Source organism: Stenotrophomonas sp. Ste96 (genome assembly GCF_024519495.1).
Taxonomy (GTDB): domain Bacteria; phylum Pseudomonadota; class Gammaproteobacteria; order Xanthomonadales; family Xanthomonadaceae; genus Stenotrophomonas; species Stenotrophomonas bentonitica_A.
Map to the genome: position 1 here is coordinate 180,268 of NZ_JALJRX010000001.1, position 56,345 is coordinate 236,612.

The window sequence follows — 56,345 nt, forward strand, 5'->3', positions numbered from 1 at the left end:
GCGGCTGCCAGCTGGCGCCGATGACCGGCTGCAGCCGGCGCAGCTGGGCCAGGACATCCGCGCGCAGGCAATCCACGTGGATGTGCAGTTGGTGCTGGGAGCGGCCATGGGGCGAATTCAGGGCCAGGCTGGCCACATCGCGCGGCAGTGCCATCCCGAGTGCCTGCTCGGTGTGGCTGCGCGCCTTCCACGCGGCGGCGAAGTAGTTGGGGGCACCGGCACGCAGCAGCGCCGGGCTTTCAATGCCCGAGATGCGGTCCAACGGCAGCACCAGGAACTGGTAGTGGCCGTGCGAATCCTTGAGCAGCACATCGCGCCGCTGCGCCTGGGCAGACACGGCCAGGCAGCTGCCGCGAGGGGCGGCCTCGCCGGCGCAGTCGCGCTGGATGATGCCCCACAGGGCGTCTGGATTGGCAGGCGGCCTGGCCGGCGGCCGGGGCGGCGTGGCGCAGGCTGCCAACAGCAGCACCGCACAGGGCAAGGACAATCGGGCGATCACGGACAAGCTCGGACAGGAATGCGGGCCCAGCCGGCCGTGCCGATGGGCGGGCGCGATTGTACCGCGCCGCTTCTGTCGCTTCCGTGTCAGTAGGTGCTGTACGGCACCTCGACCACCACCGGTGCGGCCGGTGCCGGCGGCTGCAGGGTGTAGCGGTCCAGCGCGCCATTGTCATCGGCGAAGCGCTGTGACTGCACCTGCAGGCGGTACGTGGTGGTACCGAACTTGACGCCGCTGCCGCCGGCATCCAGCGCGGCACCGGCCGGCAGCAGCAGGCCGCCGAGGTCGCTGTAACCGCCGCCTTCCTGCGAGAAGACATGGTCGACCAGGTCGCCCTCGCGCTTCATCGCAAACACGTGCGGGTCGCCGTGGCGGCGGTTGTAGTCCTCGTTGCCGAGCAGATCGGCGATCCACACCCCGGGCAGCCGGTAGCTGGTTTCCAGGGCAATCGCATCGAGACGGTCACTGTCTACCACCAGGCAGCACACCGCCTGCTTGTTTTCGCGGTCCAGGATCGCGAAGCGCTCGCCCCTGGCAACCTCGCGCGGCAGGATCGCAAACGGCTGGTTCCTCAGGACCGGCTCGGCGCCACTGGCCGAATGCAGGTTGCGCCAGCCACCGAACACCGGTGCGTCCGGCTCGGCCGCCACGGCGTTGCCGGCCATCGTCATTCCCAGTGTCACGATCAATGCGGCCGTGATCTTCCTGCTGTGCATGCGCTACTTCCGTTGGTTGACCTGTCGCGGCGACATCGCCGGACCTCACAAGACCGCGACACTATGCGCCAGCAGCGGGCCGGCGGGCAATCGGCGCCGCTCAGCCGATCACGATGTAGTCACTGACCAGGGTGATCCCGCGGTGCTCACCGCGCTCAAGCTGCACGTGGCGGCCACCGACCTGGTCGATGGCGATGCAGTTATCCACCTCCAGCAGGGCATCGGTATGCGGCTTGAACCAGCTGGCATCGCGCAGGGCCTTGGCCTTGCGCTTGGCCGCCTCGGCATCCGTGGCGACCAGCAGCCGGTAATCGTGCGCCTCGCCCAGCGCGCCGGCGGCATACCCGCCGAGATTGAGGAAGTACAGGCGCGGCGCGCCCACGGCCGGGGCCGCGTCGCCGAAGCGCACCCGGTACGCCTCCACCCCATCCACCGCCAGCCAGCCATCGAGATGCAGCCCTTTCCGCTCACCGAACCAGTCCTGGCGCAGCTGCGGGTAGGCCTCTTCAATGGCATCGACGTTGGCGAAGGCCACGTCGTGGACCTCGATCCGGGCGCGGGCATGTCGCCCACCCAGCATGAACACGTGCAGCACCTGCGACTCCCGGCATGGCCGATCTGAGAGGCCGCCAGTGTAGCGCCGGTGGCCGTTGCGCCCCGCCCCAGCAGCCGCGTGGGCTGCGTCCAACGGTCGCGGGGCGCCCACCACGCGCCGGTGCACACCGCAGTGGTATGGTCGGCGCCTGACCCCGCAGGAGCGACCCGATGGCATCCCTTTTCCGTTACCCCCTCGCCGCGATCACGCTCGCCGGCACCCTCTCGCTGGCCGCGTGCGTGAGCACGCCGGGCCCGGAGATCAAGGGTCCAGGCCTGTGCAAGGCCGATGCCCTGGGCTGGGCCATCGGCCAGCCGGCCGACGAGGCGAACATGCGCAAGCTGCTGGTGCAGAGCGGCGCCGGCCTGATCAACCCGATCGGCCCGGCCACGATCACCACCCGTGACCTGCGCCAGGATCGGCTGCGGGTGTTCATCGACAAGGACAACGTGATTACCGCCGTCCGCTGCGAATGAAGCCCCGCGGGTAGAGCCACCCCATGGGTGGCTGTGCCGGCGTATCGCAGGTTTCAGGGCAGCCACCCATGGGGTGGCTCTACCGTGGCCTCACGCCGGTAACGCCGCTCAACGCTGAGCGGCTGCCTATTGGAAGATTGCCGGTAGTGCATATCCGCCATCGGCGCGGTTTGTGAGGCATTCCCCATCCCAGTCCGCTTGCTTCAGCCACTCAATGGCGTGGAGGAAAAAGGGGGAGATGTCGGGCGCGAGCAGGATCTTGGTGTCTTCATCCCTGCCAAAAACGATCATCTGCCCAACGCTACCGCTATGGTCTGGATCAAAATCCAGACCCATGTGATTCCCGCCGGCGTCACGGCTCAACGCAATCCAGTGCGGGTTGGTATACATGGGCTTGACGGCCCCCGGCGGTCGGGACGCCATGTTCCACGCAAATTCCTTGTTGAGCTCGTCCTCCTCAATACTCCGCCATCCATCCCAGGTAGATCGAATGCCTTGAGTGGACAACATCTGCATGCCGAACAGGACGCCAAACGCTGTTTGTCCATCATGGATTCTCAGCATGGCCTTGAGCAGCTCCGGAAGAGCCACTCCCAAATGGTGTTCGAGATCGATAAGCGCCTTCTCGCTGGCACCCGGTTGGAGTCCCATCTCGGTAAGGCAATCCTTCCGCGCGAGGATCGCCTTGATTTCGTTCCATGTTTCAGCCGCCTGATGCATGCGCACTGCCTTTCTCACGTTGGATCATTCCGCAGCCAACGCTAGATCCTTGGGGCTCCGCAGGAAATGCAACAAATACGAATATGGCGCGACATTTTCGCGTCAGTGCATTCCACAGTCGCTCCAATGCCGGGTTCTGGGCGTCTGGCCGATGCCCGGGTTGAACGTATTGCTCGGATCCAGTTGCTGGTAGAACGCCGCCAGGGCCGGCTTGGCCGGGTACAGATGGCCCACGTTGTGTTCGGCCGGATACTCCGCGCCACGCGCGTCCAACAGCGCCCACATCGCGTGCTCGATGGCCAGCGGATCCTCGCCCTTGCGCACGATGTAATCCTGATGGAACACATGGCACAGGAAATGCCCGTAATACAGTTTGCCGGCCAAGCGTGCGTCGAGTTCGGCCGGCAGGTGTTCCACCCACGCGCGGTCATCGCGCCGTAGTGCCACGTCCAGGGCCACGATGTCCTCGACCTCGCGCCGGTGCACCTCGCGATAACGCACGGCCGCGCCGGCCACCGCAAAGCGGTGCAGGAACGCCTTTCGCCCCTCCTCGGCCGTGCACTGGAAGAAGTCGCCCTCGCTGCCAGCGAAGTGAGTGCGCAGGAAGGTTTCGGTGGCGGCGGCATCCACCGCCGACACCTTGAGCAGCAGGTGGTGCTCGTAGCGGTCACGGAACTGGCCCATGCGCGCGGGCAGATGGCGTGGCAGGCAACGCATCGCCCACTGGATCACGCGGTCGGTGACCCCGCGCAGGCCAAGGCTTTCGAACCATCCATCGACGCGGCTTTTCAGCGCGAACGCCGCCGGCACCCTGGCCGTGCCGAAGCGATCGATGAGCAGGAAGGTGTCCTTGCCGTACCGTTCGCCGATGTCGTACGCCTCGCGGTGAAGGTACTCGCCCGAGATCGGCAGGCGCTCGAACGCGGTCAGCAGATGGCGGCGGATCGCGGTCAGATCCTCCATCGCATTGCTGCCGATGTAGAACACCTCGCCGGGCTCGCGCGCAAACGTATCCAGCCGCACCGCGAACACCGCCAGCTTGCCGGCCGAGCCGGAGGCTTCGTAGTGGCGCGAAGGATCGGCGTTGTAGCGGGCGGGCGTGGCTGCATCGACCTGGCGCACCTGCTCGGCATAGCGCGGGTCGGAGGCGGCGCGGTCGTTGCCGTTGTCCACGTCAGCGGGCGCGTAGTCGCCGCGCTGCAGCCGCTCCAGGATCTGCTCGGCGGTATCGCCCAGCGCGATGCCGAGATGATTGACCAGCTGCAGCTTGCCGTTGGCATCGACCTGGGCGAACAACGCCATTTCGGTATAGGCCGGGCCGCGTCGCACCAGCGAGCCGCCGGAGTTGTTGCAGACCCCGCCCAGCACCGAGGCACCGATGCACGACGAGCCGATCACCGAGTGTGGTTCGCGGCCCAGTGGCGCCAGCTCCTTCTCCAGCCGGTCCAGCGTCGCCCCGGGCAGGCAGACCACCTGGCGGCCCTCGTTGATCAGCTGCACACCGGTCAGGCGCAGGGTGTTGAGGATGACCACCGGGCGGTCATAGTCGGCACCATCGGGTGTGGAACCGCCGGTGAGGCCGGTGTTGGCCGCCTGCATGATCACGATCGCGTTGGCCGCCACGATGGCCTGCAGGGCGCGCCACTGTTCCAGCAGCGTGCCCGGGCGGACCACGGCCAGCACCGGGCCATCGCCGAAACGGTAGCCCTTGCGGAAGCGCCGGGTCGGCTTGTCGCCGCACAGCACGTGTGCGTCGCCGACGATCGCGCGCAGCTGCGCCAGCAGCGCTGCCGTGCCCCGGGATGCCGCGTTCATGGTGCGGCCGCGAGGCGACGCGTGGCGTCCACCAGCGAATCGCGGCTGATGTCGGCGATGGTCCTGGCGCCGGTGAGCGTCATCGCCACGCGCATTTCCTTGGCCATCAGGTCCAGCAGATTGGCCACGCCGGCCTCGCCCTGCGCGGCGAGCGCATAGACGAAGGCACGGCCTAGCAGCACGCTGTCGGCGCCGAGCGCGATCATGCGCACCACGTCCAGGCCGTTGCGGATGCCCGAATCGGCCAGGATCTTCAGCTCACCCTTGACCGCATCGGCGATGGCCGGCAACGCCCGCGCGGTGGACAGCACCCCGTCCAGCTGACGACCGCCGTGGTTGGAGACGACGATGCCGTCAGCCCCGAAGCGAACGGCGTCACGCGCATCGTCCGGATCAAGAATGCCCTTGATCACCATTGGTCCGCTCCAGAACTCGCGGATCCACTCCAGGTCTTTCCACGAAATGGACGGATCGAAGTTGTTGCCCAGCCAGCCGATGTAATCGGCCAGGCCGGTCGGGCTGCCCCGATAGGTGGAGATGTTGCCCAGATCGTGCGGGCGGCCGAACAGGCCCACGTCCCATGCCCAGCGCGGGTGCGTCACCGCCTGCAGCATGCGCCGCGCCGGCGCGTTCGGGCCACTCATGCCCGAGTGCGCATCGCGGTAGCGCGCGCCCGGCGTGGGCATGTCCACCGTGAACACCAGCGTGGTCACGCCAGCCGCCTTGGCCCGCTCCAGCGCATTGCGCATGAAGCCGCGATCCTTGAGGACATACAGCTGGAACCACATCGGCCGATCGATGGCCGGAGCTACTTCCTCGATCGGGCAGACCGACACGGTGGACAGCGTGAAGGGAATCCCCCGGCTCGCCGCCGCCCGCGCCGCCTGCACTTCACCGCGGCGCGCATACATGCCGGTCAGCCCGACCGGCGCCAGCGCCACCGGCATCGCCAGGCGCTCACCCAACAGCTCCGTTTCCAGGCTCAGATCGGACATGTTGCGCAGGATGCGCTGGCGCAGCGCGATCTCGGACAGGTCCGCGACGTTCCGCTTCAGGGTGTGCTCGGCATACGCGCCGCCATCGATGTAGTGGAACAGGAACGGCGGCAGGCGGCGTTGTGCCGCTGCGCGGTAATCGGTGGAGGCGGAAATGATCATGGGTCAACCGTGGGAAGAAGGAAGCCGTGACGCACGTGCGCGCCGGGCCTCGTTGTCATCGAGCGTGCGCAGGGAGGTGTGCACGAATTCCAGGTGCGCGTGTGCGGCGGCACGCGCGCGTTCGGGGTCGCCGGAGAGCACGCCATCCATCATCTCGCGGTGCTGGACGGACAGCGGCTCGAAGGTGCGGGCGGAGGTATAGAGCTTCTCGCGGCTCTGCGAGATGTTGGTCTGCAGCAGCTCGAACAGGCCACGCATCACCTGCAGCAGCACCAGGTTGTGCGAGGCCTCGGCGATGGCCAGGTGGAAGGCCGCATCGGCCTGCGCTTCGCCGGCCGGATCGTCCTTGCCATGCGCAGCCATCATGGTGTCGAAGGCTTGGCGGATCTTCGCGCGGTCTTCGTCGGTGGCGCGCAGCGCCGCATGCCAGGCGGTCGCCCCTTCCAGCGCGTGGCGGATTTCCAGCACGTCGAAGCGGTATTCCGGGTCGCCCTGGAACAGCGGCAGGTACGGGATCAACGGCTCATCGATGGCCTGCCGGGCACGGGCCGCCGGCTCGCTCACGTAGGTGCCGCCGCCGACCCGCGCGCTCAGCAGGCCCTGGCTGGCCAGCTGCGCGATCGCCTCGCGCAGCGCCGTGCGCGAGACCCCCAGCTGCACCGCCAGCGGTCGTTCGGCCGGCAGGCGGTCACCCGGCTGCAGGTTCTGCTCACGGATCAGGCTGCGCAGCTGCGCGGCCACCTTGTCGGACAGGCGTTCGTTCTTCATGCCGCCATTGTCGCCCGCGGGGCGGGCGATGGGGTCGATGCCGGTGGCCGGACTGCCGCGCATGGGCTCAGGGAATCATCCAGGTCAGCCAGTACGCCTGCACCGTGGTGATGATGCCGACCATCACGGTGAAGATCAGGCTGTGCTTGACCGTGAAGCGGAACAGGTCCGATTCCTTGCCGGCCAGCCCGACCGCCGCGCAGGCAATCGCGATCGACTGCGGCGAGATCATCTTGCCGGTCACCCCGCCGGTGGTGTTGGCCGCGACCAGCAGCACCTCGGATACGCCGATCTGCTGGGCCGTGGTGGCCTGCAGGGCGGAGAACAGCGCATTGGAGGACGTATCCGAGCCGGTCAGGAACACGCCCAGCCAGCCGAGGAACGGCGAGAAGAAGGTGAAGGCCTTGCCGGTATGCGCCAGGGCCAGCGCCAGCGTGGCCGACAGGCCCGAGTAGTTGGCGATGAAGGCAAACGCCAGCACCATGCCGATGGAGTAGATCGGCACCTTGAGCTCCCGGGCGGTTTCGCCGAACGTGCGCAGCGCCGCGGCCGGGCGCATCTTCAGCAGCACGATCGCGATCACCGCGCCCAGCATGATCGCCGTGCCGGTGGCCGAGACCGCATCGAACGTGTAGACCGCCTCGTAGCCGGTCGGGACCGGCACGATCGGCGGCATTTTCAGCACCAGCTGATCCAGCGCCGGTACCGGAATCTTCAGCACCCAGTGCTCCAGCGCCCCCCCGGTGGCGAACAGCGCCTTGAACGGCTTGATGCTCCAGATCGTGACCATCGCGGTCAGGATCAGGAACGGCGACCATGCCTTGACGATCTGGCCGGTGGAATAGCGCGGTGCCTCCAGTGCCTGGGCGGCAGCTTGTGCGCTGGTCTCGGTATCGAAGCGGAAGATGCGCACCGGCGTCCACTTGCGCAGGAACAGGGTCAGGCAGACCAGCGACGTCAGCGAGGCGGTGATGTCCGGCAGCTCCGGGCCGATGAAGTTGGAGGTCAGGTACTGGGCGATCGCGAACGAACCACCGGCCACCAGCACCGCTGGCCAGGTTTCCTTGATGCCGCGCCAGCCGTCCATGATCGCCATGATCCAGAACAGCACGATGACGGTCAGGAACGGCAGCTGGCGCCCGGCCATCTGCCCGATCTCGAATGCATCCAGCCCGGTCACCTGCCCGGCCACGATGATCGGAATGCCCATCGCGCCGAAGGCCACCGGCGCGGTATTGACGATCAGGCACAGGCCGGCGGCATACAGCGGCTTGAAGCCCAGCCCGACCAGCAGCGCAGCGGTGATCGCCACCGGCGCTCCGAAGCCGGCCGCCCCTTCCAGGAACGCGCCAAACGCAAAGCCGACCATCAGCATCTGCAGGCGCTGGTCTTCGGTGACCGACAGGATCGACGCCCGGATGATGTCGAACTGTCCGGTCTTGACCGAGACCTTGTACAGGAACACCGCACCCAGAATGATCCAAGCGATCGGCCACAAACCGTAGACGAAGCCATAACCGGCTGCTGCCAGCGCCTGCGACAGGGGCATCCGATAGAACAGCAGGGCCACCGCCAACGCGATCACCACGGTGATCGTGCCGGCCAGCCATCCCTTCATGCGCAACACGGCCAGGGCGACAAAGAAGAAAGCGATCGGCAGCAGCGCGATCAGGCTGGACAGCCAGAGGTTGCCAGCGGGGTCATACAGTTGTTGCCAGGCCTGCATCGGCGGATCTCATCAAGACGGACAGGGGTCCGCGCGGTCAGCACCGCGCGAGCCGAGAACGTCCCAACAGTGGTTATTGGTAGTACCAATAACCAAATACCTGTTGGAACTGCCCGCATTGAAACGCCAAACGCGAGACGAGCCTATTAGACCATAGGTCTACGTCCGAATATTGGTCCTACCACTCAGCAGCCGCAGTCGTTGGAACGACCCTTGAGTTCCACCGAGTTGCCGTCCGGATCGCGCAGACGCAGCGAGAGGCCATCGCCCTCGGCACCGTAATTGCGCTCGGCCGGCCCACTGAGCTCTACCTGCAGTCCCTGCAGATGCACGCGCACCTGCTCGGCATCGAACGGTTCCACGCGCAGGCAGACATGCTCGACATTGCGCCCTTCCCGCCCGGGCGCCGCACCGCCCTTGATTCCCAGCGGACCGTCCACGCTGATCAGATCGATCAGCGACTCACCGGCATGCAGATGCACCATGCCCAGCGACGGCCGTTCGCGGGCGACCGTGCAGCCCAGAACGTCACAGTAGAAGCGCACCGCGCGGGGCAGATCCTGCACGCGCAGCACCACATGGTCGATGCGCTGGATCTCGAAGGGACGTTCGCTGCTCATGACGACTCCAGTTTTCTGGCGATACGGCTGAATACCACCAGCACGATCAGGCACAACACACTCACGCCGACAGCGATCACATACTCGCCGATGCCAACCGCGATACCGATCGCGGCGGACATGATCAGTGAACTGGCGGTGGTAAGGCCGCTGACCTGGTCATCGCGCGAGCCCCGCAGGATCGTGCCGGCGGCAACGAAGCCGACACAGGCCACCACCGCCTCGATCAGACGCACCGGATCGACCTGCAGCAGGTCACGGTAGCGTTCCTCCTGGAAGTGTTCGGCAATGCTGTCGCCCAAGCCGACAATCAGTGCGGCTGCACCGGCGATGAGCATGTGCGTGCGCAGCCCGGCGGCGTGCTTGCCCATCTCGCGTTCGATGCCGAGCGTGGCGCCCAGCAGCATGGCTACGGCAATCCGCAGCAGGATCGATAGATCTTGTTCCAGTCCCATTCAACGCGCCCTCAACTGTTCGCACCAGATTTGCGCTGTTGACGTAGCAATGTCGTGAAGAGCGATGTGACGCGCATGTGTACGCAGCGCGCTCCAGTTGAGCACGTGACAGGAAACCGCTATGAGGCAAGGAAAATCAAGATACTACCGACAAAGGTCCTTTTCTCTTGCGGACACCAGCCCTTGCGCTCGTGCAAGGTCTGGTTGAACCTTGCCGCATGCATCCCACTCGCCCCTCTCGCCTTATTACCAACCCGGGTCCTCCATCAGTGCGCTTCGAGGTTCTTCGGCTGGCCGAAGGCCCCCTGCACCCTTTCGAATTGGGTGATTTCCGGCTGACGGTCAACGGTCGTTCAATCGACTCATCTGCATCGCCCCGCTTGGCCCACATGATCCATCTCTCTCTTTGCGACTTGATCGAAGGGCTGTTGCGCATGGCTGACGGCATCGACGCGTTCGTCCTGAATGGTGTGGATTCCTCGTTCCGATTGGATGTTCGGCGCCGTCGATACGGGGTGTCGGTCTTCGACGAAAAGACCCGACTCGACGACACGCCCCTGGCCAGTTTGATTGTAGCCGTGCGTCGAGGATTGGAGGCGCATTTTCGCGATGCGCCGATCGAAGACCCCGAGGCGCCTGTAATCGATGAACTACTTCGCTTGCGGCAGGCACTGAACAGACTTGACTAGATATGGCCATGCCCGGGGATTCCTTCCCAGGCATGGGCCTACAGGTGGGCTTACTGGGCCAGGTAACCGCCATCGATGGCGTAGTAAGTGCCGGTTGCAAAACCCGCATCCGCGCTGGCCAGCCAGGCCACCAGTGCGGCGACTTCTTCCGGCTTGCCGAGGCGTCCCAGCGCATGCTTGCTTTCCAGCGCCTGCTTCACCTTCGGGTCCATCTTGTCCAGCAACGGGGTGGCGATGAAGCCCGGGCCCACCGCATTGATGCGGATCTTGTCCGCCGCGTGTTCCCACGCCGCCGTCTGGGTCAGGCCGACCACGCCATGCTTGGCCGCGACATAGGCCGCCGAATTGTTGAAACCGACCTGGCCCAGGATGGAGGCCATGTTGATGATGCTGCCACCCTTGCCCGCGCTGCGCATCGCCTGGATCTGCGCCCGCTGGCACACGAATACGCTGTTGAGATTGACGTCGATGACGTTCCTCCAGCCATCCACGGGGTAATCGCCACTGGCCGCCGACGGCCCGCCGATACCCGCGTTGTTCACTGCGATGTCCAGCCCACCGAGTTCCTGCACGGTCTGCTTCACGGCTGCTTCCACCGCGTGCTCGTCGGTGACGTTCAAGGCGATGCCGATCGATTTCACCCCTTTGCTGCGCAGCGCCTCGGCGGTCTTCTCGACGGCGTCGGCCTTGAGATCCCACACCGCCACCGCCGCGCCGGAATCGGCCAGCAGTTCGGCCACGGCCAGGCCGATACCGGAGACGCCGCCGGTGACGATGGCGACCTTTCCCTTGAGCTGATAATCAATCATCGCGTTGTTCCTCGGGTTGGAATAAGGCTGCGGGCACTGCCTGCCCATGCCTCGACCATACGCCGCGAAAACGTTACAGAACGTGCACAGCGTGCTCCGCAACAATCCTTCCCATCGCTGCAACGCACCTGCCCCTATGCTCGGGGTCGTACGCCCACATCCTTTCTTTCATCCGCCGCTGGCGGTCGCCCTCCCCCAAGGTAAGCCCATGACAGATTCCACTGACGGCCAATTGTTCTCCCCCACCCGTCTGGGGGCCATCGACGTCGCCAACCGCGTCGCGATGGCACCGCTGACCCGCAACCGCGCCATCAAGGACCGCATTCCCAATCCTCTGGCCATCCAGTACTACGAACAGCGCGCCAGCGCCGGGCTGATCATCGCCGAGGCCACCCAGATCAGTCCGTTGGGCCAGGGCTATCTGGATACGCCCGGCATCTACAGCCAGGACCAGATCGATGCCTGGAAAAAGGTCACCGACGCCGTGCACGCGCGCGGTGGCAAGATCGTGCTGCAGCTGTGGCACGTCGGCCGCATCTCGCACACCAGCCTGCTGCCCGAGGGCGAGGTACCGGTGGCGCCGAGTGCCCTGCGCGCCGATGCGAAGACCTTCACCGCCAAGGGCTTTGAAGATGTCTCCGAGCCGCGCGCCCTGCGCCTGGACGAGATTCCCGGCCTGATCCAGGACTATCGCCAGGCCGCACGCAACGCCATCACGGCCGGCTTCGACGGTGTGGAAGTGCATGCTGCCAACGGCTATCTGATCGACCAGTTCCTGCGTGATGGCAGCAACCAGCGCACCGACGAATACGGTGGCAGCATCGAAAACCGCACCCGCCTGCTGGATGAAGTGGTCAGCGCGATCGTTTCGGAAATCGGTGCAGAACGCACCGGCGTACGTCTCTCGCCGGTGACGCCAGCCAACGACGCTGCCGACTCCAACCCGCAGCCGTTGTTCGAACGCGCCGTGGAGCGCCTGGATGCCATCGGCCCGCTCGCTTTCATCCACGTGATCGAAGGCGCGACCGGCGGCCCGCGCGACAACATCGCCTTCGACTACGCCGCGCTGCGCGCCAAGTTCAAGGGCGCATGGATCGCCAACAACGGATACGACCAGGCGCGTGCCGAAGCGGCGGTGGCCTCCGGCTATGCCGACATGGTCGCCTTCGGTCGTCCCTTCATCGCCAATCCCGATCTGGTCGAGCGCTTCCGTCTGGGCGTGGCGCTGTCCGAGCTGGACAAGGACACGCTCTATGGCGGTGGCGCGCACGGCTACACCGATTATCCAAGCGTTTCAGGCTGATCGGCTCGCTGATTGGTGGAAAGATGTCCATGCGCCTCCGGCCATTATCGGCGGCGCATCGCATTTTCACCTGCGCGCCACCTTCCAACGACAACGGCTCAGCTACCACCAGCATCCTTTTCATCGAGTGCATCGGACAAGGCGAAACCGCACGCTGTCGCCTGTCGATGAACGATGCAATGCAGACAGCACGCTACGCCCGGCACGCGCTGCATCTGGAGCCAGGGCCAGACCGTGATCGGTGCGTACATACGCGTCACCGGAAGATCGTGCTTCACTGAACCTATGGCATGTCGGCTGCGCCCTACATACAAGCCGACTGCCCGATGGGAAAGCCTCGTTCGCGCCGAGTGCGAAGCGTACCAACGCGAAGGCCTTCACCGCCGAGGGTTCTTTGAATGTCTGCGAGCCGCGCTCAACGCGGTGCAGGTGTCGTGGTCGCCACTTACATCGGGTCGCACTCGACGTCAGACTTGTACTAAACCCGATTGAAATTCGATGGCTCCAAGCAGCATTCACCTTCCATTTCTCGATGGAAGGTTGCCCTGAATAGATCTTATAAATCTGATCAGGTACTCGACTCACGCTAGGCGCCCGGTATGTACTTGGAAACAGCTCGGATCGAGGCACGGCCAGTGTCTATCGAATCGCTCGCACTCATCAAAACCAAGAAATTGTTTTTGGCCCCATGGATCATGTGTCGCAACTTACCGTCATAGCTCAGCCCCCAAAAATATGCCACCAGTCCTCCGCCTGCCCAACGGCACCGCCGGATATGAAGCTCGCCTTTCAACATGTGCAGACTCACACCCATGCCGCAGTGTGTCGATGACCTAATCTACGTTATTCGGCCATATTGGCACCCCTCGCACAACCGCCCGTCCCAAGGGTTGGGGCCACTTGAAGAGGCATTGGGGCGGGCATTGCCGACTGACCTCAAGGCGTTCCTGCTGTGGTCTGGCGGCGGCCAAGGGTGCTTTCCTGAGGGGTACATGCAGTTGTGGGAGCCTGCCGCGATCGTCCCACTCAATCAGGGCTACCAGGTGCAAAGATACCTGGGGCCGGACGTGGTTGGATTTGGCACCGACGGGGGCCCGACCCTGCTGGCCCTCGACTACCGAACCGGGCTCAGCCCTACGGTCGCAGCCGTGGATCTCGGCGACTTGGATACTTCATGCATGAAGGAGGTCGCGCCGGATTTTTCAACATTACTGCGCAAATATCTTTCTGGCGACATCACGAACCGGAATCTATTCCCTTGATCCGGTCGCTGCCTGCCGTCTGGACCGACGCAATGATGACCATGGCATTGCGTGTTCTCCTACTCTCTTGATGTCTTTTTGAGTGATGCACTGGCTGCCCGCTAGTACGTCATGGTGCCTTTACCTCTTGTCAACTTTTGCTTGTTGCCTGCATTGCTGCTGCGGGTTGGAGACCCCACACTGTAGAGCCTCGCCGTTCTGGAGGTGGGTAATGCCGGTCAGGACTCAGTACACCGGCAACGAAATGAAGCTGGCCTGCTGCGGCGAATGCCAGACCTGCTGCGTTGCCTTCTGGTAATCGCCCGGCTTGGCGAGGTAGATGTTCGGCACGAACGTCTGCGGGTTGCGGTCGTACAGCGGGAACAGACTCGACTGCACCTGCACCATCACCCGGTGGCCCGGCTGGAACACATGGTTCGCGGTCGGCAGGCCGAATTTGTAATCCAGCACCTGGTTGCTCGCGATCGCCTTCGGGTCGCTGAAGCTTTCGCGATACCGGCCACGGAAGATCGCCATCGAGACCGACAGCTCGTAGCCGCCCATCTCCGGCGTCGACGGGGTCTGGTCCGGATACACATCGATCAGTTTCACCACCCAGTCGCTGTCGCTGCCACTCGTCGCTGCCTGCAGATTGACCTGCGGCGCGCCACCGATCCGCAGCGGCTCGGTCAACGGCTCGCTGACAAAGGTGAGCACGTCGGGGCGACCATCCACGAAGCGCTGGTCCTTCACCAGCCAACTCGTCCACATATCGCGGTCGGCAAACCGCACCGGGCGCGGTACGAACGGCACCGGCTTGGCCGGATCGGATACATACGCCTCGAACGTGGCCTCCCCCGCCTGTGGTGCTTCAAAGGACAGCCTGCCGCCCGCGCGCAGGTACAGCGGCCGGGACTGCGCCGCGCTGCGCGGCCACTGCTGCAGCTTGTCCCAGTGGTTCTCCCCGGTGTTGTAGATCAACACCGGCGGTGTCTGCGCCTTGGGCGCGCCATCGACCAGGTACTGATCGAAGAACGGCTTGAGTACATCGCGGCGGAACTGCAGCGCGGTGTCGCCCTCGAACTTCAATGCGCCCAGGCTGCTGCCGTCATAGTTGACCTGGCTGTGCCGCCACGGCCCCATCACCAGATAGTTCAGCGTGTTGCCGGTGTCACGCGGCTCCATCGCCGCATAGCTGTGCACCGCGCCCCACATGTCTTCCTGGTCCCACAGGCCCTGCAGCCACATCGTGGGGACCTTCAGTTCGGTCCTGGCCATGCGCGCGTCCAGCGCCTGTTCCTGCCAGAACGCATCGTAGCTGGGGTGTTCGATCAGCTTGTGCCACCACGGCAACTGGTCCAGCCCGTTGGCCCTGGCGTAGTCACCGGCCGAGCCGGCACGCAGGAAGGTGGTGTAATCGTCATAGCCCACGCTGGGAATCGCCGGGCCCTTGCCGCGCTTGGCCAACTGCCCGGTGAAGTAGCCGAAATTGACCTGCCGGAACGCGCCGTAGTTGAGCCAGTCGTCGCCCATCCAGCCATCGATCATCGGGCTCTGCGGCGCGGCCACCTTCAACGCCGGGTGCGGGTTGGTCAGTGCCATCACCACGGTGAAGCCCTCGTAGGACGAGCCCAGCATGCCGACCTTGCCGTTGCTTTCGGGCACGTGCTTGACCAGCCAATCGATGGTGTCCCAGGCATCGGTGGCGTGGTCGACCTTGGTGTTGTTGAGCGGGCCGCGCAGCGGGCGGGTCATCACGTAGTCGCCCTCGGAGCCGTACTTGCCGCGGATGTCCTGGAACACACGGATGTAGCCGCCATCCACGAACACTTCATCGCCCTGCGGCAGGATGTCACGCATGTTCGGCGAATCCATGCGCTTGGCACGATTGGCCGCATCGTAGGGCGTGCGGGTCAGCAGGATCGGCGCATTCCTGGCGCCCTTGGGTACCACGATCACCGTATAGAGCTTCGTGCCATCACGCATCGGCACCATCATTACGCGCTTGTCGTAGTTGTCCTGCGCCGTGGGGGTCACGAAGCCCTTGGCCGGAATGTCCGGGGTCATCGGCGAGGTCTGCGCCGACACACTGGCGGCGACCATCAGACTCAACAGCGCAACTGGCAATACACGCACACGCATGGGCTCTCTCCCGGCAGTGAAGGCAACGTCCGGAGCCTAGCGCTGCCCGGCCCGCACCGGTAGATGCCGATTGGCTTGGCGCAGGGCCTTCGTCCCCATTCAGCCGCCAACCACCGTTTCGTGCAAAGCCTGCCAGCGCAGCATGCCGTCGGTGCCGCCAACAAGAATGGCCAAGGACTCGCGCCGATTGCCGGTGCCCTGTGCGTCGCTCTGGCCTTCCCGATAGCGCACCGCGCATGCGCCCGTGCCCAGCGGCAGGTACGTCATTGCATCGATGGTGATGCGCAATCCCGGCCGGCTGCCATGCGCGGCAGCGAAGAAGCCGGCCAGCGTGGATTTGTCCAGGCGGACACCACGGATGCCGACCATGCTGAAGTCCTCGCTGAAACGGGCCAGCAGGGTATCGAGCGCCGCCACCGGCGAGCGGCCGGTGAACCAGTCTTCGATCAGCACATGCAGGTCGTGGATCTCATTGAAAGCAAAGGTGTCATTCATGGGGAGGTTCTCAAGGAAAGGGCGGACGCCGGCAGGCGCCACAAGGGAAGGAGCGGCAGCAGGCTCATGGCCGCCGCCAGCACCAGGGTGAGTGCAAAGGCGTGATCCCACGTCACCGAAGAGAGCACCGCCAGCACACAGGCCAGCACCGCGGCGGCCAGGCAGAAGCTGAGTTGGCGGTTGAGATTCCACAGCGCGCTGCCCGGCAGCAGCTCCGCATCGGCCAGCCTCTGGAAGGCGAGCGTCTGGGCGCTGCTGCTGCACAGGCTGCCACCCAGGCCCATCAGCGCGAAGGCCAGCACGGGAAGCCAGGGCTGCTGGGCCTGCACGGCGATCAGCAGCACGATACCGACGGCCTGGCATCCCATCCCGGCACTCAGCAGTGGGCGCGCCCCGATGCGCGGCAGCCAGTGCCGTGCCGTGGCGATCGCACAGGCCGAGGCGATCGCCCACGGCAGCATGAAGCCACCGATGGCGGCGGCGCCGTAGCCTTGCCCATGCAGCAGCAACGTCGCCACCAGCTGGGTGCCGATGAAGGTCCCGGGCACCAGCAGGTAGACCGTCATCGCCAGCCGCAGCGACGCATGCCGCAGCAACGACCACTGCAGGACCGGATGATCCGTCCGGCGCGCACTGCGGGCATACAGCGCCAGCACCAGGGTGGCGACCACCAACAGGCCCGCGCCCAGCATCCGTTGCCCCGGCGCTGCGAGCAGGCCTAGCGCGACCAGCAACGCGCTCAGGCCCACGGAGCCCAGCAGCAGCCCACGCCGGTCCAATGCCGGCACGGCCACCGGTGCACCCGGGCGCACCCACGCGGCCGCCAGCGCGAAGGCCAGCACGGCCAGCGGCACACTGACCAGCAGCACGCCGCGCCACGAGCCCCACTCCACCAGCAGGCCGCCTAGTGTGGGCGACAGCGCCGGCACCAGCAGCGCCACCGCCATGATGCGCGCGGTCAGGCGCGCGCGCTCGGCCGGCGGGCATTCGCGGTAGGCCATCGCCTGCCCCACCGGAATCAACAGCCCACCGCCCAGCCCCTGCAGCAGGCGCCACGCGATCAGCCACGCGATGCTCGGCGCGGTGCCTGCCAGCACGGCGCCCACGGTAAACAGGGCCAGCGAGAGGCACAGCACCCGGCGCTCGCCCAGGCGCGCGGCCAGCCAACTGCCCAGTGGAATCACCAGCGTCAGGCCCAGCATGTAGCCATTGCCGATCCACGCCAGCTGCGGTACGGAGGCCTGCAGCTCCGCGGCGATGGCCGGATAGGCCACGGTGCCGATGAACATGTTCACCAGATCCAGCGAGAATCCCAGCAGGTACAGCGTTTCCACTCTGGCCCGGTATGTCATGGCGCGCTCCGATGTCGAGGCGGCAGCATGCGCGTTGGCGGCGGCTGGATAAACGGGCAACCGGATGCAAGACTGTCAAACCATTTTTGACAGTCAGAGCGCCCCCATGGTCAGCCTGGACCGCTTCGAGACCTTCAAGGCGATTGTCGATGCCGGCAGTCTGACCGCTGCCGCACAGCGCCTCGGCCAGAGCCGCGCCGTGGTGAGCTTCAACCTCAAGCGGCTGGAACAGGAACTGGGCGTGACCCTGCTGGTACGCAATACCCGCAGCCTGGCCCTGACCGAGGCCGGTGAACGCTTCTACCAGCACTGCACGGCGCTGTTGGCCACTGCCGAGCTCGCCATCGAGGAAGCACGCAGCGAACAGATGCAACTGCGCGGCACGCTGCGCCTGACCACCACGCCGGAATATGCGATCGCCCGGGTCGTGCCGGTGCTGGAATCATTCCGCGCCCTGCATCCCGAGCTGCGCCTGCACCTGTCCACCTCACCGGCGCCGGCGGACCTGATTCCCGAGCGGTTCGATCTGGCCATCCGCTTGGGGCGCCTGCAGGATTCGCAGCTGCGCGCGACCCTGCTGGACGAACACGCACTGTGCGCGGTCGCCTCGCCGTCGTTGTTGGCCACGCTGCCCGATGAGGCCGCGCGAGATGATCCGGACTGGGTCCGCACGCTGCCAAGGCTGGGCTATCCGCGCCTGGCGGATCTCCCACTGGTGGCGCCCGATGGCAGCGACCAGCTGTTTGCCTGCAACCCCGCCCATGCGGTGGTCACGGTTGATAACGCCTCCACCCTGCGGGCGTTCGCGCTGGCCGGGGCCGGCGCGACCGTGTTGCCGCACTGGTTGATCGATGACGATCTGGCGCAGGGCCGGCTGCTGCCGATCCTGCGCCGTCATCGCTTCCCGCGCCAGGGGGTGTATGCGGTGTTTCCCAACACCGCCCAGCCCTCGCGCCGGGTCCGGCTGCTGCTGGCGCACCTGCGCGAGCACCTGCCGGGGTGACCGGAGGCACGACCCACGGTCGTGCCCTGCCCGTCAGCTCAGCGGACCACCTGCCCGGCCAGCTCCAGCGGCACGCGCTGCACCGGTGCATTGGCCGCGCGCGAGAGCTGCACTTCGTACTGCCCACCGGCGATCTTCCACTGCTTGTCGGCGGTGTCGAAGCTGGCCAGCGTCTTCGGCTCGGCCTCGATGCGGATCCGGCGGCTTTCGCCCGGCTGCAGCGTCACCTTCTGGAAGCCGATCAGGCGGATCGGGGTGGTGCTGCCCTGCGGCAGCTGCAGGTACAGCTGCGGCACATCCGCACCGGCGACCTTGCCGGTGTTGCGCACGTCCACGCTGGCGACCACGCGCTGGCCTTCCACCACCACCGTCAGGTTGTCGTAGCCGAAGCTGGTGTAAGACAGGCCATGGCCGAACGCGTACTGCGGGGTCAGGCCCTTGGCGGCAAACCACTTGTAACCGACGTTGGCGCCTTCGATGTCGTAGTCGATGGTGTCATCCGGCTTGTTCTTCGGGTTGAAGCCCAGGCCGTTGACGTGCGGGCGCGGCAGCTGGCTGACATCCACCGGCCAGGTCACCGGCAGGCGGCCGGACGGATTGACCTTGCCGGTCAGCAGCGCGGCGATGCCTTCGCCACCGCGGATACCCGGATACCAGGCCTGCAGGATGGCCGGCACCTGCTGCAGCCACGGCAACTCGACCGGGCCATTGGTCTCCAGCACCACCACCGTCTTCGGGTTGGCCTTGGCCACCCCGGCGATCAGCGCGTCCTGGTTGTCCGGCAACTGCATGTGCGGCAGATCGACCGACTCGGCCGACCACTGCGTGGCGAACACGATGGCCACATCCGCGGCCGCGGCAGCGCGCGCGGCGGCCGCCACATCGCGGCCATCCACGTAATCGATGCGGGCATCCGGACGCTCGGCGCGCAGCGCTTCCAGCGGCGAGGACGGGTGGAAGATCACCGGGCCCGGCCAGGTGGTCGGCATCACGCCCGGCACCGCATTGGTGCCGCGGGCGGTCCAGCCCACCATCGAGGAACCCCCACCGCCGATCACGCCCTTGTCGGCATGCCCACCGATGATGACGATGCGCTGCACATCCTTGCCCAGCGGCAGCAGGTCATCGGCATTGCGCAGCAGCACGCTGCCTTCTTCGACGGTGCGCTGCGCGGCCAGGAAGCCGGCCTCGTCATCGATCGGCTCGTGCACCGGCGGCAGGTCGAAGTTGCCGTGCGCGAACATGGTGCGCAGGATGCGGCCGACCATGTCGTCCAGGCGCGCCTGCGGCACGACGCCACCGGCCACGGCCAGGCGCAGCGGCTCATCGAAGTAGACCGCCTTGTCGAACACTTCACCGGCCGACTGCTGGTCCAGGCCGGCCAGCGCCGCCTTGGAGCCGCTGTGCACGCCGCCCCAGTCGGACATCACGAAACCGGGGAACTTCCATTCCTGCTTGAGCACCTCGTTCATGAGGTAATCGTGTTCGCAGCCGTAGGTGCCGTTGATGCGGTTGTACGAGCACATCGCCGAACCCGGCTTGCCGATGTCCATGGCGATTTCAAACGCCAGCAGGTCCGATTCGCGCATCGCCTGCTCGCCGATCTCGGCGCTGTGGAAATTGCGCGAGGTCTCCATGTCGTTCAGCGCGAAGTGCTTCATCGTGGAGATCACGTGCTGGCTCTGCACGCCGCGGATCGACTCGCCCACCAGCACGCCGGCCAGCAGGGGATCTTCACCGGCGTATTCGAAGTTGCGGCCGTTGCGCGGGTCGCGCTGCAGGTTGACGCTGCCGGCCAGCAGGATGTTGAAGCGCTGCTGCCAGGCTTCGCGACCCATGGTGGCACCGCCGGCGAAGGCGATGTCCGGGTTCCAGCTCGATGCGGTGGACGGGCCGGACGGCATCGCCGTGGCATGGTCACCCTTGCGCAGGCCACCCGGGTTGGTCACGCCGACGCCGGCATCGGCCGACTGCTGCGCCGGAATGCCCAGGCGCGGCACGCCCGGCACGAAGCCGGCCGAACCGACCGCACCTTCGGGCAACGGGCCGCCGTCCTTGCCCAGCCCGAAGTAGCTGTGCAGCATCTGGAACTTCTCGTCCACGGTCATCTGCGCGACCAGTGCCTTGGCACGGGCATCGGCGTTCAGGCCGGTGTCCATCCATGGCGTATCGCCACCGACCGGCGCGGTGTAGCCCAGGGTCAGCAGCGTGGCCGCGGTGGTGCCCTTCTTTCCGTCATGGGTGCGCAGCTTGATGGCGGCCGAGGTAGCCGACTGGAAGCCATCGCTGAAGTAGCTTTCGTTGGCTTCCAGCGCGACACGCGACGGATCGAAGCCGGCGGTGGTGGCCGCATCGGCACTCACCGCGCCCAGCAGCACGGCCGGTGCGCCCAGGCGTGAGCCGGTGACCAGCGGCGGCAGCGCCGCGGCATCGGCGGCACTGGTGTACAGCGCGACCACATGGCGGCCATCGTTGAGGCGCAGGTAATTCAGCGACGGCTGTTCGGTGCCCGACTCGGCCTCGATCGGCAGGCGGGTCAGCACGACGCTGCCGGTCTGCTGCGCGGCGGCCGGATCGGCGGTCACGAAACGATAGTGATAGCCCAGCGCATCGGCCAGACCCTGCAGCGGATCCACGCGGTCGGAGCGGCGCTCCACGTTGCGCACCGTCACGGCATCGACCTGCAGCTGTTCCAGCTGTGCGGCGACCACGGCCGCATCCAGCTCACCCGGGGTCTGTTCCAGGGTCAATACGGTGAACGCGTCGGTGGTGGCGGCCGGGGCAGCGGCCCAGGCAGAAGCGCTCAGCGAGAGCGCGATGGCGGCCGTCAGGGCCAGGGGCTTTGAAATCGTTTTCATGAGCGGACGAAACACCTTTGCTTGCGCAATAAATCCAGGGAGTCTTGCCGCAGAAGGGTGCAGCGCCATATCGGCGGGAACCACGCGCAGGGGCGCGGAACCGTTTACAACGCAAGGCGATGGCGGCTACGTCCAGGCCCCTCCGCCCGTCGTGACAGCCGCACCACCCGGGAGGCCCTTGCCGGCACCTCACCCCGGAAGAGTGTCCGAGCGTGTTCATGCCTGTCAACAGGATGCTTACATTTGAGACGGCGAAACCCGGCCCGAATCAGGGCGACGGCGGCTTGATCACCTGGGTGCCGGCAGCCGCCACCACCTGCCCATGCTGGTCACGCGGCTGCATCAGTGCCAAGGGCAGGCCATCGCTGTCGGCCTGCAGCACCGAGCGCGGCTCGCCCGGCGCGAACAGGAAGGCCTCGCCCCACTGCCGCAGCGCCACCACCAACGGGAACAGCGCGCGGCCGCGTTCGGTGAGCACGTACTGCTGGTAGCTGCGCCCCTCCTCCAGCGGCTGCTGCGCCAGCACATCGGCCTCCAGCAAGGCCTGCAGGCGCTGGCTGAGCATGCTGCGCGACATCCCGAGGCGGCGCTGGAAATCACTGAAGCGCCCGACCCCATCGAACGCCTCGCGCACGATCAGCAGCGACCAGCGGTCGCCGACCAGGTCCAGCGCGCGCCCGACCGGGCAGGTTGTCATCGACTCGGTGGCCATCAGGATTCTCCGCTCATAGTTTCATTTTAGAACCACATCCTGCAGAATCAACTGGTTCTATTTTGAGACCTAATGATGGCGACCAGCGCATCCGGCACTTCCCCCTCCCCGCTCCCCTCGTCCCTGCTGATGCTGTTCGCCTGCGCCGCCGGCCTGAGCGTGGCCAATGTCTATTACGCCCAGCCCCTGCTGGACGCCCTGGCTGCCGACCTGCAGATCAGCACCGGCCGCATCGGCACGGTGATCGCGGCGACCCAACTCGGTTCGGTCGCCGCCTTGTTATGGATCGTGCCGCTGGGCGACCGCATGGACCGCCGCCGCCTGATGGCGGTCCAGACCGGCGGCCTGGTGCTGGCGCTGCTGGCCGTCGCGCTGGCCACGCAGGCCTGGAGCCTGCTGCTGGGGATGCTGGCGGTGGGCCTGCTCGGCACCGCGATGACCCAGGGGCTGATTGCCTACGCCGCCGCCGCGGCGGGCGAGCACGAGCGTGGCCGGGTGGTCGGCGCCGCACAGGCAGGCGTGGTGGTCGGGTTGCTGCTGGCACGGGTGGTGGCCGGGGCGGTGGCCGATCTGGGCGGTTGGCGCGCGGTGTACCTGCTCTCGGCAGTGCTGATGATCGTGACCGGCACCCTGTTGTGGGCACGGCTGCCGCGATTGCCTGTGTCGGCCGCACACGACGCGCGGACCGGCGTGTTCGCGCTGCTGCGGCAGCAGCCGGTGCTGCGCCAGCGCGGCGTGCTGGGCCTGCTGCTGTTCACCGTGTTCGGGGTGTTCTGGAGCAGCATGAGCCTGCCACTCAGCGCGCCACCCTATGCCCTCAGCCACACCGCCATCGGCGCTTTCGCGTTGGTCGGCCTGCTCGGTGCGTTGGCCGCGGCCCGCAGCGGGCACTGGAGTGACCGGGGCCATGCCGGGCGGGTCACCACCGGGGCCCTGTGGCTGATGCTGCTGAGCTGGGCGCCGATCGCGGCGATGTCCCATCACCTGGGCTGGCTGGTGCTGGGCGTGCTGCTGCTCGATCTGGCCGTGCAGGCGCTGCACGTCACCAACCAGAGCCGGATCCTGGCCGCCGCACCGCACGCGCAGGCACAGGGGATCGCCGCTTACATGCTGTTCTACGCGGCAGGCAGCGGGCTGGGCGCGTTGGCCGGCAGTGCGCTGTATGCCGCCTTCGGCTGGCCCGGGGTGTGCATGGCCGGCGCTGCCGTCTCGCTGCTGGCACTGCTGGCGTGGTGGGCGATGCGGGGTTATCACACCATCACCGGTGGTCATGAGCCCAGCCCGGTTCCCGGTGGATCGCGGATCGATAATGACCGCTCACGTCCCGGAGCGACCGCATGCCCCCACACCGCCACTTCGATCAACTCTGGCGCGACCGCAACGACACCTCCCGGCAACGCAGCCCGCGGGTGCTGATCCGGGTGTTCGTCGGCCCGGGCGAACTGGAAGCGCGGGTGGCGTTCTACGAGCAGTTGCAGGGCGTGGTGGCCGATGCGGGTTTCCCGTTCCCCGAGGCCGGCCTGCGCCTGGCGATGGTCGGGGCGTTCCTGCTGATCGAAGGCGCGCCGGACAAGCTGGCCCCGTTCACTTCCACCACCGGCACGCTGCTGGTGGATGACGTGCAGCCGTACTACGACCGGCTGGTGGCGGCCGGGGCGCAGATCATCTTCCCGCTGCAGGTCGTACCGACCGGCGCGGCCTTCAACGCCGTGCATCCGGACGGTACCGTGGTCGAGTACGTGCACCACCGGCCTGATCCGCAGGGGCGCTAAGACCCCGCTCGGTGTACATCGACAGGGCGCCCAGCCCCCCTCCCGTGTAGATCCACGCCATGCGTGGATGCTCTCGCTGAAGCATTCAGCACCCTCAACCGGTTCGGAATCCGGCTGTCGAATTCGTTAGCATTTTTACTAATTGCGGGTAGGATTGTCGGTCTCAGCCTTTGACACGCGTGCTGCCGATACTCGCCGCCATGCCCTTGTTTCCCGCCCGTTTCCGCCTGCTCCAGCCCTGCCGGGAGGCCCGCTGATGGGCGCCGTGCTGGCCCTGGACCGGCTGCTGGAAACCCGCCGGGTCTGGCGGGGGCAGCCGCGTACGGCGTTCCCCGAGGTAGCGCCGCACCCGACCGGCCACCCGGCACTGGATGCCCGCCTGCCCGGTGGTGGCTGGCCGCCCTCGGCCCTGTCGGAAGTGCTGCTGGCCTCGCCCGGGGTCGGTGAGCTGGCGCTGGTCTGGCCGACCCTGGCGCGGTTGAGCCAGCAACAGCAGACCGTGGTGCTGATCGCCCCGCCGCACCTGCCGCATGCCCCGGCCTGGGCACGTGCCGGGCTGGCACTGAGCCAGGTGCAGGTGGTCCAGGCCAGCCCGCGCGATGCGTTGTGGGCGGCCGAACAATGCCTGCGCTCGGCAGCCTGCGCCGCAGTGCTGTGCTGGCCGCAGCAGGCCGATGACCGCGCGCTGCGCCGGCTGCAGGTGGCCGCTGAAACCGGCCAGTGCCTGGGCTTTTCCTTCCGCGATGCCCGGCATGCGCGCAATCCCTCCCCGGCCGCGCTGCGCCTGCAGCTCGACGATGGCCAGGTGCGGGTGCTCAAGTGCCGTGGCGGGCTGGCACCGGCGCAGCCGCTGCCGCTGGCCGTGGCCCATTGAGCCGCCGCTGTGGATTGGGCCTGCCTGCTGCTGCCGCACCTGGCGCTGGATGCCGCCCTGCGCCAGCAACCGGACCCGGACGCGCCGCTGGTGCTGGTCACCGGCCCGGCGCAGCGGCGCGTGCTGCACGCGGTCAGCCCCTCGGCCCGGCAGCGCGGGCTGCGCCGCGGCATGCTGCTCTCGGCCGCGCAGGTGCTGACCCGCGACATGCTCAGCGTGGAGTACGACCCACGCGCCGAGCAGGCCACCCGCCAGCTGCTGGCCAGCTGGCTGTACGGCATCAGCTCGCAGGTCAGCCTGGATTTCCCGCATGCGATGGCGCTGGAGATCCGGGCCAGCCGCGCGCTGTTCGGTGATTGGCCAAAGGTGGAGCAGCGGCTCACCCGTGGCCTGACCGAACTGGGTTTCCGGCATCGGCTGGTGGCCGCACCGAATCCGCATGCCGCCAGCGTGCTGGCCCGCGTGCATGGCCGGCTCGGCGTGGCTGCACCCCAGCTGGACGCGGCCCTGGCCCAGGTGCCGATCGAACGCAGCGGGTTGCCGGCCGAGGCGGTCACGGTGCTCGCGCGCTCGGGCCTGCGCACGCTGGGCGCCGCGTTCGGCCTGCCGCGCGAGAGCCTGGCCCGGCGCTTTCCACCGCAGGTCCTTGCGCATCTGGATGCACTGCGCGGTATCAGCACGCCACCGCTGCGCTATTTCCAGCCACCGGACCGCTTCGATGCGCGCATCGAGTTCGAGTACGAGGTCGAGTCCACCCAGGCGATGCTGTTCCCGCTGCGGCGCCTGACCGCCGACCTGGCCGCGTTCCTGTGCTCGCGCGATGGCGGCGTGCTGCAGTTCGACCTGTGGTTCGAACACGAAAACCACCCCGACACACGGCTCTCGATCGGCCTGCTCGCCCCCGAACGCGAACCGGCAATGCTGTTCGAACTGGCCCGCAACCGCGTCGATCATCTGCAGTTGCCCGCCGGCAGCCGTGGCCTGCGCCTGCAGGCCGAGCAGCTGCCGCCGTTCGTCCCGGCCGCACGCGATCTTTTCGACCCGCGCCCGCAGCAGGCGATGCCGTGGGAGCAGTTGCGCGAACGCCTGCGTGCCCGGCTCGGCGATGATGCCGTGCAGGGGCTGGGGCTGCGCGCCGACCATCGGCCCGAACGCGCGACCGGCGATGCCAGGGGCGCCCCCAAAGCACCGCCGCCGCCGCTGCCAATGCGCCCGGGCTGGTTGCTGGCCCAGCCGCAGGCGCTGCAGGATCCACACCTGCGCATCCTGTCCGGACCGGAACGGATCGAATCGGGGTGGTGGGATGCCGGGGACATCCGCCGCGACTATTACGTGGTGGAAACCACGCAGGGCCAACGCGGGTGGGCGTATACCGCCGCCGATGCACGCAGCGGGCCGTTCATGCTGCACGGCTGGTTCGCATGAGCGCGCCCCTGCCCGACTACGCCGAGCTGCATTGCCTGTCGGCCTTCAGTTTCCAGCGTGGCGCGTCCATCGCCGAGGAGTTGTTCGCGCGTGCCAAGGGCCAGGGCTACCGCGCGCTGGCGATCACCGATGAGTGCTCGCTGGCCGGCATCGTGCGCGCCTGGCAGGCCGCGCAGAAGCACGCGCTGCCCCTGATCACCGGCGCCGAATTCCAACTGGAAGACGGCCCGAAACTGGTGCTGCTGTGCACCGATCAGGGCAGCTACGCCGCGCTGTGCCAGCTGATCACCACCTGCCGCAGGCGTGCACCCAAGGGCGAGTACCGCTGCCTGCGCAGCGACATCGAGCAGTTGCACGCCGGCCTGCTGTGCCTGTGGCCGGCACCTGCCCCGGCCATCGAGGATGCGCAGTGGCTGCAGGTCTGCTTCCCGCAGCGGCTGTGGCTGGCGGTTGAATTGCACCGCGAGGCCGACGACCGCGCGCGCCTGCAGCGCCTGCGTCGTTTCGGCCGCGACCAGGGCATTCCATTGGTGGCCAGCGGCGATGTGCACATGCATGTGCGCCGCCGCCGCGCGCTGCAGGACACCCTCACCGCGATCGGCCACCACTGCACGCTCGGCGAAGCCGGCTGGCGGTTGTTCCCCAACGGCGAGCGCCACCTGCGCACCCGCCAGGCCCTGGCCACGCTCTACCCACCCGAACTGCTGGCCGAAACCCTGCGCATCGCCGAGCGCTGCCACTTCGATCTCAAGCAACTGCAGTACACCTACCCACGCGAACTGGTGCCGGCCGGCCACGACCCGGCCAGCTGGCTGCGGGTACTGGTGGAAGAAGGCATGCAATGGCGTTGGCCAGCGGGCGAGACGCCCCGGCAGCGCCACCAGATCGAACACGAGCTGGCGCTGATCCATACCAAGCAGTACGAGTCCTATTTCCTGACCGTGCACGACATCGTGCGCTTCGCGCGCGGCCAGCAGATCCTGTGCCAGGGCCGCGGCTCGGCCGCCAATTCCTCGGTGTGCTACGTGCTGGGGGTGACCGAGATCGATCCCAGCGAGATGGAGCTGCTGTTCGAACGGTTCATCTCCGCCGAGCGCGACGAGCCGCCGGACATCGACATCGACTTCGAACACGAACGCCGCGAGGAAGTGCTGCAGTACGTGTTCAACCGCTACGGTCGCGAGCGTGCGGCACTGACCGCCGTGGCGATCAGCTACCGTGGCCGCAGCGCGGTGCGCGATGTGGCGCGGGTGCTGGGCCTGCCGCCGGACCAGGTCAACGAACTGGCCGCCTGCCTGGACCGCTGGAGCAGCCACGAGCCGCTGCCCGAGGCATTGCGCGAACGCGGCTTCGATCCGGAGACCCCGTTGATGCGGCGCGTGGTGGCGCTGACCAGTGAACTGGTCGACTTCCCGCGCCACCTGTCCCAGCACCCGGGCGGTTTCGTGATCTCCGAACATCCGCTGTCCACGATGGTGCCTGTGGAGAACGCGGCCATGGCCGACCGCACCGTGATCCAGTGGGACAAGGACGACCTGGACGTCACCGGCCTGATGAAGGTCGACTGCCTGGCACTGGGCATGCTCACCGCGGTGCGCAAATGCCTGGCGATGCTGGAAGCGCATGGCGGACCGCCGATGACCATGGCGAAGATTCCGCAGGGCGATGCGCCCACCTACGACATGATCTGCCGCGCCGATACCCTGGGCGTGTTCCAGATCGAGTCGCGCGCGCAGATGGCGATGCTGCCGCGCATGCAGCCACGCTGTTTCTACGATCTGGTGATCGAAGTGGCGATCGTGCGCCCGGGCCCGATCCAGGGCGACATGGTCCACCCGTATCTGAATCGACGGAAGCGGCTGAAGGAAGAAGGCATCGAAGAGATCGACTACCCGCCCGCCCTGGAGAAGGTATTCAAGCGCACCCTCGGCGTGCCGCTGTTCCAGGAACAGGTGATGCAGCTGGCCGTCGCCGCCGCCGGCTTCAGCCCCGGGCAGGCCGACGCACTGCGCCGCTCGATGGCGGCGTGGAAACGCCACGGTGGGCTTGAACCCCACCGCGACAAGCTGCTTGCCGGCATGGCCGCCAATGGCTACAGCCGCGACTATGGCGAGCGCCTGTTCGACCAGATCAAGGGCTTCGGCAGTTATGGCTTTCCGGAAAGCCACGCGGCCAGTTTCGCGCTGATCACCTATGTCAGCTGCTGGCTCAAGTGCCACCACCCTTCCGCGTTTGCCGCCAGCCTGATCAACAGCCAGCCCTTGGGCTTCTACACCCCGGACCAGATCCTGCAGGACGCGCGCCGCCATGGCGTGCCGGTGCTGCCGGTGGATGTGCGCTACAGCGCATGGGACTGCACGCTGGTGCCTCCCGCCTCGCCGGGCCGGCCGTTCGGCATCCGGCTGGGGCTGCGCCTGATCGATGGCTTCAGCGAAGATGTCGCCACCGGCGTGGTGCAGGCACGCACCCGCGCGCCCTTCGACAGCGTCGCCGACCTGAGCCAGCGCGCCCGGCTGGACCGTCGCCATCAAGGCCTGCTGGCCGATGCCGGCGCACTCAAGGGCTTGAGCGGCCATCGCCATCGCGCGCGCTGGGAAGTCTCCGGCGTGGAGAAGCCGCTGCCGCTGTTCGAGACCGCCCGTGCCACCACCGAAGCCGCCGTGCCACTGCCGCTGCCCAGCGCCTTCCAGGACATGCAGGCCGACTACAACACCACCGGCACCACGCTGGGCCGGCACATGGTCTCCTTCATCCGCAGCCAGCTGCGTCAGCGCCGTTGCCACCGTTCCGACGAACTGGCCGCATTGCCACATGGGCGCAGCGTGCGCTTTGCCGGGCTGGTACGCATGCGCCAGCGCCCGCAGACCGCCAGCGGGGTCACCTTCCTCACCCTGGAAGACGAATGCGGCATGGTCAACGCGGTGGTCTGGCGCAAGATCGCCGACCGGCAGCACCGCGTGCTGGTCGAAGCCCGGATGATGCAGATCGATGGCCGCCTGGAACGCGTGGACGGCGTGCAGCACCTGATCGTGCGCCAGATGCACAACATCGATACGCTGATCGATGGGGTGCGTACCCACAGCCGCGATTTCCGCTGAGCCATCCCGTGACCGGGTTCACGGTCTGGTGGTAATTCCAGAATTTTCCGACTGGTGCCGTCAACGGCCTATCCGCTATGGTCGCAACCTTCCAAGGATCCGGAGAACCCATGTCGCGCGCCCTGACGCTTACCACGCTGGTCGTCTCCAGCCTTGCCCTGGCCGTCTCCGGCTGGACCGCGCTGCGCCTGCACCAGAGCCAGTCCGATGAGCGCGTCATCACCGCACGCGGCCTGGTGATCCGCGATGCCAGCGGCCAGGCGCGGGTGATCCTCGGCGCACCGGTGCCCGATCCACTCACCAAAGGGGTCACCCAGGGGCCGCGCGCCTCACCGCTGTCGGGCCTGATCCTGCTGGGTGCCGACGGTTCCGAGCGTGGCGGCTACGGCACCGCCGATGTCGGTGACGAGGCCATCCTCACCCTGGACGATGCCAGCGGCACCACCGAAGTGTTCAAGGTCACCGCCAATCCGGACCGCGGCGCGACCCTGGTGGTCAAACACCAGAACAGCACCGGTGCGATGCTGACCTCCTGGCAGGGCAAGCCGGAACTGATCTTCCTCAACGAGGACGAACAGTCGCACTACGTCAGCCCCAACGCTGCCGCTGCCCCCTGAACCCCGGCGGCCAGCGCCTCGCGCAGATCCCGGGCGAAGCGCCTTGCGTCGGTCGCGGTCAGCGTGGCGGTGGTGATCCGCACCCCGTGCACCGGCGTGTGGACCGAGAACACTTCGCCGCCGCGCACCTGCCAGCCGCGCTGGGCCAGGGCCATCACCAGCGGCTGGCTGTCACACTGCAGCGGCAGCCACAGGTTCAACCCATCCATCTGCGCGCCCACCGCGATGCCTTCGGCCCGCAGCGCCTGCCGCAGCACCTCCCGGCGCGCCACGTAATCATACCCGGCCCGTTTCATCCGCGCTGCCACCCGGCCAGACCCCAGCGCCGCGGCCGCCGCGTCCTGCAGAAGATGGCTGACCCAACCGGTACCCGGTGCCATCCGCAGGCGTAACCGGGCTGCGGTTTCGGCATCACAGCCAATCAACGCCAGGCGCAGGTCCGGCCCCAATGACTTGGACAGCGAGCGCAGCAACGCCCAACGCCGGGTCGTTGGCGGAATCACCGCGTGATACGGCTGCCGGGACAACAATGCGAAATGGTCATCGACCAGCACCAGCACCTGTGGGTAGCGCTCCAGCACCTGGCGCAGCGCGCGCGCACGTCGCCGGCTGAGGCTGGCGCCGGTGGGATTGTGCGCACGCGGGGTCAGCAGCACCGCCCGCGCGCCGGCGGCCAGCGCCTGTTCCAGCGCCTGGGCCTGCATGCCCTCGTCGTCGATCGCCACCGCCACCGCGTCGTAGCCGGCCGCACGCATCGTATTGAGGCTGCCGAGGAAACACGGGTTCTCGACCGCCACGGGATCACCGGCCAGCAACCAGCAGGCCAGCACACGTTCGATCGCATCGACCGCGCCGTGCGCCAGCTCCAGCGCATAGCCGGCCGGACAATCCGCGGCCAGCTGCTGATGCGCCAGTTCAGCCAGCACCGGATCGATCGTCGCTGCGCCATACAGGCGTGGCGGCCGCGCCGGCAACAACGCACGCAGGTCCGGCAGGCAGCGCGGGTCCGGATTGCCACTGGCCAGATCGTGCAGTGCCGAGCCCGCCTGCGTGCCCTCCTGCGCCCCAGGGCTGGGCCGTGCACTGACCACGGTGCCGCGCCGGCCCTGGGTCTGGGCCAGACCGGCCGCGTCCAGTCGCTTGTAGGCCGACGCGACCGTGTTGCGGTTGATCCCCAGTGCGAGCGCCAGATCGCGGACCGGGGGCAGCAGTTGCCCGGGCACCAGCGCGCCACTGAGGATCTGCTGGCGGATGCTCTCGAACACCGCACTGGCGGTCTGGCCGGTGATTTTCATTTTGTCCTATGCCAATATGCTCATCGTCACGGGGCAGTGTTGCACGTGCGCTGCCGCCTTGCAGCCGTCCCCGCTTCCGGAGCTCCCCATGCCCATCGCTGCCCCCACCTGGCCCCAGGCCACCACTGTCGACGAGATCCGCCACAACCTGCAGGCGGTCCGCGAACGCATCGCCCGCGCCTGCGCGCTGGCCGGCCGCGATCCGGCCAGCGTACGGCTGCTGCCGGTCAGCAAGACCGTCGATGAAGCCCGCCTGCGCATGGCGTGGGACGCCGGCTGCCATGAGCTCGGCGAGAACAAGGTGCAGGAAGCCCAGCGCAAGGCCGCGGCCATGGCCGACCTGCCCGGCCTGCGCTGGTCGGTGATCGGCCACCTGCAGACCAACAAGGCGCGCGACGTGGCGCGCTTCGCCAGTGAGTTCCAGGCGCTGGACAGCCTGCACGTGGCACAGGCACTGGATCAGCGGCTGGAACTGGAGCAGCGCACGCTGGACGTGTTCGTGCAGGTCAACACCTCCGGCGAGGACAGCAAGTACGGCCTGGACCCGATCGAGGTCGCCGATTTCGTGCAGCAGCTGCCGGCCTTCTCCAACCTGCGCGTACGCGGGTTGATGACGCTGGCAGTGTTCTCGCCCGATCCGGAACAGGTACGGCCGTGCTTCGCGAGACTGCGCGACCTGCGCGAGCGGCTGCGCCCCACGCTGCCGGCGGGCATCAGCCTGGAGGAACTCTCCATGGGCATGTCAGGCGACGTCGAGATCGCCATCGAAGAAGGGGCTACCGTCGTGCGCGTCGGCCAGGCCATCTTCGGTGCGCGCTCCACCCCGGACAGCCTCTACTGGCCGAGCCCGGCATGAGCCACTATCGCTTGATCATCCATTGCCACGATCAACGCTGGGGCCAGTTCGACAGCGAGGGCCCGCAGGCCCGCGAGCACCTCATCGCGCTGGCCGCCCGACTCCCCGATGCGGACGGTTTCCGTCTGCAGTGGCAACAGGCGATCGGGGAGCAACGGCTGCTGCACAGTGGGCCGGACGGACTGAAGGTGCTCAGCAGCGAGCCGGTGTACCGGGACATGCCTGCGCCCTGAACGGCCGCCCCCCGGGTTCACTCCAGGGCGCCCATCGCACGCCGATGCGCCGGCCGACACCGGATGTGCCATGCTCGCCCCGTTGCAACCCACCTGGAGAGCGTCATCATGGCCAAAGGCCTGAACCAACAGAAAGAGCAGAAAAAGAAACCTGCCAAGACCGCCAAGGAAAAGAAGGCGGAAAAGAATGAAAAGAAGACCACCCGCGGTTTCGCACCGGTCTGACGGCGGCCGCCCGCAGTTGCGCGGGCATCATGGGAGTGCGGCTACACTACGGTGTCCCGCAGCTCCTCCCCTCCGCCAACCGCAGCCGCTGGGCATCGGTCGCCGGGGGCAAGCCGAACAGCCGTGAGTAGTCCCGGCTGAACTGCGAAGGGCTTTCATAGCCCACGTTGAAACCGGCCCCGGCCGCATCCAGGCCATCACTGACCATCAGTCGCCGCGCCTCCTGCATCCGCAGCTGCGTCCTGAAATCCAGCGGACTCATCGCCGTGACCGCCTTGAAGTGCGCATGGAAACTGGAACGGCTCATGCCCGCGATCCCGGCGATCTCTTCGATCCGGCAGGCCTCCCGGAAGTGCGTGCGGATCCACAGGATCGCGCGGGCAATCTGTCCTTGCCGGCTGTCGTTGAGGGTCATCGCCTGCAGCACGCCGCCATCGGGGCCACGCAGCAGCCGGTAAAGGATCTCGCGCAATGCGAGCGGGCCCAGTGCTCCGGCGTCTTCCGGTGAATCCAGCAAGCAGACCAGGCGCGTGGTGGCATCCAGCAGCCCGGGCGTCATCGCGCCGAGCGACAGACCCGCGGCTGCCCGGTGCTCAGCAGCGGGCCGCGGGTACTGCAGCGCAAGCTCGCCCAGCACCGCCGCGTCCAGATCGAGCTGCAGGCTCAGATACGGCTGCGCTGCCGTTGCCTCGATCACCGAGCCCATGACCGGCAGCCCCACCGAGGCCATCAGGTAGCAGGTGGGATCGTAGTAATAGATGCTGGTGCCGAGCATCGCACGCTTGCGGCCCTGGGCCACGAAGCAGATGGTCGGCTCGTAGATGACCGGCATCGGCAGCGTCGGCGTGCTGCATCGGATCAGCTTCACGCCGGGCAACCGGCACTCGAAGGTGCCGTCGCGCGGGGCATGCCGGGCGATGGCATCACGGAACAGGTCAAGCGAGGGCATGCCTTGGTCTCCGGACGCGCGCCTGCGCGGCCGCTCTATCTTCCCTTGCCTTCGGACGATCGTGCAAGTTTCCCGGAGGACGGTGCTACCGGCTCCGGGCACCACGGCGGAACACTGGGCGTCCACGCAGGCAATCGCTGCCCACCCCGGAGAACAACCGCATGACCTCCCCCACCTCGCTTGATCACTACCGCCTGCTCGGCCGTTCCGGCCTGCGCGTCTCGCCCCTGTCGCTGGGCACGATGACCTTCGGTGCCGACTGGGGCTGGGGCGCGGACGACGCCGAAGCCCGGCGCATCTTCGATGCCTATGTCGACCGCGGCGGCAATTTCATCGACACCTCGGTGAACTACACCAATGGCGCATCCGAACGCATCCTCGGCCGCTTCGCCAAGGCCCAGCGCGACCGCCTGGTGCTGGCCACCAAGTTCACGATGGCGCGCGATGCCACCAACATCAATTCCGGGGGCAACCACCGCTACAACCTGGTGCGCTCGGTGGAAGCCAGCCTGCGCCAGCTTGCTACCGACCGCATCGACCTGCTGTACGTGCACGCCTGGGACTTCACCACCGGTCCGGAGGAAGTGATGCGCGCGCTGGATGATCTCGTCCGCACGGGCAAGGTGCAGTACCTGGGCATCTGCAACACCCCGGCCTGGCGCGTGGCCGAACTGCAGACGCTGGCCGATCTGCGCGGCTGGTCGCCGTTGGTCGCGCTGCAGATCGAGTACAGCCTGGTCGAGCGCACCGTGGAGCACGAACTGCTGCCGATGGCCCAGGCCATGGGGCTGGGCGTGCTGCCCTGGTCCCCGCTCGGCGGTGGCATCCTGACCGGCAAGTACACCCACGCCGATCTCTCCGATGAGAACAGTGCGGACGTGGCGAGCAGTCGCAAGGGCGTGATCGCGTCGATCGGCCATCTCAACGAACGCTCGCTGGCGATTGCCACGGTAGTGGGCGAGGTGGCCGAGGAGCTGGGCGTGACGCGCTCGCAGGTGGCCATTGCCTGGACGCTGGTCAATCCGGCCGTGGTCTCGCCGATCATCGGCGCCCGTACCGTCGCGCAGGCCGAAGACAACCTCGGCGCGCTGGAGATCGTCCTCAGCGAGGCGCATCTGGCCCGGTTGGATGAGGCCAGTGCACCGGCACCGATCTTCCCCGCCCGCTTCATCGGCCGGCCGATGGCCCAGCAGTTGATCTTCGGCACCACCACGCTCCGCGGGGAGATCCGCCGATGAGCCGGCTGCCGCTACGCTGATAGCCCTGGACGGCAAGCCGTATCACAACGACTACGTCTGGATCTTCCGCATGCGCGATGACACGGCGGTCGAGGGGAAGATGTCCTCCGCCGGATCCCCGCCAAGAAGGCACCCTGACGCCTCCGCACCTTCGCCGGTATGCCGGTCACCCGCGGTGGCTACCATGGGCATTCACGCCTCAGGCGTTGACGTCGACCACGGTGCGGCCCTGCACCCGCCCCTGCAGCATCTGGCCGGCCAGCGCCGGCACCTCGGCAAGACTGATCATCTGCGTGGTGCGGGCGAGCTTGCCCAGATCCAGATCCGCCGCCAGGCGCGTCCACGCCTGTTCGCGTGCGGAATACGGCGCGTTCACCGAATCGATACCGGCCAGGGTCACATTGCGCAGAATGAAGGGCAGCACGGAGCCCGGCAGATCGGCCCCCTGGGCCAATCCGAAGGCGGCGACCACGCCGCGATAGCGGGTCTGCGCCAGCACGTTGGCCAGCGTATGGCTGCCCACCGCGTCGATCGCACCGGCCCAGCGTTCCTTGGCGATCGGCGCGCCCGGCTCGGACAGCGTCGCGCGGTCAAGAATCTCGGCGGCGCCCAGTTCCTTGAGGTAGGCGGACTCCTCCAGCCGGCCGGTCGATGCCACCACTCGATAGCCAAGTGTGGACAGCAGCGCGATGGCGATGGAGCCGGCACCGCCGTTGGCACCGGTCACCAGGATGTCCCCCTGGTCCGGTGATACACCGCCATGCTCCAGCGCCAGCACCGACAGCATCGCGGTGTAGCCGGCCGTACCGATCGCCATCGCATCGCGGCTGGTGAACGCCTCGGGGATCTTCACCAGCCACTCGCCGGGCACGCGTGCCTTCTGCGCATAGCCGCCGTGGTGGGTCTGGCTCAACCCCCAGCCGTTGACCAGCACACGGTCACCAGCGGCGTAACCGGGATGGCTGGAGGTCTCGACCACACCGGCCAGATCGATACCGGGGATCAGCGGGAAGGTACGGATCACGGGTGAGCGACCGCTCAGCGCGAGGGCATCCTTGTAGTTCACCGTGGAGTACTCCACGGCCACGGTGACGTCGCCGGGCATCAGGTCCTGCTCGGTCAACTGGACGACACCGGCGCTGATGGCATCGCCGGTCTTGGTGGCAAGGAGGGCGTTGAAGGACATGGGATCTCCGGTTGCGGTGCATGAGGGACAGTGCAGACCAGACCAGTGTGCGCACCTGGCCGTACCGTGGCGTTAAATCGCTGGGATCACTCCACAGTACAGAGCAGGGGCTCCGCCCGGAGATCGGCAGGAAGATGGCCGGCATGTCGGGCACCACACCGGAGAACATGGAGCTGTTCCTGGTGACCTGCATCAGCAGTACGGCGGTGCCGAAGGCTACTTGAAATCCATCGGCGTCAGCGAGGCGGAGATCGATCAGCTGAAGGTGCGGTTGGGTCAGGCGGGCTGACCGCAAAGCATGACGCAGGCGCCGGGGGACGCCCGGCGTCTGCTCGATCCGAGGTGAGCCAGCAGCTCTCGATCCCGGTCGAGCACGCGGCGCTGCGTGGGCATGAGCGATGACGGCCTATTGCGCCAGCGGCTCACCCAACGGGCGCTGCTGCCGCTCGTCCTGATCGAACGTGATGTAACGGCGGTGGATGAGCTTGGCATCCATGTCCCAGCGATACGTCTCCACCCCGCCGTTGCCTGCACCGTCGGACAGAAGACCGACAATGCCGCGGGTCAGGTTGTCCGTGAGCAGCACCTGGGAAGCACCGTCGGCATTCACGCGCAGGCTCAGGCGATCACGCAGGTGATCCTCGCCCTTCCCCACCGGGGCATCGAAGGCAAGAGCTACCAGGCCATCTTCGTGGGTTGCCATCCCACCGCGTTCATCGCCTTTGGCGTCGTACAGCCACACACCGGCAGTGCGCGATCGCCTTCCGGCATCAACTGCATCCTGGCCCACCTCAACACGCATTACGCCTTGGTCATCCAGCACAACGACGCGATGGGCACGGAGTTCATCAACGGTGAGTGTTCCGCGCGGCGCCATCGACAATGCGATGACTGCCACCGCCAGGGCTGCAACAAGCAGTCCAAGGGCGATAGTCAACAGAGTGAGGCGGCGTACGGACGTGCGAAGCACCTCCAGCGGTTCTACAACGTCCATGTGCGTGGTGCTCCTTTGCTGATGTCCTTCCTTGGATCATAGCCCTGGCATCGCCGCTGACCTTGCGCCACGCGGTGATACCTGGTCGGCCAGGTACCCTCTTCCAACGCCATCTAAGGCTGCCCGGCCATCACACGTTGAATCCAGTCCCGATAGTGACTCACGCGCACATTGCAGGTCACCTGCCCATAGCGCCCGGGCCGGGCCGTCAGCACATTGCCCTGGACGACTTTCCACGACCCCTGCCCGGCCAGCAGCCACTGGCCATCGTGCTCGACGAGCACGGGGCCACCGCTGTCACCGTTGCCCAGCGCACCCTCGAGCGGCACCGCTTCTGGTGGTGCATCGAAGACATAGCAGAGCCAGCGGTCGTAGGCACTGGTGATCCGGTTGAATGCACGCCGGAGCTCAGTGCGATTGGGGCCGTTGGGAGAGTGCCCGGTAGCACCGGTACCCGTCGCGCCCTTCCCCAGGATCTTTGCCACCTGACCGGCCTCGTCGCTGCCGCTGTAAAGCACAACAGGCGCGACGTCGGTGACGGGCGTCTTCAACTTGATCAGGGCAACATCATCGCCCGAGGCCAGAAACACCACGATCAGCATCGCCTCGCCACTGGCCATGGCCTGGTCGATCAACGTCTGCGGCAGCGTGCGATAGCCGGGATGGGTGACGACGCGCTCGACGTCCCGGGCACTTCCATTGATCACCACCTGCTTGAGGTCGGCATGCATCGGCAGCGTGTGCGCGGCGGTGAGCACCCACTGCGGTGCGATCAGCGCACCGTGGCCTTCGCCGGGCATGTCCACGAGGGCGGGAAATTCGGTGGCGGGAACGCGGTACCGCGCATCGTCCACGTCGTCGCGGATGACGATGGCATGGGCGGTCGAGGACGCGACCGTGAGCAGGGCAAGAAGCAGGAATCCTTTCACGTGTGATGCCTTGAGGGTCTGACAGGGGCGTCCAAGCGACGGGCGGTGGGCTGAAATCTGCGCTGCGTCGTTACGGCTCCCGCTCACGGGCTTCCAGCGCGCTGGCGAACTTTGCCATCAAACGCACCAGCTCCGATACCTCCTGCGCGGGCCACGACGCGAAGATCTCACGACCGATCCGCTCGCGTGCGGCGTCCAGCCGATCGGTCATCTCCTTGCCCTTCGGGGCGATGGTCGCCTCCCGGATACGGCGGTCCTGGGGGTTGCCACGACGCGTGACCAGCTCCATCGCCGCCAGCTTGGCGACCTGCCGGCTGATGGTGGTGTAGTCGCGGCCCAGCCGATCGGCCAGCTCAACCACTCCGATCGGCCCGACCCGCTCGATCACCACCAGCAGGCGGAACAGGGCCTGGTCCAGCGTTACCCCGGCCTCCTGGATCAGCCGCTCATCATTGCGCGGCCGGTTCATCACGCTGGCGAGGCTGACCATGGAAAGGTGCAGCGACTTCAATGCGGAAGAATTATGTGTATCTTGCACCTTATTTTTCGCAGGCATAGCATCCCCTCCAAGTAAGTGCATATTACACACACCTGGAGCGGCACAATGGGCAATACCCCTGATGTAGTGATCTGTGGTGCCGGCGCCGCCGGCCTCACCCTGGCCATCGAACTGGCCCGCCGCGGCGTGACATTCCGCCTGGTGGAGCAGCGGGAACAGCCCTTCCATGGCTCACGTGGCAAGGGCATCCAACCGCGCAGCCAGGAAATCTTCGAGGACATGGGCATCGTCGACAGGCTGTTCGCCGCCGGCGGCCTCTATCCAGTCTCGCGGTCGCACCATGCCGATAGCACCTGCACGGACGCCGCGGTCATCGAGGCCGCCCCGGCAACACCGGCCGAACCCTATCGGCGGCCGCTGATGGTGCCGCAGTTCCTGACCGAGGCCGTGATGCGCGATCGCCTCGCCGAGCTGGGCCACCGGGTCGAGTTCGGGCACGCAGTGATCGGGTTGGAACAGGACGCCAACGGCGTAAGCGTCCGCCTTGCCACGCCAACGGGCGAGCAGACCGTGCGCACGCGCTACCTGGTCGGCGCGGACGGCGGTCGGAGTTTCGTACGCCAGGCACTGGACATCGGCTTCCCGGGCAAAACACTGGGCGTGCGAGCGGTGGTGGCCGACATCGTGCTGCACGGTCTGCCGCGCGATGCCTGGCACAACTTCAACGAAGACGACCCGCAGCGGCGGATCTCGTTGTGCCCGCTGATGGGAACGGCGCTGTTCCAGCTGCAGGCCCCCGTACCGCTCGACGGTGACGTGGACCTTTCCGTCGACGGGCTGGCGGACATGGTGCGCGTGCGTACCGGCCGCAATGATCTCGCGGTGCTCGATGTCTGTTGGGCCTCGGCGTACCGGATGAACGCGCGATTGGCCGACCGGTACCGCGACGGCCGCGTGTTCCTCATCGGCGACGCCGCCCACACGCATCCGCCCACGGGCGGCCAGGGCCTGAACACCAGCGCCCAGGACGCCTACAACCTCGGCTGGAAACTGGCCGCGGTGTTGAAGGGTGCGCCGCAGGCCCTGCTGGATACCTACGAGGAAGAGCGCCGCCCCATTGCAGCCTCGATGCTCGGGCTTGCCACGACGCTGCTCGCCCAGGCCCAGCGCGGCGACAACCGCCGCGGGCGCGACGTCCAGCAGCTCGATCTCGCCTATGCTGAATCGTCACTCACGCTGCCTGCCGAGGCCCGCAGCGGACGCATCGCGTCGGGCAACCGGGCGCCGGATGCGCCGCTGCAGGGCGCGGGTGGACAGCGTGTGCGCCTGTTCGAGGTGCTGCGCGGAACGCATTGGACATTGCTGGGTCACGAAGCGGACCGCGGCGCAGCACCGTCGAGAAAGGGGTTGCATGTCCATATCATCGGCCACCGCGGCGATCTGCGCGATACCCAGGGCTGCTTCGCCGATGCGTATGGATTGGACGCGTGTGACTGGCTGCTGATCCGGCCCGACGGCTACGTCGCCGCTGTCGTCGACACGCCGCACCTGGCGGCGCTGCTGGCGCATTTTGAACGCCATGCGCCGTGACGACGCATTACTTGCCGGCAGGACCCGCGCGGGCTCCCTCATCGCCCTGGGTCGCCTCGCGACTCTTCGCGAACTCCGGGAACGTTTCGGCTATCGATGCCTTGTCGGGCAGCACGTAGAACACCCCGCCCCGCTGGAACGTGGATTCAATGATCTGCGCGTAGAACGCCGGCGAGACATTGATGCAGCCATGGGTGACGCGATTGTCGTCCGGTGACGCCGATGCCAGGCGCTCGGCCCGTCGCTCTTTCGGGACACCTGTCGCTGTGGGGTGGATGGAGACGGCGGAATCGTAGTCGACCCACAGGACGCGGCCCGCATCGATGGACGGCCCAAAGCCCCCCACGAAGCGCCCGGCGGGCGTCGTGCGATCCCGGCCTGGAATTTCGCGAAGGGCGAGTCCGGCGATGCCGGGCGCGATATGGTCACCGGTGGCCGAGCCGAACAGCCCGGGGGCGGCGCCGCGAAGTTTGCCTTCGCCGTCGAAGACCAGGATCTGCGCAGCGGCCTTGTCCATGATGGCGAACGGATAGCCCTGGCTGTCCTTGGTGGCGACAACCCAGCCGGCCAGGTCAATGACGGTGTTGGAGACTTCCTGGCCCGGCGGAAGTTCATCGACGGCGGCGGCCGGTTTCGCGACAGCCTCGTCGGCATTGGCCACGCCAATGCTCGCGAACGCCAGCGCGAGGGTCAGCGCCCCGCGAAGGGCCAGGACGGCAGGAGATGAGTGCGTACGGATGGGACACTTCCTTGCAAAAGACATTGCACGACCAACGGAGACCAGTGGCCTGCACAGGCCACCGGTCGCCGATTCAGACGTTGCACACAAACGGTGCAGAAGCGATCAACCGCGCGGCTTGCGGCGGGGCGCCTGTTCGAGCTGCTGGACGCGACCTTCGATCTGATCCAGACGCTGGTTGGCCTGCTGCGCCGACTGGTTGGCCGACTCGGCACTCTGGGCGGCGCCCTGCACCTTCGTGTCGAGTTGATCCAAGCGGGAGTTGATGGTGGCGAACTCGTCTTTATACGTAGCGCAGGCACTCAGGCCCACAGTCGCGATCAACGCCACTGTCAGCGTACGCGCCGTTGTCAGTTGCTGTTTTGTCAGGAACATTGCACTGCCTCCTTCGTATGGGGTGTTCGGACGATAGCGGCCTCATCGCCAGAGCCATGACCGGGGTTCAGTTGAAGCCGAAAGACGTAGAGGGAACGTGAAGAAACTGAACGCTTCCGATCAGGGTTCGCCGCTGAGCTGCACGTCCATCGCAACGCGTTTCAGGTGCGACAACATGGCAAAGGCAAGGCCACGCCACTGCTCCGCACGCATCGCCTGCCGCCCGTTCCAGCAGAGCCGCCAACGCCGCGTGGTCGTCGTGACTGTCACGCAATCCCGCGTTGCCAACGGCATGTGCACGCCCTACCTCGCCGGCAGGGTCGTACGAATTTGACTGTCCGATACGTCACTCACCCGCGTCGCCCGGATCGCCCACGCCCGATCCCCACCCCTTCGTCAAACCCCACCCGTCGCCGCCCCGCTCCAGGCGCCATCCTTCGCCGAGTACGAGCGTCCAGCCTGGTCCCGTCCATCTGGAACCCGCGCCGTCCACTACGCCGCCGCTCACGCTGAGCAACGCCCAATCCCTGGACAGAAGCCCCCCGGATACTGCCGTCAACTCGCCCCACTCATCCCGCACCGTCAGCGGCGTATAGACCGTCCCGGCATCATCGAGCGGGAACAGCGAGCGGGGATCGAAGGAGATCGACGGGTTGCGCAGGGGCAGACGAACCGCATCGTTGCCGAGGAAACGCTCGCGATAGCCGGCACTGCGTCGCTCCCGCTCTTTTGCTCGCTCGCGTTCCTCTGCGCGCACCTCATCGGCGCCATAGCCGGCATCGTTCTGTGCGATGCCGGCCCCACGCCATGCGACGCCCAGCGCATCCGCCAGCAGCGCAGGCAACGTCGTGCCCGCAGACACCGCGCGGCGCCACGCTGGCGACCATCGGTCGAGCAGCAGTCCGTACGCGGGCCCGGTCACGTACGCCGTCGAACGCACGAAACTCTGCGACGCATCCGCCTTGGCGAGTGCACCTACGGCGGCAGCTGTCGCATCGCCACCGTGGGTGGCCGCAGCGATCGCGCGTCCCGTGTACTCGGCCAGGCCTTCATTGCGCTCCACCTTCGCTTCTTCGTCCAGCGCGCGCGTCGGCGGTGCCGCGGAATCCGCACGCAGAGCCCTGTAGCCCAGCGCTGCTGCCGCATGCTGGCGCGCTTGGTGCTCGTCGCGCGTGGAAAGTGCCTGCGCCAGCGCGCGCATCTCCAGCCGCAACGCCGTGCGACCGGCCTCCCCATCCAGGTGTGCCGTGTCGCCCTCGGCGGCAGGCAGACCGAGGGCCGCCTGCACGCAGTGCCACTGCTCGTGCCAGAACAGCGTCGCCAATCCGTCCCGGTCGCCGGGAAGCGGCAGAAGCAGCAGGACGGCAGGGGCGCCATCGATCGTGATGCAGGTGTTGGCGGGCGGCTGGTCATTCCGCAGTACGACAGGCAGCGCGGCCCCTGTGGCGGAGTCTCTGCGCCAACTGCTCCCGGAGGCGCGGTCATGCACGATCACCGGCGCGTCCAGCGGCATGCGCCACAGCGCCTGTGCGGCCTGCGTGGAGGCGGGTGCGTCCGCCACGGTGGCGATGCGGGCCAGCGCCTCCTCCACGCCCACCGGCGGACGCTGGGTCGCAGCCATGCATGGCATCAGCCAGAGACCGGGGACGCTGGCTGCAACGGCGGCAGCAACGCTGTATCGCCGTGCAAGGCGCCGCTGCAGCCCTGCCCGTTCCGCTGTGGACTTCCCTGCCCTCATCTCCGGCCTCTCCCTGACAGCACCCGCGCTGCGTCAGATCCGGACGGTAACCCACCCCAGCCCGCGATGTCATGACGTGCCGCTGGCGCGCTATCTCATGGCGCGCGCCGCGCAGCCACCCAGCGGGCGCCCAGGCGCCGGATACGCAGGCTTGGCGCGCCGGGCCCGGGCGACACCGCGGGGATCAGCGCCAGCCGCGATTGTGGTTGCGGCGGTCCTGGTTCCAGCGACGCTGGTCATGGCGGCGATCGTGATGGCTGGTGCGCTCGTAGCGGTGGCCACGGTCATAGCGACGATCACGGTCGTAGCGATGATTGCGGTTGTCGCGACGGTCCTTGGTGGTCACGTTGCCGATGGCGCCACCGGCCACTGCTCCGCCGGCGGTCATCAGCGGATCACCGTTGGACAGCACGTGCCCGGCCACGCCGCCCACGACGGCGCCGACCAGCGTGTTCTTGTCCTTGCGCGACATCGCATCCGCATTGCCTGCCGCGGTCACGCCAGCGGTCAACGCCACTGCCAGGGCCAGGCCGCGGAAACTGAGAAGGGTCGAGGTGATCATGGTGGGTTGCTCCTGGGGAACGGTGTTGAATCGAATCTGGTCGCCGAAGGTTGCCGGAACATTGCGTACCCACGGATGAACCAACCCCCTGTTCAGGTTTCGTGGGCAGGGCGTGTTACGCCATCGGCCGCTTCACGTACGCATTTGTTATGGTGCCCTCCGTCAGCCCCTCCTCCCTGGAATCCCATGCCCCGTACGCCTTCCACCGCCCCCTCCGCAGCAACGATGAGTACCCGCCTGGCAGCGGCGGTCGCGCGGTCGGGACTGGACGAGCAGGCGCTGCTCAAGGCGGCGACCAAAGAGGCCTATGAGCGGGTGACTGTACTGCTGACCACCAGCTATGCCGATTTCAGCCCCGAGCAGCAGCGACGGATCCGGGCGCTGCTGGACACCGCGCCTGCGGCCAGGCGCGGGAAAGCCTCCAAGGCCGCCAAGGCCCCGAAGGAAGATCTGCCGCCCCGTTTCTGGTTGCCGCATAGCGGCGCCACCTGGTCGGGCCGCGGGCGCGTGCCGAATGCTTTCCTGTCCTGGGAAGGCACGGTCGCGCATACCGAATGGAAGAAGACCCACCCCGATCAGCGCTTCCCGTCCTATCCTGGCTGAGGCCGCACGCATGCCCCAGACCGTCATTCCGCAACTGCGCATGACCGATGCCGCGATCAGCGTGCCGTTCTACCAGCGGCTCGGGTTCGCGATCGACTGGGAACATCGCTTCGCACCGGACATGCCGCTGTTCGTGCAGATCAGCCGTGAAGGCCAGCAGATGTTCCTCAGCGAACACACCGGCGACTGCGAGCCGGGAGGCGCCGTGTATTTTCATGTGCCTGACGTGGACGCATTGCATGCCGCGTTCGTTGCGGCCGGCGCGCCGGTCTTCCGACCGCCGGCAGATGTGCCATGGGGCGGGCGCGAAATGATGGTGATCGACCCGGACCACAACCGGCTGCGCTTCGCCACGCAGGGTGACTGATCGAAGCGACTATGATGGTCGCCATTGAACGAAGCAGTGGTTGCAGATGAGTCGCGGAATCAAGATGCGCAAGGCAGTGGGCACGCACGGCACCCTGCACCGGGTGGGCGACCTGCAGAAGCGTCATGACGCGCAACAGACCCTGCCAACGCTGCTGTGCGATGGGTGCAACGTGCCGGTGAGATTCGTTCCCGAGCACAGCAGGCCCGGCGTGGACCGCGCCCCGCCCCTCCATTTGCCCGCCTACCTCGCCCTGAACAAAGGCAGCGGGCATCTGCCCGGGTGTCGCTACAACGCGCCCGCCCATCTGCAGGCCCTGCTTGCCGCCGGAGCCGATCCCGAGTTTCTGACGACCCTGGATGATGGGACGCACGAGCTTCGCCTGCTCATCCTCCAACACGCCCTGAAACGCGGCAGTGCGGGCCCGACGCTGCTGGCAGACGCACCGCTGGACGGTTACCTGCGCACCCTCTCCGACCTGCTCACGCTGCAGGCGATGTGCGAGGACGACACGCTGCTGGCCGCGCAGCTGACCCTGCGCCTGGGCAAGAAGCGGGTGGACTGGACGAATTTCCTCTACTGGCAGGAGCGTTACGACGCGGCATGGGAACGGCTTGGCTCAGCATCGAGCGAGCTGCCGATGGCGCTGCTCGGGACCGTGCGGTCGCATCGCACGCCGCAGCCCGATGATCCCCATGGCGTCACCTTCCTCAACTGTGCTCCGAAGTATCAGCACACCGGTGTGACCGACCGCCGGGATTTCTACGAAGTCAGCGTCGGGCACACCGATGCTGCGTGGCTGAAGTCTTTCCCGGTGGGTGCGGAGATCGTGATGTTCGGGTTGTGGCGCCAGGGCAGGAGCAGTACGGCCTCCCGGCCGCATCCGACCGATCCGCGCCGCACGATCACCAGCGTCACCCACAAGCTGGCCTTGCGGCCGAGCTTTGCCCGGCAATTGACCCTGGTGGAGTGATTCGCTCGGTCGGCATGGTTTTCCTGTGATAGACAGCGCGCAACGCTAACGACATCCGATGTTGTGGAGATGTATCACTACATTTCAAATGCGAATGGTTCGTGATACGATTGTTAAGATTTCTTGAAACCCCCACACGGACGTCCCCAGCCATCGCCAGCGGGCTCCCATAGCCACGGAGTATTTTCGCGATGTCGCACCCCTCCCCCTCTCCCCGTCGTTCCGCCGCCACCCTGGCCATTGCCATTGGCCTGGTGCTGACCGCCCAGGCGCATGCCGATGCTTCGGCGGACGCCGCCGCCTCGCCCCGCCAGATGGATACGGTCGTGGTCACCGCCACCGGCGCCCAGCAGTGGATCAAGGCCGCCCCGGCCAGCATCAGCGTGATCACCCGCGAGGAGATCGAACGCAAGCCGGTCAGCAGCATCGGCCAGCTGCTGAGCACCGTTCCCGGCGTGACCGGTGGCTATGCGCTGTCCGGCGCGCAGTCCAAGATCCGCCTGCGCGGCCTGCCCGAGCAGTACACGTTGATCCTCATCGACGGCCGCCGCCAGGGCAATTCCTCCGGCGTGAACTACCGCGATGACCTGGGTCCGCAGGATCTGAACTGGCTCTCGCCGGACATGATCGAGCGCATCGAGGTGGTGCGCGGGCCGATGTCCTCGCTGTACGGCTCGGACGCGATGGGCGGCGTGATCAACATCATCACCCGCAAGATCGCCAACGAATGGGGTGGCTCGGTCACCTACAACTACAGCAAGCCGGATTCCCCGACCCGCGGTGACACCACCCAGATGGGCGCGCTGTTCAGTGGCCCGCTGACCGAGAATCTGGGCCTGCGCGTCGGTGCCAACGTGACCAATCGGGAATCGGACACCGGGCGGCGGCAGACGCCGGGCAACAAGGCCGAGAACGCCAATGCCCTGCTCAACTGGCGCATCAACGATGACCACACCGTGGGCTTCGAAGCCTCGCGCGGCGAGCAGCGAAACAGCGGCGCTGGGGACGTCGGCGCCTGGGGCCTGTCCAAGCTGGTGCAGACCGGCTATGTGGTCATGCACGATGGTCGCTACGGCGATGCCGCCACGTCCAAGACGACGCTGGTGCAGAACGATTACGAAGACAAGGGCAGCGCTGTCGGTAACCACTCCAAGGAGACGGTGTTCGATACCGCGTTCACCCGCAGCTTCCATTGGGGGTTCGAGCAGAGCTTGAACGTGGGCGGCCAGTGGAAGCGCGAGGAGCTCAAGAACGGCGATACCATCGGGACGGTGCCGGTGACCTGGACCGGCACGGGCCGGATCAGCCCGGTCAGTGAAGCCGACTCCTGGGCGCTGTTCGCCGAAGACCACATCACCCTGCACGAGCGTTTCATCCTGACCGTGGGCCTGCGCTGGGACAACACCGACAACTACGACGACAACCTCAGCCCACGCGTTTACGGCGTCTGGCACCCGTCCGATGACTGGACCGTGCGTGGTGGTGTCTCGCAGGGCTTCCGTGCGCCGACGTTGAAGCAGGGCACGGCCGGCGCCGCGACACAGTCCGGCGGCAACGGCTGCACCGCCCTGACCGCCGAAGGGTGGTCCAACCGCTCGGTCAGCGCCGACGGCACCACCGGCTGCTACATGGCAGGCAATCCCAACCTGGAACCGGAAACCAGCACCAACTACGAGCTGGGCGTGGGCTTCGACAAGAACGGCTGGTCGGCCTCGGCCACCTACTTCCTGACCGATTTCGATGACAAGATCCAGCAGGTTCCGCTGCGCGAGATTCCGGGCCAGACGACCAGCTTCGTCAACGGGTTCTGGTGGACGGTCGCGCAGAACATCCAGAAGGCCCGCACCCGCGGTGTGGAAGCCAGCGTCACCGTGCCCCTGCATGAGCGACTGAACTGGATCACCAACGCCACGCGCATGCTGGAATCGAAGAACCGCACCACCGGTGCGAGTCTGCTGGTGGTGCCCAAGCTGACCGCAAACACCTCGCTGGACTGGCAGGTCACCGATGCCTGGTCGCTCAACCTGAGCGCGCAGCACATCGGCGAACAGCTGGTGTCCTCCACCAGCGCCACCTTCGCCAAGGCGTACACCACCTGGGATCTGGTCACCGGCTACGACGTCAACGAGCACCTGACCGTGCGCGCGGGCGTGCTCAACCTCGGCGATGTCTCCACCATCGAGGAAGGCAACAACTACGACGGCGGTGCACGCACCTTCTTCGTGGGGGCCACGGCGCGGTTCTGACCGCGCCGGGTCCAATGCAGACCTGAGGTGACGCAGGGCGGCGCGGACTTATCCGTGCCGCCCTGCTGCGTTGTGGAGCACCGCCTCGTTGCGCGCTGCCGTCCACGCGCGCAGCCCCATCACCGCCAACCCGACAAAGACCAGATACAGCACGGCGGTCACGTGCAGTGACTTGACCATGTACATCCCAACGTAGACGACATCGACCAGGATCCACAGCCACCACGCCGCCGTGTGCCGACGCGCCTGCCACCACTGGGCGACCAGGCTCAGCGCGGCGAGCATCGCATCCAGCCACGGCAGCGCTGCGTTGGTGTAGACATGCATCGCCGCGCCGAGGGCGAGGCCGAACACCACGCCGATGGCCAGATCACGCCACAAGGCGACCCGCGCCAATGGCACGATCGCGACCCGGCCATCGTCCTCGACCTGGCCACGCCAGCGCACCCAGCCGTACACCAGGAATCCACCGAACACGATCTGCAGCAGCGTGTCCGAGTACAGCCTGGCCTCGACAAAGACCAGTGCATACAGCGCGACCGAGATCAGTCCCACCGGCCAGGCAAGGGTCACCCGCCGCGTCATCAGCCACACGCCCAGCATGCTGACGATGGCGGCCGACCATTCCAGGATGGCCGGGTTCATAGCGCGAAGGTGACCGACAGCCGGGCCTGACGCGGCGCGCCCGGGAACAGGTAGTAGTCGCCCGAGCTGCTGCCGGTGTCACGCCAGTAGAAGCGGTTGAACAGATTGTCCACCGAGAGGGTCCAGGCCACCGGATGCTCACCCACCCGGTGTTTGAAGCGCAGCCCGGCGTCGAACACGCTGTAGGCCGGCGCACTGACGCGGCCGTCGGCCGTGGCCACATTGGAGGAGGCATAGCGCCAACCACCGGTCAGCCCCAGGCCCGTGACGAACGGCAGCTGGTACTCCGCATGCACGGTCGCGCGCGTCTTCGGCACGTTGATCAGCTGATGCCCCTCGTAATCCGGCGTGCCCGCATCGCGCGCGCGGGCGCGCAGCACACTGGCGCTGGCGGTCAGCGACAGGCGCTCGCTGAGCTGCCCCTGTGCGGTGAGTTCCAGCCCGGTATGGGTCTGCTGCCCGTCTTCGACGAAGGTGTAGCCCGCGTCGCTGTCGTCCGGCCTGGCGTACTGGAACGGCTGCGAGGTGCGGAACAGTGCCGCACCCAGCGTCAGCGCATCGCTGGGCACGTACTTGATGCCCACTTCGGTCTGGCGCGACAGCACGGACGGCAGGAATGCACCGTCGTTGGAGGTCCAGAACGGCGCTTCCTGGCCAAGCGAGATGCCCCGCACGTAGCTGACGTACGCATTGACCTCATCGGTCGCCTTCCAGACCAGCGCGGTCTGCGGCAGGAACCGCGACAGGCGGCTGTGCCGCTCGGGATTGCCGCGCTTGTCGTAGGCACGCTCGTCCAGCCGGACGAAGCGGCCACCGGCCAACCACTGCCAATCGCCGAAGCTCATCCGGTCCAGCGCGAACACCGCCGTCTGCGCACTGTCCAGGCGCCGCGCGGACGGGCCCGGCATCAGCGGCGACGGGTCGAACTGCGGCACCTGTGCATCATGGATGTTGGCCGTGCCGACGTACTCGTTGACGTTGCGGCGCTTGTCCACGGTGCGCTCGAATCGATCCGCGCCAATACTCAGTTCGTGCCGGATCTCGCCGGTGGCGAAACGGCCACGCAGCTCGCCACGGAATTCCAGGTTGCGGCGGGTGTCGTCCGGGCTGCGGTAATCGTAGATGTCATAGTCGCCGTTGGGCGCAAAGTAGTTGCCCGGCACACTGCCATCCGCACAGCCGGCAGCGTAGTAACAGCCGTAGGCGAAGGCGACGTTGTCGTCGATCACCGAGCGGCTGTAGCTGGCGGAAACGCGCGACTGCCAGTTCGGACTGAAATCGAAGGTATGCAGCGCCGTCAGGTTGGTGCTGTCGATGCCGACCGGCCGCTGCCAGGCCTGGTAGCCCAGCAGGTGCTTGCGGTCCACGCCGCGCGGCAGCTCGGTGGCCCCCAGCAGCTGATAGCCCGAGGCCGAGCGCTGCGCGCTGGTCTGGTAGTTGGCATCCACTTCCAGTTTGCCGCGCTCGCCGATCAGCCAGTCGGTGGCCAGCGAATAGAAGTTGCGGCGACCGTCGGCATGATCGATGTAGGAATCGCTGTCTTCCCAGGCGGCATTGAAGCGGACCCCGAAACGGGGCGAGAGCCAGTGGCCCAGATCCACGGCGGTGTAGCGCGAGCCTTCCGAGTCGGTGCCGAGGGTGACAGTGCGGACCTCGGCCGGGCGCTTGCCCACGTAGTTGATGATGCCACCCGGGGCCATCACACCGGCGGCGAGGCCGGCCTCGCCCTTGAGGATTTCCACCGCCTGGATGTTCTCCAGCGCCAGCCGCTGTTCACCGGTGATGGCCAGCCCGTTGAAGCGGTAGCCGGTGCCGGTATCCAGCGGGAAGCCGCGGATCGCGATGTTCTGGTAGTAACCAACCGGCGCGTAGCTGTCGCCCAGCGACGCATCATTGCTGGCCAGCTCGGACAGCGTCCGGACCTGGCGGCTGTCCAGCAGGTCGCGATCGAGCACGTTCACCGAGGCCGGCGTGCTTTTCCAGTCGCCGGCGCCGAAGCTGCCGGTCTGTGTGGCGGTGGCTGCCGGCTGATGCGCCTGCACGCGCACGGCGGCCAGTTCCGTCGGCGAGCGCTCGGGCGCCTCGGCGAGTTCATTGGCATGAAGGGGCAGCGCGGCGCAGAGGGCGGCGGACAACAACGTAGGGCGGAAGCAGCGGTTCATTCGATTCGTCATCAGCTGGAGGAGACGAAGCGAAGGCGCGCACGCGCACCGACCCATCACGGCGGTATGCCTGCTGCTCAAAGCTCCCTACGCCGGTGCAAACCGGATCAGGTTCCAAGGGACTCTCTCAGCCTGGTTTCGCCAGGCACCCCCGCTTCTGTGACTATTTCACTACATATGGTACGGATTTGCGAGCCCGCCCCTCAGGCGGCCGCGTGCAGCGCCTTCAACAGGCCCTGCCCGGCCGCGCTGCTGAACCAGTCAGCGTGGCCCAGCAGGAAGGTGTGGTAGGCCACGTCGGCATTGGCAGGCGAGTGCGTCACGCCCTGGAAGTACTCCACTTCCGACAGCGCGAAATCGAGCTGCACGATGGGCAGCAGATCCGCCAGCAGATGCACGCGCTCGGCCGACAGCGGCACGATCTCGCGGTAGCCGGCCAGCAGCGCCAGCGCGATATCCACGCGCACGGCCGCCTCGCCGCTTTCCAGCGCCAGCCAGGCAATGGCGTTGCGTTCGATGGCGGTCGCAAGGTCGAACAAGGCACTGGTCGGTGAGGCAAGACCCAGATCAAGCACGGTATCGACCACGGTGGCACCTCCTTGCTGGCGCCAGAGCAGATTGGAAACATGCCAGTCGTTGTGCGCCCACAGGCGCGGCTCGGCCTGCAGGCGCGCGGCCAGGCCGGCGTGCCACGGCGCAACGGCCCGCCGCAGATCACCCTGCCAGTCCTGCCGCGCGAGATAGGCAGCCAACCCGGGACGACCCGGAAGATCGGCCTGGATGGCGGCGATGGGGTCGGCGGCACGGATCAGATCATCCCGTGCGACCAGCAGATGGGTGCTGCGCTGGGGCGCGTGATAGCAGGCCGACGCGCTGTGCAGCTTGGCCAGCATCCGTCCGGCTTCGCGCGCCTGCGCGGTATCGGTCAGCGGCGTCCAGGAAGGTGCGTCGCGGTACAGATCCTGGCCCTGGCCCACGCTATGCAGCTCGTAGGTCCAACCCTCGTGCTCCACCGCCGTGGCGCCATCGCGGTCACGCAACACCTCGACCACCGGCACGCCGTGATCGGCCAGATGCCGGATGAAGCGATGCTCCTCGGCCAGGCTGGCTGCCGTGCGGACGCTGCCATGGTGGCGCTTGACGAACACCCGCTTCCCGTCGGTCTCGACGATGGCGGCGGCGGACATCGGCCGCGGGCTGTGCCACAGCAACCGGCCAGCGCCGGCCAGCGGTGCGAAGCGCTCGCGCAGCCAGCTGACCTCGCGTTCGGTGATGGCGGGCCAGTCGGCGGCCACCTCATCGTTGTTGAGGCCTTGGACGCGGTGGGTGCTGTTGCTCATGGAATGACGGGTCGATGACGGGCAAAGTGCGCGCTGTCACCAGACAGTGGGCGCGGCGAGGATAGCAAGCCGGGCCCGGCAAGGGGGAAGCAGATGCCTGCCCTCAGCGTTTGCTGTCGCTCGCCTTTGCTGCGGCCGGCGTGGCCGGCAGCAGACGAGGCTGCTCGGCATACCAGTCACGCGCACCGGCGAGGTGCCACTTTCGCTGCTCGCCCTGCAGCTCGATGCCGGCGCCCAGCACACCCCAGCGCAGGTACAGGTCGCCCCGGCGTTTGCCATGACTCAGATCCAGCCGCGCCTGCAGGGACAGCCGCTCATTCTCGGCCTGCAGGTCCTCCACGATCAGCTCGCCACTGCGCCAGCGCAGCTGGCCACTGGCCTGCACTTCGCCGGAATCCAGCATGCCGAGTACCCAGCGAGGGTACTCACTGCGCTGTGCGAACACGCCCAGCAACGGCCCGGCATCGCGCAGGCGCAGGTCGGCCAGCCCATCCACCTGGAACGGCGCGGCGGCATCGATGTGGCCGCTGCGGATCGCCACCTTGCCCCACCAGCGCCCGTCACTCTTTTCATCGCCCACATGGATGTTGCGCAGCTCCACGGTGGTGCCGCCCAGATCGAATTGGCGGCTGTCGAAATCCGCACGCTGCAGGCGCGCCTGCAGCTGCGCGTCACCGCGCATTGCGATGCCTGCGACACTCAAACGGGCGCCACTGCCCCGCAGATCGGCACTGCCCTTGCCGACCCGCCCGGAGGCATCCAGTGAGACGTCCCCACTGAGCAGGCCGGTCCCGCCGAGCAGGCGCACGTTGTCATTGCCGAGGTAACGGTTGTAGGCGGTCAGGTCCGGTACCCGCGCATCGGTGAAGCGGAGCTGGGCGCGCATGCCGTCGCTCAGCTGCTTCAGGCGCGCATCACCGCGCAGGTTCAGCGCAAGCTGCCGCCCATCGAACAACAGCGCCTTGGGTGCATTGGTCGGCGCGGCCTGGAAGCGCGGGATCTGTACCTTCAGTTCGGCCTGCGCAGGCGTGCCCTCGACAATCCGGCCCTGCGCCTGGGCATCGCCCCGCATGCGGACGCCGGCGACTTCGGCCACCGCCGCCACCTGCGGAATATCCACTGTGCTGCCCGGTGCGAGCTCGCCGTCGGCAAGAATGATGTCAGCCTTGAGCAGACCGCCACCGTCGAGATGGAACCACGGCTTTTTCACGAACAGGTCGCTGATCCAGTTCAGCGACTGGAACTGCCATGCGCCCTGGACCTTGCCGGACAACCGCGGCAGCAGCTCGGCCGGCGCCTGGAACGGAATCTTCCGGCCGGTCACGCGGAGATCGGCGTTGAGCTCACTGCCCGTCTCCGGGTCACGCGGCAGCCGCGCCTGCACCCGCATGTCCTGCGCCACGTCCAGCTGCAGCGACAGCAGGCCGCGGTCATCTGCGTGTACGCCGGCGTGCAATGGCAGCCGCCAGACCAGACGGCTGCCGGGACGCAGCGCCCCCTGCTCCAACGTCACATCGGCAGTGAGGCGCGCATTGGAGACCGCGCTGCCGACCTTGACGTGCGGGCCGCCGGTGTCGATGCGCAGCCCCTGGCTGCGCGCGTCGATCTGCAGCTGCGCCCAGGTGATCCCGAGCTTCTGCAGGCCCGGCGCGTCGTCACGGTAATGCCGCGGGAAGTGGAACCGTGCGGCGATATGGGCATCGTCCAGCACGTTCACGCCATCGAAGCTGACCTGGGCGTCATCGAAGCCGGCGGTGGAGTCGAACAGCTCTGAAGGCCCACCTTTGAGCTGCTTGAGGAACCCGACATTCCCGTGCCCCTGGCCGACGATCAGGAGCTTGCCGAAGCGCCCACTGCGGATCGTGTCGCTGTGGATCGCATCGAAACGCAGGGTCCAGCCACGGTCGCCGCGCGGCGGCGGCGGAATGGCGTTCTCGACCCGTTCGACCTCCGCTTCCACGCCCGTCGCGTCGATCCGCGGAATACGCACTTCCTTGCGCAACAGCGCCGGCAGGTCGATCCACGCACTGGCCCGATCGGCACGGAACACGTACTGGGTACGATTGGCCTGGCCGCGCATGCGGATGTTCCAGACCACGGCCTGCCCCGGCATCAAGGTCACCGCCGGGCCGGTCTGCATCGTGAATTTTTCAGGTTTGCGGTTGGTCACCGCATCGAACAGCGGCGTATTGAGGAATACGTTGCCCGCCAGCAGGTACAGCGCATACAGCGCCAGCAGCGAGAGCAACGCCACGCGCCACGGCCGGGGCCAGCGCTGGACGCGCTCGGGAATCAGGGGCATGTGGATCCGCGACAGGAAGCAGGATGACGGCCCACTATCGGCAACGCGCAGCCGTCACCGCGTGAAGGCGTGCTACGGCAGCTTCGCGATCACCTTGATCTCCACGTCGAATCCGTACAGCCAGGTCACCCCGATGCCGGTCAGCGTCGGGTACGGGGCCTCGCCCCAGTAATCGGGCACGATCGCCCAGACCCGTTCGAAGATCTTTTCGGGATTGACCAGGAACACGGTGACGTCGACCACGTCCTCGAATGTGCAGCCTGCGGCGCCGAGCACGGCGTTGAGGTTCTCGAACGCGCGCCGCACCTGGGCCTCGAGGTCGGGTTCGGGCGAGCCATCCTCGCGGCTGCCGACCTGGCCGGACACGAACAGGTAGCCGTTGGAGCGAACCGCCGGCGAATAGCGGTTGCGCTCGTACAGCGCCTGGCGGCCCGGCGGGAAAACAACGTCACGTGTTGCCATGAACCCCCTCTGCCTTGGGCCGATACCGGCCCATCAAGAATGAAAGGCCACGGTAGACCGGCAGGGGGCACCGGATAAACGCGGCCTGCTGCCCAACATTGTTTGTAGAATCCAAACAATCATCCTCCCCGTGGAAAGCAGATGGACCGGTTCGATGCGATGCAGGCCTTTGCCCGGGTCGTGGAAACGGGCAGCTTCACCAAGGCGGCCGAGACACTGCACATGAGCCGCACCACGATCACGCAACTGGTGCAGCAACTGGAAGCGCGGCTGCGGGTGCGCCTGCTGAACCGCACCACCCGGCAGGTGAAGGTCACCGCCGACGGCGCGGCCTATTACGCGCGGGTGATCCGCCTGCTGGCCGACATCGACGACGCTGAAACCAGCCTGTCGACCGCGGCGGCGGCGCCTCGCGGGCGCCTGCGCATCGACGTTCCTGCACCGTTCGCCCGTCTGATCCTGGTGCCTGCCCTGCCCGGGTTTCAGGCGCGCTACCCGGATATCCAGCTGGATCTGGGTGTGAGCGACCGGAACGTGGACCTGATAGACGAGAGCGTGGACTGCGTGATCCGCGGCGGGCAGATCGCCGATCAGTCGCTGATCGCCCGCCATATCGGCGATCTGCAGGCCGGCCTCTATGCAGCGCCCGGCTACCTGGCCCGGATGGGACATCCTGCCCATCCGGCCGATCTTGAAAACAGCGCGCACCGCATCGTCGGCTACCGCCGTGCGCGCGGCGGTGGCGTGCTGCCCTATACCCTGCAGCGCTGCGATGTGTCCCTGACCGTCCACGGCCAATACCTGTTGGCGGTGGACGACGGCAACGCCTACCTCGCCGCCGGCGTGGCCGGCCTGGGGGTGCTGTGGCTACCCGAGTACATGGCGGCCGCCCACGTGGCCGAAGGCAAGCTGGTGCGCCTGTTCGCTGATTGGCAGCTGCCGCCGATGCCACTGCATCTGGCCTTCCCACCCAACCGCCACGTCAGCGCCACGCTGCGCGCCTTCATCGATTGGGTCGGCGGGATCGTGGCCGATCATGCACCCGTGGTGCGACCGCCGCCGGGCTGATGCACGATGCAGCCACGGATGCCCGCCTCAGTCGGGCATCCGCTCGCCCGTGCGCAGGGTCAGCACCTCCACCCCGTCGGCGGTCACCAGCACGGTGTGCTCGGCCTGCGCCGAGAGCTTGCCGTCACGGGTGGTCACGGTCCAGCCGTCGTCGCTCATGTCGATGGCAGCACGGCCCTGGTTGATCATCGGCTCGATGGTGAAGGTCATGCCCTGCTCCAGTTCCAGCCCATCGCCGCGACGGCCGTAGTGCAGCACCTGCGGCTCTTCGTGCATCTGCTGGCCGATGCCATGGCCGCAGAATTCGCGGACCACGCTGTAGCCGTGGGCCTTGGCATGCTGCTGGATCGCAAAACCGATGTCGCCCAGCGTCGCGCCCGGGCGCACCACCCCTATCCCCTTCCACATCGCCTCGCGGGTCACCCGCACCAGCCGCTTGGCCGCGTAATCCACCTCGCCGATCAGATAGGTCTTGCTGGAATCGGCGATGTACCCCCCTTTTTCCAGCGTGATGTCGAGATTGACGATGCTGCCGCTGCGCAGGATGTCATCGGCCGACGGCACTCCATGGCAGACCACGTTGTCGATGGACGAATTGAGCACGTAGCCGAAGCCATACTGGCCCTTGCTCGCCGGGCGCGCCTGCAGCTCATCGACGATGAAGCGCTCGACCCAGTCGTTCACCTGCAGCGTGCTCATGCCTTCCAGCGGCAGCGTGTCGAGCGCTTCGAACACCGAGGCCAACAGGCGCCCGGAGGTACGCATCAAGGCCTGTTCTTCAGCGGTCTTGATCATGCTTCGGCCACCCGCAAGGCGCCAGGTTCAACCCCTG

General features: G+C 67.0%; 53 protein-coding genes and 1 riboswitch (2 of these 54 only partly in view). Of the genes, 20 read left to right on the forward strand and 33 right to left on the reverse strand.

Annotation, left to right across the window (positions count from 1 at the left end; genetic code table 11):
- The 3 genes from OC373_RS00810 to OC373_RS00820 form a co-directional block, all read right to left on the reverse strand.
- Positions 1 to 499, reverse strand: partial view of a CDP-diacylglycerol diphosphatase gene (locus tag OC373_RS00810; RefSeq protein WP_237393545.1) — the 5' portion only. The gene continues 290 nt to the left of window position 1, outside the view; the window shows 499 of its 789 coding nt (coding positions 1-499); its start codon is at positions 497 to 499; its stop codon lies beyond the left edge, outside the window.
- An 86-nt stretch (positions 500 to 585) separates the two neighbouring features.
- Positions 586 to 1,215, reverse strand: coding sequence for a decarboxylase (locus tag OC373_RS00815; RefSeq protein ID WP_070425296.1), 630 nt, complete (start codon positions 1,213 to 1,215; stop codon positions 586 to 588).
- A 100-nt stretch (positions 1,216 to 1,315) separates the two neighbouring features.
- A complete protein-coding gene (locus tag OC373_RS00820) occupies positions 1,316 to 1,810 on the reverse strand; it encodes a DUF1543 domain-containing protein (RefSeq protein ID WP_070425297.1) in 495 nt (164 codons plus the stop codon).
- A 170-nt stretch (positions 1,811 to 1,980) separates the two neighbouring features.
- Between OC373_RS00820 and OC373_RS00825 the strand changes: the two genes are divergently transcribed.
- A complete protein-coding gene (locus tag OC373_RS00825; RefSeq protein WP_019185084.1) occupies positions 1,981 to 2,286 on the forward strand; it encodes a hypothetical protein in 306 nt (101 codons plus the stop codon).
- A gap of 126 nt (positions 2,287 to 2,412) precedes the next feature.
- On the opposite strand, the gene OC373_RS00830 is transcribed toward OC373_RS00825, so the two are convergent.
- The 7 genes from OC373_RS00830 to OC373_RS00860 all read right to left on the reverse strand — a co-directional run bounded on the left by OC373_RS00830 (position 2,413) and on the right by OC373_RS00860 (position 9,547).
- Positions 2,413 to 3,024, reverse strand: coding sequence for an SMI1/KNR4 family protein (locus OC373_RS00830; RefSeq protein WP_261996800.1), 612 nt, complete (start codon positions 3,022 to 3,024; stop codon positions 2,413 to 2,415).
- An 84-nt stretch (positions 3,025 to 3,108) separates the two neighbouring features.
- Entirely contained in the window at positions 3,109 to 4,821 is a 1,713-nt protein-coding gene (dld, locus tag OC373_RS00835) for a D-lactate dehydrogenase (RefSeq protein WP_070425299.1), read from the reverse strand.
- Positions 4,818 to 5,978 carry an FMN-dependent L-lactate dehydrogenase LldD gene (lldD, locus tag OC373_RS00840; protein ID WP_261996801.1) on the reverse strand — a complete coding sequence of 387 codons (1,161 nt, stop codon included), beginning with the start codon at positions 5,976 to 5,978 and terminating at the stop codon, positions 4,818 to 4,820. Before lldD ends, dld begins: the two co-directional genes overlap by 4 nt.
- A 3-nt stretch (positions 5,979 to 5,981) precedes the next feature.
- Positions 5,982 to 6,746: a transcriptional regulator LldR gene (lldR, locus tag OC373_RS00845; RefSeq protein ID WP_070427410.1), complete on the reverse strand. Its 765-nt coding sequence runs from the start codon at positions 6,744 to 6,746 to the stop codon at positions 5,982 to 5,984.
- A 67-nt stretch (positions 6,747 to 6,813) separates the two neighbouring features.
- The gene (gene lldP, locus OC373_RS00850; RefSeq protein WP_261996802.1) at positions 6,814 to 8,472 is read right to left on the reverse strand and encodes an L-lactate permease; all 1,659 of its coding nucleotides are present in this window, start codon (positions 8,470 to 8,472) and stop codon (positions 6,814 to 6,816) included.
- A 185-nt stretch (positions 8,473 to 8,657) separates the two neighbouring features.
- Positions 8,658 to 9,092 carry a VOC family protein gene (locus tag OC373_RS00855; RefSeq protein WP_019185079.1) on the reverse strand — a complete coding sequence of 145 codons (435 nt, stop codon included), beginning with the start codon at positions 9,090 to 9,092 and terminating at the stop codon, positions 8,658 to 8,660.
- Positions 9,089 to 9,547, reverse strand: a complete 459-nt coding sequence (locus OC373_RS00860; protein ID WP_019185078.1) for an MgtC/SapB family protein — start codon at positions 9,545 to 9,547, stop codon at positions 9,089 to 9,091. Before OC373_RS00860 ends, OC373_RS00855 begins: the two co-directional genes overlap by 4 nt.
- A 269-nt stretch (positions 9,548 to 9,816) precedes the next feature.
- On the opposite strand from OC373_RS00860, the gene OC373_RS00865 reads away from it, so the two are divergent.
- Positions 9,817 to 10,236: a hypothetical protein gene (locus OC373_RS00865; RefSeq protein WP_261996803.1), complete on the forward strand. Its 420-nt coding sequence runs from the start codon at positions 9,817 to 9,819 to the stop codon at positions 10,234 to 10,236.
- A 50-nt stretch (positions 10,237 to 10,286) separates the two neighbouring features.
- Here OC373_RS00865 and OC373_RS00870 read toward each other — a convergent pair whose 3' ends face one another.
- Complete coding sequence (locus OC373_RS00870; protein ID WP_070425303.1) at positions 10,287 to 11,045, reverse strand: SDR family NAD(P)-dependent oxidoreductase; 759 nt, start codon at positions 11,043 to 11,045, stop codon at positions 10,287 to 10,289.
- 208 nt (positions 11,046 to 11,253) lie between these two features.
- Between OC373_RS00870 and OC373_RS00875 the strand changes: the two genes are divergently transcribed.
- A complete protein-coding gene (locus tag OC373_RS00875; RefSeq protein ID WP_070425304.1) occupies positions 11,254 to 12,348 on the forward strand; it encodes an alkene reductase in 1,095 nt (364 codons plus the stop codon).
- 812 nt (positions 12,349 to 13,160) lie between these two features.
- On the forward strand, positions 13,161 to 13,610 hold the full coding sequence (locus tag OC373_RS00880) for an SMI1/KNR4 family protein (protein WP_261996804.1): 450 nt from the start codon (positions 13,161 to 13,163) through the stop codon (positions 13,608 to 13,610).
- 225 nt (positions 13,611 to 13,835) lie between these two features.
- Here the strand turns inward: OC373_RS00880 and OC373_RS00885 are convergent, their stop codons facing one another.
- From OC373_RS00885 to OC373_RS00895, 3 genes are all read right to left on the reverse strand, one after another.
- A complete protein-coding gene (locus OC373_RS00885) occupies positions 13,836 to 15,731 on the reverse strand; it encodes a CocE/NonD family hydrolase (protein ID WP_261996805.1) in 1,896 nt (631 codons plus the stop codon).
- A gap of 99 nt (positions 15,732 to 15,830) precedes the next feature.
- Complete coding sequence (locus OC373_RS00890) at positions 15,831 to 16,226, reverse strand: DUF4440 domain-containing protein (protein ID WP_070425307.1); 396 nt, start codon at positions 16,224 to 16,226, stop codon at positions 15,831 to 15,833.
- Positions 16,223 to 17,578: an MFS transporter gene (locus OC373_RS00895; protein ID WP_261996806.1), complete on the reverse strand. Its 1,356-nt coding sequence runs from the start codon at positions 17,576 to 17,578 to the stop codon at positions 16,223 to 16,225. Before OC373_RS00895 ends, OC373_RS00890 begins: the two co-directional genes overlap by 4 nt.
- Before the next feature lie 106 nt (positions 17,579 to 17,684).
- Between OC373_RS00895 and OC373_RS00900 the strand changes: the two genes are divergently transcribed.
- Positions 17,685 to 18,581 carry a LysR family transcriptional regulator gene (locus OC373_RS00900; protein WP_261996807.1) on the forward strand — a complete coding sequence of 299 codons (897 nt, stop codon included), beginning with the start codon at positions 17,685 to 17,687 and terminating at the stop codon, positions 18,579 to 18,581.
- A gap of 38 nt (positions 18,582 to 18,619) precedes the next feature.
- Here OC373_RS00900 and OC373_RS00905 read toward each other — a convergent pair whose 3' ends face one another.
- Together OC373_RS00905 and OC373_RS00910 are read right to left on the reverse strand one after the other, a co-directional pair.
- Complete coding sequence (locus tag OC373_RS00905) at positions 18,620 to 21,439, reverse strand: glycoside hydrolase family 3 C-terminal domain-containing protein (protein ID WP_261996808.1); 2,820 nt, start codon at positions 21,437 to 21,439, stop codon at positions 18,620 to 18,622.
- Positions 21,440 to 21,707: 268 nt separating this feature from the next.
- A complete protein-coding gene (locus OC373_RS00910; protein ID WP_261996809.1) occupies positions 21,708 to 22,151 on the reverse strand; it encodes a helix-turn-helix domain-containing protein in 444 nt (147 codons plus the stop codon).
- A gap of 75 nt (positions 22,152 to 22,226) precedes the next feature.
- On the opposite strand from OC373_RS00910, the gene OC373_RS00915 reads away from it, so the two are divergent.
- From OC373_RS00915 to OC373_RS00940, 6 genes are all read left to right on the forward strand, one after another.
- Complete coding sequence (locus OC373_RS00915) at positions 22,227 to 23,567, forward strand: MFS transporter (protein ID WP_261996810.1); 1,341 nt, start codon at positions 22,227 to 22,229, stop codon at positions 23,565 to 23,567.
- The gene (locus OC373_RS00920; RefSeq protein WP_070425312.1) at positions 23,489 to 23,923 is read left to right on the forward strand and encodes a glyoxalase; all 435 of its coding nucleotides are present in this window, start codon (positions 23,489 to 23,491) and stop codon (positions 23,921 to 23,923) included. Before OC373_RS00915 ends, OC373_RS00920 begins: the two co-directional genes overlap by 79 nt.
- A gap of 256 nt (positions 23,924 to 24,179) precedes the next feature.
- The gene (gene imuA, locus OC373_RS00925; RefSeq protein ID WP_019185067.1) at positions 24,180 to 24,797 is read left to right on the forward strand and encodes a translesion DNA synthesis-associated protein ImuA; all 618 of its coding nucleotides are present in this window, start codon (positions 24,180 to 24,182) and stop codon (positions 24,795 to 24,797) included.
- Between the two features lie 9 nt (positions 24,798 to 24,806).
- Positions 24,807 to 26,222: a DNA polymerase Y family protein gene (locus OC373_RS00930; RefSeq protein WP_261996811.1), complete on the forward strand. Its 1,416-nt coding sequence runs from the start codon at positions 24,807 to 24,809 to the stop codon at positions 26,220 to 26,222.
- Positions 26,219 to 29,320, forward strand: a complete 3,102-nt coding sequence (locus OC373_RS00935) for an error-prone DNA polymerase (protein WP_261996812.1) — start codon at positions 26,219 to 26,221, stop codon at positions 29,318 to 29,320. Before OC373_RS00930 ends, OC373_RS00935 begins: the two co-directional genes overlap by 4 nt.
- A gap of 110 nt (positions 29,321 to 29,430) precedes the next feature.
- A complete protein-coding gene (locus OC373_RS00940; RefSeq protein ID WP_019185064.1) occupies positions 29,431 to 29,937 on the forward strand; it encodes a hypothetical protein in 507 nt (168 codons plus the stop codon).
- On the opposite strand, the gene ptsJ is transcribed toward OC373_RS00940, so the two are convergent.
- Entirely contained in the window at positions 29,904 to 31,232 is a 1,329-nt protein-coding gene (gene ptsJ / locus OC373_RS00945; RefSeq protein ID WP_261996813.1) for a transcriptional regulator PtsJ, read from the reverse strand. The genes OC373_RS00940 and ptsJ overlap by 34 nt on opposite strands.
- A gap of 88 nt (positions 31,233 to 31,320) precedes the next feature.
- On the opposite strand from ptsJ, the gene OC373_RS00950 reads away from it, so the two are divergent.
- Positions 31,321 to 32,088 carry a YggS family pyridoxal phosphate-dependent enzyme gene (locus OC373_RS00950; protein WP_261996814.1) on the forward strand — a complete coding sequence of 256 codons (768 nt, stop codon included), beginning with the start codon at positions 31,321 to 31,323 and terminating at the stop codon, positions 32,086 to 32,088.
- Positions 32,085 to 32,321, forward strand: a complete 237-nt coding sequence (locus tag OC373_RS00955; protein WP_019185061.1) for a hypothetical protein — start codon at positions 32,085 to 32,087, stop codon at positions 32,319 to 32,321. Before OC373_RS00950 ends, OC373_RS00955 begins: the two co-directional genes overlap by 4 nt.
- 271 nt (positions 32,322 to 32,592) lie before the next feature.
- Here the strand turns inward: OC373_RS00955 and OC373_RS00960 are convergent, their stop codons facing one another.
- On the reverse strand, positions 32,593 to 33,495 hold the full coding sequence (locus tag OC373_RS00960; RefSeq protein WP_261996815.1) for an AraC family transcriptional regulator: 903 nt from the start codon (positions 33,493 to 33,495) through the stop codon (positions 32,593 to 32,595).
- A gap of 161 nt (positions 33,496 to 33,656) precedes the next feature.
- Between OC373_RS00960 and OC373_RS00965 the strand changes: the two genes are divergently transcribed.
- Positions 33,657 to 34,733: an aldo/keto reductase gene (locus tag OC373_RS00965; RefSeq protein ID WP_261996816.1), complete on the forward strand. Its 1,077-nt coding sequence runs from the start codon at positions 33,657 to 33,659 to the stop codon at positions 34,731 to 34,733.
- A 199-nt stretch (positions 34,734 to 34,932) separates the two neighbouring features.
- On the opposite strand, the gene OC373_RS00970 is transcribed toward OC373_RS00965, so the two are convergent.
- The 4 genes from OC373_RS00970 to OC373_RS00985 all read right to left on the reverse strand — a co-directional run bounded on the left by OC373_RS00970 (position 34,933) and on the right by OC373_RS00985 (position 38,332).
- On the reverse strand, positions 34,933 to 35,919 hold the full coding sequence (locus OC373_RS00970; protein WP_261996817.1) for an MDR family oxidoreductase: 987 nt from the start codon (positions 35,917 to 35,919) through the stop codon (positions 34,933 to 34,935).
- Positions 35,920 to 36,325: 406 nt separating this feature from the next.
- On the reverse strand, positions 36,326 to 36,913 hold the full coding sequence (locus tag OC373_RS00975; protein ID WP_261996818.1) for a hypothetical protein: 588 nt from the start codon (positions 36,911 to 36,913) through the stop codon (positions 36,326 to 36,328).
- A gap of 113 nt (positions 36,914 to 37,026) precedes the next feature.
- Positions 37,027 to 37,842 carry a trypsin-like serine protease gene (locus OC373_RS00980; protein WP_261996819.1) on the reverse strand — a complete coding sequence of 272 codons (816 nt, stop codon included), beginning with the start codon at positions 37,840 to 37,842 and terminating at the stop codon, positions 37,027 to 37,029.
- Positions 37,843 to 37,912: 70 nt separating this feature from the next.
- Positions 37,913 to 38,332: a MarR family transcriptional regulator gene (locus OC373_RS00985; RefSeq protein ID WP_261996820.1), complete on the reverse strand. Its 420-nt coding sequence runs from the start codon at positions 38,330 to 38,332 to the stop codon at positions 37,913 to 37,915.
- Positions 38,333 to 38,446: 114 nt separating this feature from the next.
- On the opposite strand from OC373_RS00985, the gene OC373_RS00990 reads away from it, so the two are divergent.
- The gene (locus OC373_RS00990) at positions 38,447 to 39,931 is read left to right on the forward strand and encodes an FAD-dependent oxidoreductase (protein ID WP_261996821.1); all 1,485 of its coding nucleotides are present in this window, start codon (positions 38,447 to 38,449) and stop codon (positions 39,929 to 39,931) included.
- Positions 39,932 to 39,938: 7 nt separating this feature from the next.
- Here OC373_RS00990 and OC373_RS00995 read toward each other — a convergent pair whose 3' ends face one another.
- The 4 genes from OC373_RS00995 to OC373_RS01010 form a co-directional block, all read right to left on the reverse strand.
- Positions 39,939 to 40,694 carry a hypothetical protein gene (locus OC373_RS00995; protein ID WP_261996822.1) on the reverse strand — a complete coding sequence of 252 codons (756 nt, stop codon included), beginning with the start codon at positions 40,692 to 40,694 and terminating at the stop codon, positions 39,939 to 39,941.
- Between the two features lie 81 nt (positions 40,695 to 40,775).
- Positions 40,776 to 41,045, reverse strand: a complete 270-nt coding sequence (locus OC373_RS01000; RefSeq protein WP_019185050.1) for a membrane protein — start codon at positions 41,043 to 41,045, stop codon at positions 40,776 to 40,778.
- Positions 41,046 to 41,391: 346 nt separating this feature from the next.
- Positions 41,392 to 42,666 carry a hypothetical protein gene (locus OC373_RS01005; protein ID WP_261996823.1) on the reverse strand — a complete coding sequence of 425 codons (1,275 nt, stop codon included), beginning with the start codon at positions 42,664 to 42,666 and terminating at the stop codon, positions 41,392 to 41,394.
- A 301-nt stretch (positions 42,667 to 42,967) separates the two neighbouring features.
- A complete protein-coding gene (locus OC373_RS01010) occupies positions 42,968 to 43,345 on the reverse strand; it encodes a glycine zipper 2TM domain-containing protein (RefSeq protein WP_261996824.1) in 378 nt (125 codons plus the stop codon).
- Between the two features lie 225 nt (positions 43,346 to 43,570).
- Between OC373_RS01010 and OC373_RS01015 the strand changes: the two genes are divergently transcribed.
- The 4 genes from OC373_RS01015 to OC373_RS01030 all read left to right on the forward strand — a co-directional run bounded on the left by OC373_RS01015 (position 43,571) and on the right by OC373_RS01030 (position 47,534).
- Positions 43,571 to 43,948: an H-NS family nucleoid-associated regulatory protein gene (locus OC373_RS01015; RefSeq protein ID WP_261996825.1), complete on the forward strand. Its 378-nt coding sequence runs from the start codon at positions 43,571 to 43,573 to the stop codon at positions 43,946 to 43,948.
- A gap of 10 nt (positions 43,949 to 43,958) precedes the next feature.
- Positions 43,959 to 44,315, forward strand: coding sequence for a VOC family protein (locus OC373_RS01020; RefSeq protein WP_088433407.1), 357 nt, complete (start codon positions 43,959 to 43,961; stop codon positions 44,313 to 44,315).
- 46 nt (positions 44,316 to 44,361) lie between these two features.
- On the forward strand, positions 44,362 to 45,288 hold the full coding sequence (locus tag OC373_RS01025) for a hypothetical protein (protein WP_261996826.1): 927 nt from the start codon (positions 44,362 to 44,364) through the stop codon (positions 45,286 to 45,288).
- A 191-nt stretch (positions 45,289 to 45,479) separates the two neighbouring features.
- The gene (locus OC373_RS01030) at positions 45,480 to 47,534 is read left to right on the forward strand and encodes a TonB-dependent receptor (protein WP_261996827.1); all 2,055 of its coding nucleotides are present in this window, start codon (positions 45,480 to 45,482) and stop codon (positions 47,532 to 47,534) included.
- A gap of 48 nt (positions 47,535 to 47,582) precedes the next feature.
- Here the strand turns inward: OC373_RS01030 and pnuC are convergent, their stop codons facing one another.
- From pnuC to OC373_RS01055, 5 genes are all read right to left on the reverse strand, one after another.
- Positions 47,583 to 48,179, reverse strand: a complete 597-nt coding sequence (gene pnuC, locus OC373_RS01035) for a nicotinamide riboside transporter PnuC (RefSeq protein WP_261996828.1) — start codon at positions 48,177 to 48,179, stop codon at positions 47,583 to 47,585.
- The gene (locus OC373_RS01040; RefSeq protein ID WP_261996829.1) at positions 48,176 to 50,341 is read right to left on the reverse strand and encodes a TonB-dependent siderophore receptor; all 2,166 of its coding nucleotides are present in this window, start codon (positions 50,339 to 50,341) and stop codon (positions 48,176 to 48,178) included. Before OC373_RS01040 ends, pnuC begins: the two co-directional genes overlap by 4 nt.
- A gap of 67 nt (positions 50,342 to 50,408) precedes the next feature.
- Positions 50,409 to 50,504: riboswitch (TPP riboswitch) on the reverse strand.
- A gap of 40 nt (positions 50,505 to 50,544) precedes the next feature.
- Entirely contained in the window at positions 50,545 to 51,681 is a 1,137-nt protein-coding gene (locus OC373_RS01045; protein ID WP_261996830.1) for a phosphotransferase, read from the reverse strand.
- A 103-nt stretch (positions 51,682 to 51,784) separates the two neighbouring features.
- Complete coding sequence (locus OC373_RS01050) at positions 51,785 to 53,983, reverse strand: hypothetical protein (RefSeq protein ID WP_261996831.1); 2,199 nt, start codon at positions 53,981 to 53,983, stop codon at positions 51,785 to 51,787.
- A 72-nt stretch (positions 53,984 to 54,055) separates the two neighbouring features.
- Complete coding sequence (locus OC373_RS01055) at positions 54,056 to 54,445, reverse strand: RidA family protein (protein ID WP_261996832.1); 390 nt, start codon at positions 54,443 to 54,445, stop codon at positions 54,056 to 54,058.
- A gap of 141 nt (positions 54,446 to 54,586) precedes the next feature.
- Here OC373_RS01055 and OC373_RS01060 point away from each other — a divergent pair, with 141 nt between their 5' ends.
- The gene (locus OC373_RS01060) at positions 54,587 to 55,513 is read left to right on the forward strand and encodes a LysR family transcriptional regulator (protein WP_261996833.1); all 927 of its coding nucleotides are present in this window, start codon (positions 54,587 to 54,589) and stop codon (positions 55,511 to 55,513) included.
- Between the two features lie 27 nt (positions 55,514 to 55,540).
- Here the strand turns inward: OC373_RS01060 and map are convergent, their stop codons facing one another.
- Together map and OC373_RS01070 are read right to left on the reverse strand one after the other, a co-directional pair.
- Complete coding sequence (gene map, locus OC373_RS01065; RefSeq protein ID WP_261996834.1) at positions 55,541 to 56,308, reverse strand: type I methionyl aminopeptidase; 768 nt, start codon at positions 56,306 to 56,308, stop codon at positions 55,541 to 55,543.
- Positions 56,305 to 56,345, reverse strand: the end of a protein-coding gene (locus tag OC373_RS01070) for a ParD-like family protein (protein WP_019185031.1). Its footprint extends 172 nt past the window's final position; 41 of the gene's 213 nt are visible here — the last part of the coding sequence; its start codon lies beyond the right edge, outside the window; it ends in the stop codon at positions 56,305 to 56,307. Before OC373_RS01070 ends, map begins: the two co-directional genes overlap by 4 nt.

Coding starts and splice junctions, on each gene's coding strand:
- OC373_RS00815 (WP_070425296.1), bottom strand. CDS start 1,215: ATGCACAGCAGGAAGATCACGGCCGCATTGATCGTGACACTGGGAATG.
- OC373_RS00825 (WP_019185084.1), top strand. CDS start 1,981: ATGGCATCCCTTTTCCGTTACCCCCTCGCCGCGATCACGCTCGCCGGC.
- dld (WP_070425299.1), bottom strand. CDS start 4,821: ATGAACGCGGCATCCCGGGGCACGGCAGCGCTGCTGGCGCAGCTGCGC.
- lldD (WP_261996801.1), bottom strand. CDS start 5,978: ATGATCATTTCCGCCTCCACCGATTACCGCGCAGCGGCACAACGCCGC.
- lldR (WP_070427410.1), bottom strand. CDS start 6,746: ATGAAGAACGAACGCCTGTCCGACAAGGTGGCCGCGCAGCTGCGCAGC.
- lldP (WP_261996802.1), bottom strand. CDS start 8,472: ATGCAGGCCTGGCAACAACTGTATGACCCCGCTGGCAACCTCTGGCTG.
- OC373_RS00855 (WP_019185079.1), bottom strand. CDS start 9,092: ATGAGCAGCGAACGTCCCTTCGAGATCCAGCGCATCGACCATGTGGTG.
- OC373_RS00860 (WP_019185078.1), bottom strand. CDS start 9,547: ATGGGACTGGAACAAGATCTATCGATCCTGCTGCGGATTGCCGTAGCC.
- OC373_RS00870 (WP_070425303.1), bottom strand. CDS start 11,045: ATGATTGATTATCAGCTCAAGGGAAAGGTCGCCATCGTCACCGGCGGC.
- OC373_RS00875 (WP_070425304.1), top strand. CDS start 11,254: ATGACAGATTCCACTGACGGCCAATTGTTCTCCCCCACCCGTCTGGGG.
- OC373_RS00880 (WP_261996804.1), top strand. CDS start 13,161: ATGCCGCAGTGTGTCGATGACCTAATCTACGTTATTCGGCCATATTGG.
- OC373_RS00885 (WP_261996805.1), bottom strand. CDS start 15,731: ATGCGTGTGCGTGTATTGCCAGTTGCGCTGTTGAGTCTGATGGTCGCC.
- OC373_RS00890 (WP_070425307.1), bottom strand. CDS start 16,226: ATGAATGACACCTTTGCTTTCAATGAGATCCACGACCTGCATGTGCTG.
- OC373_RS00895 (WP_261996806.1), bottom strand. CDS start 17,578: ATGACATACCGGGCCAGAGTGGAAACGCTGTACCTGCTGGGATTCTCG.
- OC373_RS00900 (WP_261996807.1), top strand. CDS start 17,685: ATGGTCAGCCTGGACCGCTTCGAGACCTTCAAGGCGATTGTCGATGCC.
- OC373_RS00905 (WP_261996808.1), bottom strand. CDS start 21,439: ATGAAAACGATTTCAAAGCCCCTGGCCCTGACGGCCGCCATCGCGCTC.
- OC373_RS00910 (WP_261996809.1), bottom strand. CDS start 22,151: ATGGCCACCGAGTCGATGACAACCTGCCCGGTCGGGCGCGCGCTGGAC.
- OC373_RS00915 (WP_261996810.1), top strand. CDS start 22,227: ATGGCGACCAGCGCATCCGGCACTTCCCCCTCCCCGCTCCCCTCGTCC.
- OC373_RS00920 (WP_070425312.1), top strand. CDS start 23,489: ATGCCCCCACACCGCCACTTCGATCAACTCTGGCGCGACCGCAACGAC.
- imuA (WP_019185067.1), top strand. CDS start 24,180: ATGGGCGCCGTGCTGGCCCTGGACCGGCTGCTGGAAACCCGCCGGGTC.
- OC373_RS00935 (WP_261996812.1), top strand. CDS start 26,219: ATGAGCGCGCCCCTGCCCGACTACGCCGAGCTGCATTGCCTGTCGGCC.
- OC373_RS00940 (WP_019185064.1), top strand. CDS start 29,431: ATGTCGCGCGCCCTGACGCTTACCACGCTGGTCGTCTCCAGCCTTGCC.
- ptsJ (WP_261996813.1), bottom strand. CDS start 31,232: ATGAAAATCACCGGCCAGACCGCCAGTGCGGTGTTCGAGAGCATCCGC.
- OC373_RS00950 (WP_261996814.1), top strand. CDS start 31,321: ATGCCCATCGCTGCCCCCACCTGGCCCCAGGCCACCACTGTCGACGAG.
- OC373_RS00955 (WP_019185061.1), top strand. CDS start 32,085: ATGAGCCACTATCGCTTGATCATCCATTGCCACGATCAACGCTGGGGC.
- OC373_RS00960 (WP_261996815.1), bottom strand. CDS start 33,495: ATGCCCTCGCTTGACCTGTTCCGTGATGCCATCGCCCGGCATGCCCCG.
- OC373_RS00965 (WP_261996816.1), top strand. CDS start 33,657: ATGACCTCCCCCACCTCGCTTGATCACTACCGCCTGCTCGGCCGTTCC.
- OC373_RS00970 (WP_261996817.1), bottom strand. CDS start 35,919: ATGTCCTTCAACGCCCTCCTTGCCACCAAGACCGGCGATGCCATCAGC.
- OC373_RS00975 (WP_261996818.1), bottom strand. CDS start 36,913: ATGGACGTTGTAGAACCGCTGGAGGTGCTTCGCACGTCCGTACGCCGC.
- OC373_RS00985 (WP_261996820.1), bottom strand. CDS start 38,332: ATGGTCAGCCTCGCCAGCGTGATGAACCGGCCGCGCAATGATGAGCGG.
- OC373_RS00990 (WP_261996821.1), top strand. CDS start 38,447: ATGGGCAATACCCCTGATGTAGTGATCTGTGGTGCCGGCGCCGCCGGC.
- OC373_RS00995 (WP_261996822.1), bottom strand. CDS start 40,694: ATGTCTTTTGCAAGGAAGTGTCCCATCCGTACGCACTCATCTCCTGCC.
- OC373_RS01000 (WP_019185050.1), bottom strand. CDS start 41,045: ATGTTCCTGACAAAACAGCAACTGACAACGGCGCGTACGCTGACAGTG.
- OC373_RS01005 (WP_261996823.1), bottom strand. CDS start 42,666: ATGGCTGCGACCCAGCGTCCGCCGGTGGGCGTGGAGGAGGCGCTGGCC.
- OC373_RS01010 (WP_261996824.1), bottom strand. CDS start 43,345: ATGATCACCTCGACCCTTCTCAGTTTCCGCGGCCTGGCCCTGGCAGTG.
- OC373_RS01015 (WP_261996825.1), top strand. CDS start 43,571: ATGAGTACCCGCCTGGCAGCGGCGGTCGCGCGGTCGGGACTGGACGAG.
- OC373_RS01020 (WP_088433407.1), top strand. CDS start 43,959: ATGCCCCAGACCGTCATTCCGCAACTGCGCATGACCGATGCCGCGATC.
- OC373_RS01025 (WP_261996826.1), top strand. CDS start 44,362: ATGAGTCGCGGAATCAAGATGCGCAAGGCAGTGGGCACGCACGGCACC.
- OC373_RS01030 (WP_261996827.1), top strand. CDS start 45,480: ATGTCGCACCCCTCCCCCTCTCCCCGTCGTTCCGCCGCCACCCTGGCC.
- pnuC (WP_261996828.1), bottom strand. CDS start 48,179: ATGAACCCGGCCATCCTGGAATGGTCGGCCGCCATCGTCAGCATGCTG.
- OC373_RS01040 (WP_261996829.1), bottom strand. CDS start 50,341: ATGAACCGCTGCTTCCGCCCTACGTTGTTGTCCGCCGCCCTCTGCGCC.
- OC373_RS01045 (WP_261996830.1), bottom strand. CDS start 51,681: ATGAGCAACAGCACCCACCGCGTCCAAGGCCTCAACAACGATGAGGTG.
- OC373_RS01050 (WP_261996831.1), bottom strand. CDS start 53,983: ATGCCCCTGATTCCCGAGCGCGTCCAGCGCTGGCCCCGGCCGTGGCGC.
- OC373_RS01055 (WP_261996832.1), bottom strand. CDS start 54,445: ATGGCAACACGTGACGTTGTTTTCCCGCCGGGCCGCCAGGCGCTGTAC.
- OC373_RS01060 (WP_261996833.1), top strand. CDS start 54,587: ATGGACCGGTTCGATGCGATGCAGGCCTTTGCCCGGGTCGTGGAAACG.
- map (WP_261996834.1), bottom strand. CDS start 56,308: ATGATCAAGACCGCTGAAGAACAGGCCTTGATGCGTACCTCCGGGCGC.